General features: G+C 68.2%; 57 protein-coding genes and 1 pseudogene (2 of these 58 cut by a window edge). 31 read left to right on the top strand and 27 right to left on the bottom strand.

Annotation, left to right across the window (positions count from 1 at the left end):
• Together A5702_RS20140 and A5702_RS20135 are read right to left on the bottom strand one after the other, a co-directional pair.
• Window positions 1-166: the beginning of a DAPG hydrolase family protein gene (locus A5702_RS20140; protein WP_068223022.1), read on the bottom strand. It extends 659 nt beyond the left edge of the window; 166 of the gene's 825 nt are visible here — the first part of the coding sequence; it begins with the start codon at window positions 164-166; its stop codon lies off the left edge, out of view.
• Complete coding sequence (locus tag A5702_RS20135) at window positions 166-1,506, bottom strand: FAD-binding oxidoreductase (RefSeq protein ID WP_068223060.1); 1,341 nt, start codon at window positions 1,504-1,506, stop codon at window positions 166-168. Before A5702_RS20135 ends, A5702_RS20140 begins: the two co-directional genes overlap by 1 nt.
• Window positions 1,507-1,572: 66 nt before the next feature.
• On the opposite strand from A5702_RS20135, the gene A5702_RS20130 reads away from it, so the two are divergent.
• The gene (locus tag A5702_RS20130) at window positions 1,573-2,319 is read left to right on the top strand and encodes an IclR family transcriptional regulator (protein ID WP_067822831.1); all 747 of its coding nucleotides are present in this window, start codon (window positions 1,573-1,575) and stop codon (window positions 2,317-2,319) included.
• A 64-nt stretch (window positions 2,320-2,383) separates the two neighbouring features.
• On the opposite strand, the gene A5702_RS20125 is transcribed toward A5702_RS20130, so the two are convergent.
• The 3 genes from A5702_RS20125 to A5702_RS20115 form a co-directional block, all read right to left on the bottom strand.
• The gene (locus tag A5702_RS20125) at window positions 2,384-2,671 is read right to left on the bottom strand and encodes an ANTAR domain-containing protein (RefSeq protein WP_055402192.1); all 288 of its coding nucleotides are present in this window, start codon (window positions 2,669-2,671) and stop codon (window positions 2,384-2,386) included.
• 242 nt (window positions 2,672-2,913) lie between these two features.
• On the bottom strand, window positions 2,914-4,278 hold the full coding sequence (locus tag A5702_RS20120) for a wax ester/triacylglycerol synthase domain-containing protein (RefSeq protein ID WP_055402190.1): 1,365 nt from the start codon (window positions 4,276-4,278) through the stop codon (window positions 2,914-2,916).
• A gap of 106 nt (window positions 4,279-4,384) precedes the next feature.
• On the bottom strand, window positions 4,385-5,617 hold the full coding sequence (locus A5702_RS20115) for a CaiB/BaiF CoA-transferase family protein (protein WP_068223019.1): 1,233 nt from the start codon (window positions 5,615-5,617) through the stop codon (window positions 4,385-4,387).
• A gap of 267 nt (window positions 5,618-5,884) precedes the next feature.
• Between A5702_RS20115 and A5702_RS20110 the strand changes: the two genes are divergently transcribed.
• The 8 genes from A5702_RS20110 to A5702_RS20075 are packed head-to-tail and all read left to right on the top strand — an operon-like array spanning window position 5,885 to window position 14,534.
• Complete coding sequence (locus tag A5702_RS20110; protein WP_055402186.1) at window positions 5,885-6,748, top strand: mycofactocin-coupled SDR family oxidoreductase; 864 nt, start codon at window positions 5,885-5,887, stop codon at window positions 6,746-6,748.
• A 4-nt stretch (window positions 6,749-6,752) separates the two neighbouring features.
• Entirely contained in the window at window positions 6,753-7,736 is a 984-nt protein-coding gene (locus A5702_RS20105) for a thiamine pyrophosphate-dependent dehydrogenase E1 component subunit alpha (protein WP_068223016.1), read from the top strand.
• A gap of 17 nt (window positions 7,737-7,753) precedes the next feature.
• Window positions 7,754-8,764 carry an alpha-ketoacid dehydrogenase subunit beta gene (locus A5702_RS20100; RefSeq protein ID WP_068223057.1) on the top strand — a complete coding sequence of 337 codons (1,011 nt, stop codon included), beginning with the start codon at window positions 7,754-7,756 and terminating at the stop codon, window positions 8,762-8,764.
• Window positions 8,757-8,993, top strand: coding sequence for a lipoyl domain-containing protein (locus A5702_RS20095; RefSeq protein ID WP_055402182.1), 237 nt, complete (start codon window positions 8,757-8,759; stop codon window positions 8,991-8,993). Before A5702_RS20100 ends, A5702_RS20095 begins: the two co-directional genes overlap by 8 nt.
• Window positions 8,994-9,013: 20 nt before the next feature.
• On the top strand, window positions 9,014-9,886 hold the full coding sequence (locus tag A5702_RS20090; RefSeq protein WP_067896358.1) for an enoyl-CoA hydratase-related protein: 873 nt from the start codon (window positions 9,014-9,016) through the stop codon (window positions 9,884-9,886).
• A gap of 21 nt (window positions 9,887-9,907) precedes the next feature.
• Window positions 9,908-11,443: an acyl-CoA synthetase gene (locus A5702_RS20085; protein WP_068223013.1), complete on the top strand. Its 1,536-nt coding sequence runs from the start codon at window positions 9,908-9,910 to the stop codon at window positions 11,441-11,443.
• An 8-nt stretch (window positions 11,444-11,451) separates the two neighbouring features.
• Window positions 11,452-12,840, top strand: coding sequence for an SRPBCC family protein (locus A5702_RS20080; RefSeq protein WP_067823098.1), 1,389 nt, complete (start codon window positions 11,452-11,454; stop codon window positions 12,838-12,840).
• A complete protein-coding gene (locus A5702_RS20075; RefSeq protein WP_068223010.1) occupies window positions 12,837-14,534 on the top strand; it encodes an FAD-binding protein in 1,698 nt (565 codons plus the stop codon). Before A5702_RS20080 ends, A5702_RS20075 begins: the two co-directional genes overlap by 4 nt.
• A gap of 66 nt (window positions 14,535-14,600) precedes the next feature.
• On the opposite strand, the gene A5702_RS20070 is transcribed toward A5702_RS20075, so the two are convergent.
• On the bottom strand, window positions 14,601-15,437 hold the full coding sequence (locus tag A5702_RS20070) for an enoyl-CoA hydratase-related protein (protein WP_055402174.1): 837 nt from the start codon (window positions 15,435-15,437) through the stop codon (window positions 14,601-14,603).
• Between the two features lie 175 nt (window positions 15,438-15,612).
• Here A5702_RS20070 and A5702_RS20065 point away from each other — a divergent pair, with 175 nt between their 5' ends.
• Genes A5702_RS20065 through A5702_RS20055 form a run of 3 tightly spaced genes read left to right on the top strand, consistent with a single transcriptional unit; the run spans window position 15,613 to window position 17,571 of the window.
• The gene (locus A5702_RS20065; protein ID WP_068223054.1) at window positions 15,613-16,452 is read left to right on the top strand and encodes an SH3-like domain-containing protein; all 840 of its coding nucleotides are present in this window, start codon (window positions 15,613-15,615) and stop codon (window positions 16,450-16,452) included.
• A gap of 49 nt (window positions 16,453-16,501) precedes the next feature.
• Window positions 16,502-17,206, top strand: coding sequence for a thiocyanate hydrolase subunit gamma (scnC, locus tag A5702_RS20060; RefSeq protein ID WP_068223006.1), 705 nt, complete (start codon window positions 16,502-16,504; stop codon window positions 17,204-17,206).
• Window positions 17,206-17,571: a thiocyanate hydrolase gene (locus A5702_RS20055; protein ID WP_067822862.1), complete on the top strand. Its 366-nt coding sequence runs from the start codon at window positions 17,206-17,208 to the stop codon at window positions 17,569-17,571. The genes scnC and A5702_RS20055 overlap by 1 nt, the downstream gene beginning before the upstream one ends.
• 2 nt (window positions 17,572-17,573) lie before the next feature.
• On the opposite strand, the gene A5702_RS20050 is transcribed toward A5702_RS20055, so the two are convergent.
• Window positions 17,574-18,119: a bifunctional 2-polyprenyl-6-hydroxyphenol methylase/3-demethylubiquinol 3-O-methyltransferase UbiG gene (locus A5702_RS20050; RefSeq protein WP_068223003.1), complete on the bottom strand. Its 546-nt coding sequence runs from the start codon at window positions 18,117-18,119 to the stop codon at window positions 17,574-17,576.
• Between the two features lie 109 nt (window positions 18,120-18,228).
• On the opposite strand from A5702_RS20050, the gene A5702_RS20045 reads away from it, so the two are divergent.
• From A5702_RS20045 to A5702_RS20030, 4 genes are all read left to right on the top strand, one after another.
• Complete coding sequence (locus tag A5702_RS20045; protein ID WP_055402166.1) at window positions 18,229-18,792, top strand: TetR/AcrR family transcriptional regulator; 564 nt, start codon at window positions 18,229-18,231, stop codon at window positions 18,790-18,792.
• Window positions 18,793-18,937: 145 nt separating this feature from the next.
• Entirely contained in the window at window positions 18,938-19,603 is a 666-nt protein-coding gene (locus A5702_RS20040) for a TetR/AcrR family transcriptional regulator (protein WP_068222999.1), read from the top strand.
• A 44-nt stretch (window positions 19,604-19,647) separates the two neighbouring features.
• Window positions 19,648-20,121 (top strand): hypothetical protein, encoded by a 474-nt coding sequence (locus tag A5702_RS20035; protein ID WP_068222996.1) that lies wholly within the window; start codon window positions 19,648-19,650, stop codon window positions 20,119-20,121.
• Between the two features lie 86 nt (window positions 20,122-20,207).
• Window positions 20,208-20,846, top strand: coding sequence for a cutinase family protein (locus A5702_RS20030; RefSeq protein ID WP_068223049.1), 639 nt, complete (start codon window positions 20,208-20,210; stop codon window positions 20,844-20,846).
• Window positions 20,847-20,862: 16 nt separating this feature from the next.
• On the opposite strand, the gene A5702_RS20025 is transcribed toward A5702_RS20030, so the two are convergent.
• The 3 genes from A5702_RS20025 to A5702_RS20015 form a co-directional block, all read right to left on the bottom strand.
• Window positions 20,863-21,237, bottom strand: a complete 375-nt coding sequence (locus tag A5702_RS20025) for a DUF5073 family protein (protein ID WP_068222993.1) — start codon at window positions 21,235-21,237, stop codon at window positions 20,863-20,865.
• A complete protein-coding gene (locus tag A5702_RS20020; RefSeq protein ID WP_055402158.1) occupies window positions 21,237-22,022 on the bottom strand; it encodes a heavy metal-binding domain-containing protein in 786 nt (261 codons plus the stop codon). Before A5702_RS20020 ends, A5702_RS20025 begins: the two co-directional genes overlap by 1 nt.
• 176 nt (window positions 22,023-22,198) lie before the next feature.
• Window positions 22,199-23,095 carry an SDR family NAD(P)-dependent oxidoreductase gene (locus A5702_RS20015; RefSeq protein ID WP_068222990.1) on the bottom strand — a complete coding sequence of 299 codons (897 nt, stop codon included), beginning with the start codon at window positions 23,093-23,095 and terminating at the stop codon, window positions 22,199-22,201.
• 576 nt (window positions 23,096-23,671) lie between these two features.
• Here A5702_RS20015 and A5702_RS20010 point away from each other — a divergent pair.
• From A5702_RS20010 to A5702_RS20000, 3 genes are all read left to right on the top strand, one after another.
• On the top strand, window positions 23,672-24,481 hold the full coding sequence (locus A5702_RS20010; protein WP_055402154.1) for a SigB/SigF/SigG family RNA polymerase sigma factor: 810 nt from the start codon (window positions 23,672-23,674) through the stop codon (window positions 24,479-24,481).
• A 141-nt stretch (window positions 24,482-24,622) separates the two neighbouring features.
• Window positions 24,623-25,228: a hypothetical protein gene (locus A5702_RS20005; protein ID WP_369817951.1), complete on the top strand. Its 606-nt coding sequence runs from the start codon at window positions 24,623-24,625 to the stop codon at window positions 25,226-25,228.
• Window positions 25,229-25,262: 34 nt separating this feature from the next.
• Window positions 25,263-25,754, top strand: coding sequence for a DUF2231 domain-containing protein (locus A5702_RS20000; protein ID WP_055402150.1), 492 nt, complete (start codon window positions 25,263-25,265; stop codon window positions 25,752-25,754).
• A gap of 13 nt (window positions 25,755-25,767) precedes the next feature.
• On the opposite strand, the gene A5702_RS19995 is transcribed toward A5702_RS20000, so the two are convergent.
• Window positions 25,768-26,244 (bottom strand): nitroreductase family deazaflavin-dependent oxidoreductase, encoded by a 477-nt coding sequence (locus A5702_RS19995; protein WP_067822882.1) that lies wholly within the window; start codon window positions 26,242-26,244, stop codon window positions 25,768-25,770.
• A gap of 145 nt (window positions 26,245-26,389) precedes the next feature.
• Between A5702_RS19995 and A5702_RS19990 the strand changes: the two genes are divergently transcribed.
• From A5702_RS19990 to A5702_RS19970, 5 genes and pseudogenes are all read left to right on the top strand, one after another.
• Complete coding sequence (locus A5702_RS19990) at window positions 26,390-27,109, top strand: TetR/AcrR family transcriptional regulator (RefSeq protein ID WP_068222984.1); 720 nt, start codon at window positions 26,390-26,392, stop codon at window positions 27,107-27,109.
• Window positions 27,106-28,329, top strand: a complete 1,224-nt coding sequence (locus tag A5702_RS19985; protein ID WP_068222981.1) for a cytochrome P450 — start codon at window positions 27,106-27,108, stop codon at window positions 28,327-28,329. Before A5702_RS19990 ends, A5702_RS19985 begins: the two co-directional genes overlap by 4 nt.
• Entirely contained in the window at window positions 28,329-29,558 is a 1,230-nt protein-coding gene (locus A5702_RS19980) for a Xaa-Pro peptidase family protein (protein ID WP_156669681.1), read from the top strand. Before A5702_RS19985 ends, A5702_RS19980 begins: the two co-directional genes overlap by 1 nt.
• Window positions 29,548-30,660 (top strand): Xaa-Pro peptidase family protein, encoded by a 1,113-nt coding sequence (locus A5702_RS19975; protein ID WP_068222976.1) that lies wholly within the window; start codon window positions 29,548-29,550, stop codon window positions 30,658-30,660. The genes A5702_RS19980 and A5702_RS19975 overlap by 11 nt, the downstream gene beginning before the upstream one ends.
• Window positions 30,661-30,897: 237 nt before the next feature.
• Window positions 30,898-32,395, top strand: a pseudogene (locus A5702_RS19970) (bifunctional phosphatase PAP2/diacylglycerol kinase family protein).
• Between the two features lie 26 nt (window positions 32,396-32,421).
• Here the strand turns inward: A5702_RS19970 and dmpG are convergent.
• Genes dmpG through A5702_RS19950 form a run of 4 tightly spaced genes read right to left on the bottom strand, consistent with a single transcriptional unit; the run spans window position 32,422 to window position 35,850 of the window.
• Window positions 32,422-33,441 carry a 4-hydroxy-2-oxovalerate aldolase gene (gene dmpG, locus A5702_RS19965; RefSeq protein ID WP_068222975.1) on the bottom strand — a complete coding sequence of 340 codons (1,020 nt, stop codon included), beginning with the start codon at window positions 33,439-33,441 and terminating at the stop codon, window positions 32,422-32,424.
• A complete protein-coding gene (locus A5702_RS19960) occupies window positions 33,438-34,406 on the bottom strand; it encodes an acetaldehyde dehydrogenase (acetylating) (RefSeq protein ID WP_068222970.1) in 969 nt (322 codons plus the stop codon). The genes dmpG and A5702_RS19960 overlap by 4 nt, the downstream gene beginning before the upstream one ends.
• Window positions 34,406-35,194, bottom strand: coding sequence for a 2-keto-4-pentenoate hydratase (locus A5702_RS19955; RefSeq protein ID WP_068222967.1), 789 nt, complete (start codon window positions 35,192-35,194; stop codon window positions 34,406-34,408). The genes A5702_RS19960 and A5702_RS19955 overlap by 1 nt, the downstream gene beginning before the upstream one ends.
• The gene (locus tag A5702_RS19950; RefSeq protein ID WP_068222965.1) at window positions 35,191-35,850 is read right to left on the bottom strand and encodes a TetR/AcrR family transcriptional regulator; all 660 of its coding nucleotides are present in this window, start codon (window positions 35,848-35,850) and stop codon (window positions 35,191-35,193) included. Before A5702_RS19950 ends, A5702_RS19955 begins: the two co-directional genes overlap by 4 nt.
• Window positions 35,851-35,942: 92 nt before the next feature.
• On the opposite strand from A5702_RS19950, the gene A5702_RS19945 reads away from it, so the two are divergent.
• From A5702_RS19945 to A5702_RS19930, 4 genes are all read left to right on the top strand, one after another.
• Window positions 35,943-37,490: a bifunctional 3-(3-hydroxy-phenyl)propionate/3-hydroxycinnamic acid hydroxylase gene (locus A5702_RS19945; protein ID WP_055401497.1), complete on the top strand. Its 1,548-nt coding sequence runs from the start codon at window positions 35,943-35,945 to the stop codon at window positions 37,488-37,490.
• A gap of 11 nt (window positions 37,491-37,501) precedes the next feature.
• Window positions 37,502-38,347 (top strand): alpha/beta fold hydrolase, encoded by an 846-nt coding sequence (locus A5702_RS19940; protein ID WP_068222960.1) that lies wholly within the window; start codon window positions 37,502-37,504, stop codon window positions 38,345-38,347.
• Between the two features lie 20 nt (window positions 38,348-38,367).
• Window positions 38,368-39,369: a VOC family protein gene (locus A5702_RS19935; RefSeq protein ID WP_068223046.1), complete on the top strand. Its 1,002-nt coding sequence runs from the start codon at window positions 38,368-38,370 to the stop codon at window positions 39,367-39,369.
• Between the two features lie 74 nt (window positions 39,370-39,443).
• A complete protein-coding gene (locus A5702_RS19930) occupies window positions 39,444-40,325 on the top strand; it encodes an antibiotic biosynthesis monooxygenase (protein WP_067822911.1) in 882 nt (293 codons plus the stop codon).
• Here the strand turns inward: A5702_RS19930 and A5702_RS19925 are convergent.
• From A5702_RS19925 to A5702_RS19885, 9 genes are all read right to left on the bottom strand, one after another.
• A complete protein-coding gene (locus A5702_RS19925; RefSeq protein ID WP_231965111.1) occupies window positions 40,305-41,654 on the bottom strand; it encodes a hypothetical protein in 1,350 nt (449 codons plus the stop codon). The genes A5702_RS19930 and A5702_RS19925 overlap by 21 nt on opposite strands.
• Window positions 41,655-41,673: 19 nt before the next feature.
• Window positions 41,674-42,438 carry an SDR family NAD(P)-dependent oxidoreductase gene (locus tag A5702_RS19920; RefSeq protein ID WP_067822915.1) on the bottom strand — a complete coding sequence of 255 codons (765 nt, stop codon included), beginning with the start codon at window positions 42,436-42,438 and terminating at the stop codon, window positions 41,674-41,676.
• Window positions 42,435-44,768, bottom strand: coding sequence for a CaiB/BaiF CoA-transferase family protein (locus tag A5702_RS19915; RefSeq protein ID WP_068222956.1), 2,334 nt, complete (start codon window positions 44,766-44,768; stop codon window positions 42,435-42,437). The genes A5702_RS19920 and A5702_RS19915 overlap by 4 nt, the downstream gene beginning before the upstream one ends.
• A gap of 19 nt (window positions 44,769-44,787) precedes the next feature.
• Window positions 44,788-45,756, bottom strand: coding sequence for an enoyl-CoA hydratase/isomerase family protein (locus A5702_RS19910; protein WP_067822921.1), 969 nt, complete (start codon window positions 45,754-45,756; stop codon window positions 44,788-44,790).
• A gap of 23 nt (window positions 45,757-45,779) precedes the next feature.
• Window positions 45,780-46,616 (bottom strand): mycofactocin-coupled SDR family oxidoreductase, encoded by an 837-nt coding sequence (locus A5702_RS19905; RefSeq protein WP_068222950.1) that lies wholly within the window; start codon window positions 46,614-46,616, stop codon window positions 45,780-45,782.
• Window positions 46,616-47,818, bottom strand: a complete 1,203-nt coding sequence (locus A5702_RS19900) for a cytochrome P450 (protein WP_068222948.1) — start codon at window positions 47,816-47,818, stop codon at window positions 46,616-46,618. Before A5702_RS19900 ends, A5702_RS19905 begins: the two co-directional genes overlap by 1 nt.
• A gap of 229 nt (window positions 47,819-48,047) precedes the next feature.
• Complete coding sequence (locus A5702_RS19895; RefSeq protein WP_068222945.1) at window positions 48,048-48,734, bottom strand: TetR/AcrR family transcriptional regulator; 687 nt, start codon at window positions 48,732-48,734, stop codon at window positions 48,048-48,050.
• A gap of 111 nt (window positions 48,735-48,845) precedes the next feature.
• Complete coding sequence (locus A5702_RS19890; RefSeq protein WP_231965109.1) at window positions 48,846-49,715, bottom strand: glycine betaine ABC transporter substrate-binding protein; 870 nt, start codon at window positions 49,713-49,715, stop codon at window positions 48,846-48,848.
• 22 nt (window positions 49,716-49,737) lie between these two features.
• The gene (locus A5702_RS19885) at window positions 49,738-50,523 is read right to left on the bottom strand and encodes a VOC family protein (RefSeq protein WP_068222942.1); all 786 of its coding nucleotides are present in this window, start codon (window positions 50,521-50,523) and stop codon (window positions 49,738-49,740) included.
• Between the two features lie 191 nt (window positions 50,524-50,714).
• On the opposite strand from A5702_RS19885, the gene A5702_RS19880 reads away from it, so the two are divergent.
• Both A5702_RS19880 and A5702_RS19875 read left to right on the top strand, forming a co-directional pair.
• On the top strand, window positions 50,715-51,317 hold the full coding sequence (locus A5702_RS19880) for a preprotein translocase subunit SecD (protein WP_068222938.1): 603 nt from the start codon (window positions 50,715-50,717) through the stop codon (window positions 51,315-51,317).
• Window position 51,318: 1 nt separating this feature from the next.
• The gene (locus tag A5702_RS19875) at window positions 51,319-52,146 is read left to right on the top strand and encodes a sugar phosphate isomerase/epimerase (protein WP_068222932.1); all 828 of its coding nucleotides are present in this window, start codon (window positions 51,319-51,321) and stop codon (window positions 52,144-52,146) included.
• A 50-nt stretch (window positions 52,147-52,196) separates the two neighbouring features.
• Here A5702_RS19875 and A5702_RS25890 read toward each other — a convergent pair whose 3' ends face one another.
• The 3 genes from A5702_RS25890 to A5702_RS19865 form a co-directional block, all read right to left on the bottom strand.
• On the bottom strand, window positions 52,197-52,445 hold the full coding sequence (locus A5702_RS25890) for a hypothetical protein (RefSeq protein ID WP_055401525.1): 249 nt from the start codon (window positions 52,443-52,445) through the stop codon (window positions 52,197-52,199).
• Window positions 52,446-52,604: 159 nt separating this feature from the next.
• Window positions 52,605-53,828: an FAD-dependent oxidoreductase gene (locus A5702_RS19870; RefSeq protein WP_068222929.1), complete on the bottom strand. Its 1,224-nt coding sequence runs from the start codon at window positions 53,826-53,828 to the stop codon at window positions 52,605-52,607.
• Window positions 53,828-55,429 carry an arylsulfatase gene (locus A5702_RS19865; protein WP_068222925.1) on the bottom strand — a complete coding sequence of 534 codons (1,602 nt, stop codon included), beginning with the start codon at window positions 55,427-55,429 and terminating at the stop codon, window positions 53,828-53,830. The genes A5702_RS19870 and A5702_RS19865 overlap by 1 nt, the downstream gene beginning before the upstream one ends.
• 113 nt (window positions 55,430-55,542) lie before the next feature.
• Here A5702_RS19865 and A5702_RS19860 point away from each other — a divergent pair, with 113 nt between their 5' ends.
• On the top strand, window positions 55,543-55,910 hold the 5' portion of the coding sequence (locus A5702_RS19860) for a nitronate monooxygenase family protein (protein WP_068222923.1). It continues 652 nt past the right edge of the window; 368 of the gene's 1,020 nt are visible here — the first part of the coding sequence; its start codon is at window positions 55,543-55,545; its stop codon lies beyond the right edge, outside the window.

Genomic DNA, 55,910 nt, shown 5'->3' with positions numbered 1-55,910 from the left:
CGCTCGCGGCGTCGTCGAACGCCGGCAGCGCCATCGCGCCTTGCGGCCCGTGGTTCAGTGCCTCGACGACATGGCTTGGCAGCGGAGCCATTTCGGGCATGAAGAACTTGCCGAACGGGGTTTTCGCGTCGTCGTCGCGGTAGCCCAGATACAGGTTGCCGCCCATCACAGTCGCCCCATCCAGCTGTTGAACACGCCGTCGGGGTCGTACTCGGCGCGCACGCGGTCGAGCTTGGCCATGGCTGCGTCGCTGGCGAACCGCGCCGGCCGCCGGCCGAGGTTCTCGTCGGCGAGTTGAATTCCGATGGCGAACTCGGACATCGCGGTCATGTTGGACTGCGCCCAGTCGGCATACTTCGCCTCGTCGGCCGGGTCCTTCCAGGACCCGTAGAGCGCCAGGTAGATGTCGCCCTCGATGCTGTAGGCCATGTCTTGGCGCGGCGGGCAGGGTCCCCAGTTCAGCCACAGAAAGTGCGCGGGATGCGGGGGCATCGTGTCCAGGATCGTCCGGATGCCCGGCAGCAGGTCTTCGGCCGGCGCCGAGGTCCACATGTTGTCCACCGCGTAGTGATGGTCGGACAGGTAGTGGCTCATCGCGACGTCATACCAGGTGGGCAAATCGGTTGGCAGGTAAGGAATCTTCACGAGCGCCTGGTCGGCGACCGGGCAGGTGCCGAACAGCGACAGCGCCTTTTCGGCCTCCTCCTCGGAGTCGGCAAACGCCGGCGACGCGAACGAGATGCACGGGACTTCGATGCCCATGTTCGGCTCGCCGCGGGAGGCCACGGCCTGCAACTCGACGCGGGGGTCCACGTCGGCGCTGACCGCGCGGGCCCAGGTGAAAACCTCGTCCGCCAGCTCGAACGGATAGACGTAGACGCTGGTGCCGCACACGGCGGGGCGCGGATAGAGCTTGAGGTAGAACGCCGTGACGACGGCGAAGAAGCCCGGCCCCGCGCCGCGCGCCGCCCAGTAGAGATCGGCGTTGTTGCTGGCGTCGCAGTGGATCTGTTCGCCCTCGGCGGTGACCACGTCGAGGCCGACGACGCTCTCGCAGGCCGGTCCGTAGACCCGGCTGTTCCAGCCGTAGCCGCCCTGCAGCAGGTAGCCCCCGAGGCAGACGCCCTTGCAGTGGCCGCCGGGGAAGAACAGGCCCTGCGCCTCGAGCTCGGCCATCAGCAGGCTGCCGCCCTTGCCCGGGCCCACTCGGGCGAGGCCCTGCTCGGTGTCGATCGAGACGTGGTCGAGGCGGCTGACGTCGAGCAGCACGGAGCCGTCGCGCAGGTGGCTGGCGGCGAAGCTGTGCCCGCCCGAGACGACGCTGACTTTCAGCCCGTGGGTGGTGGCGTAGCGGATGCCGGCGACGATGTCGTCGGCGTCGACGGCCTGCACGATCACTTCGGGATAGCGGTCCGGCACCCGCTGGTGCCACACGGTGCGTCGGCGGGCCGCCTCGTAGCCGTCATCGCCGCGGAAGTGGTGCCGCCCGTCCGGTAGCCCGCTCATCCGCATCCCCTTCGATTCGTACTTCGGATCTTCACGATCCGCGATGCGGAACACTATAGTGGACGGATGCCGTCCCCGGGGAGAAATCATTCGGCCGCTCGCGACGAAGGGATCCAGGTGCTGCGGCGCGCCGCGGCCGCGCTGGACGAGATCGCCGCGGAGCCCGGCCGGCTGCGGCTCGTCGACCTCGGTGAGCGGCTGGGCCTGGCCAAGTCCACGTCCCGCCGACTGCTGGTGGGCCTGGTGGAGGTCGGGCTGGCCAGCGTCGATTCCCAGGGGCGCTTCTCCCTCGGCGACCGCTTGCTCGGGTTCGGCAATTCCGACGGGGCGCGCCTTTCGGCGATCTTCCGGCCGACGATCGAACGGGTGGCGCGGGCGACCGACGGCGAAACGGTCGACCTGTCGGTGCTGCGCGGGCAGCGCATGTGGTTCGTCGACCAGATCGAATCGACGCACCGCCTGCGCGCCGTCTCGGCCATCGGCGTCCGGTTCCCGCTGGAGTCGACCGCCAACGGCAAGGCGGCGCTGGCGGCCCTCGACGACGCCGACGCCGAGGCGGTGCTCGCGCGCCTGCCCGCCGAGACCGCCGACCGGCTCCGCGCGGAGATCGACGAGATCCGTTGCACGGGAATCGCTTTCGACCGCGACGAGCACACCCCGGGGATCTCCGCGGCCGCGATCGCGCGGCGCGCCACGGCCGACAACATGGTCGCCATCTCGGTGCCGGCGCCGACGGAGCGCTTCGGCGAAAAAGAAGAGCGCATCGTCGCCGCCTTGCGGGCGGCGGCCGAATCGCCGGCCTGGGCCCGCTGACCTCTTCGAGGTGATGTTGGAGACGGCCGGGTTTACCCCTCGAAAGCTCGGCCGTCCCAACGGGTCAACAGGGCACCGCGGCCGACGCGAACAGCTGTCCCCACTCGTGCCGAGCCGCGGACTGCGCATCGGTGAAGCTCGGTGTCTTCTCACCGTCGCCGGCCAGGTGCACCAGCGCCCAGGCCATCGCGAATACCGGCACCTTGTGCCGCAACGCCGCGCTGTGCAGCTCGTCCAGCGCGGCGTCCGACGGGCAGCGGCGCAAGCCGATGAGGATGCCCCGCGCGGTGTCGAGAATGCGGCCGGAGTGCGGGCCACACGAAGTCTGGGCGGGAACCCAATTCGTCGTCATTGATGGATACCTCCTGCGGCGCCGTCGCGAATCCGCACTCGCGTAGCGGATGAGGAATTCCTGCGCTACGCATCGTCGCGGCCGCAAACCTCAATAGCGCCCTGTGCCATGATTTGTCGATCGGGCACGTTGTGCCAGAGCACCGCCGAGATCGATACGCGCCCGTGACCGTTTCGGGATCGGCTGCTAATCAACCAATCCCATGTCATCCGGGAGTTTCGCGATAGACCGCATAATTCGAATTAGCTTGCCAAGGCGAGTAATTCGTCGAAACCGCTGACGATCGCGTCATGGAAAACGTCGTAGTCGGGAATCGCGGTGGTGTCGATGTTCAAACCGAGCGCGCAGGTGTCGACGTACGTGAGCAGGGTGACGTTGACCGCCGATCCGATCGTGGGGCCGAAGGCATATTGCGCGCGCACCGCGGCGCCACCGAGGAACACCGGCACCGGAACGCCGGGCACGTCGCTGGCCACGAAATCCACGTGACGCAGGACGGAGCCGATGTACCACCGGGGCGCCAGGTTCAGCATTCCGGCGATCAATTGCGTGTACGGCAGCGACCTTTCGTTGCGCACGGCCGCGGTGCGCCGCCGTATCGCCGCGATGCGCTTCGCCGGATCGGCTTCGCCGACGGGCACGTCGAAGCGCATCAGCGTGATCCGGTTCCCGCCCATGCCGTCGTCTTTGGTTCGAAGGCTGATCGGCATCGAGATGTGCAAGTCGCCCACCTCGACGCCGTGCTTCTCGTGGTAGATGCGCAGTCCGCCGGCGACCCCGGCGACGAACGCGTCGTTCAGCGCCCCGCCGCAGCGGTGGGCCGCCTCCCGCAGCGGCCGCTTCGGCACCTGATGCACGCCGAGACGCCGGATCAGGCCGCGGTCGGTCGCCAGCGACGACCCGGTCCGGTTTATCGGCCGGACGGTTCGGTAGACCGACGCCGCGGTGGTCGCCGCGGACCGGATGGTGGCCACGGGCCGCCGAACACCGTCGTACATCATGCGCGGCACGCGGGTGGCCGCGCCGGTCAGGGCGCCGTTGAGCAGGCCCGTGTCATAGCGCACCGCATCGCGATAGCCCCCGAGCAGCGACGACTCCGCGACCTCCGGTTCGGGCGGCAGGGATTCGAGCGGATACAGATCTTCGGAGAGATCGAACAGGTTCATCGCGATCTGGACACCGCCGACCCCGTCGGTGAGCGCGTGGTGGAACTTGCAGATCATGGCGGCCCCACCGTCTTGCAGGCCGTCGACGAACGTGGTCTCCCACAGCGCGCGGGCCCGGTCGAAGTCCTGCATCTCGGCCACCCGCGCCATCTCGAGCACGTCGTCGAGGGTCGCGGGCGCGGACAGGGTTGTTCGCCGCAGGTGGTAGTCCAGGTCGAAGTCGCGATAGTTCTCCCACCGCGGCGGGGCCGGCGGCGGCGACTGCACCACCCGCTGCCGGAACATCGGCAGCGTGCGGCTGATCAGGTCGAACCGCGTCCGCACTTCGTCCCAGTCCGGGGACCGGTCCAAAAGCACGACACTGACCACGGTGGATCGCAGCCGTGGGTCACTTTCCATTGCCCAGGTGAACGCGTCGCTGGCGCGCATGAATGCAGTCATGTCGGTCTCCTCGCACCGAACGTACGACTGCGGGCGGCCCAGGTCACCCGGTTATCGGCACGCGATGACTTTGGTCCTCATAGATTGCGCCTTTCGTCGATGCGTCCTAGAGAATGGCGTTGAGATCCTTGGCCCTGGCGATGTCGTCCCAGTCGACGTCGAGTTCCAGCAGGATCTCCTCCGTGTGCTGGCCATGTTCCGGCGCTCGTGCGGGCCCCGGCGGGGTTTCGTCGAACTGAACGGGCGCGGCGACGATCCGGTACGTCTCGCCGTAATCGTCGACGTTGGTGATCACATACCCGTTGGGCTCGACCTGCGGATCGTTGAGGGTTTCCCGCGGCGTCGCCAGGGCGCCCCACACGCCGGGCTCGTCCTCGAGCGCCTTCTGCCAGTGGGCCAGGTCGTGGCGGGCGAACACGTCGGTCAGGATCTCGGTGGCGGCCGCGGCGTTGGCTATCAGGTTGCTGGACGGCACGAAACGCTGATCGGTCGCGAGCTCGGCCAGGCCCATGCGCCGACAGAAACCCGCCCAGAACTTGTCCGGCTGCAAGAACACCAACTGGATCCACCGGCCGTCCCGGGTCTTGTACCTGTTGACGAGGGGATTGATGGCCAACCCGGGCGGCGCGCCGGGGATGCCGTCGATGTCGAAGAAGTCGGCCGCGCAGATGGACGGCGCAATCGCCCACATCGCCTGGGCCAGCAGCGACGAATCGACGATCGTCGGCTCGCCGGTGCGTTCGCGATGAAACAGCGCGGCGCACACGCCGCCGGCCAGCGTCGCCCCGCCCTGCAGGTCACCGAACCCCGGACCCTGCACGGCGGGCGTCTCGGTGCCGAACGGCGTGAGCGTGTAGGCGACGCCGCCCCGCGCGAGGTAGGTGGCCGCGTCGAACCCGCCGCGGTCGCGATCCGGCCCGCGCACCCCAAGCCCCGTGCCGCGCGCGATGATGATTTTCGGGTTGAACGCGCGGATGTCGTCCACGGTCAGCCGGGCCCGCTCCAGCGCGCCGGGAAGCCAATTGGTAAGGAACACATCGGCACTGGCCAACAGGCGGCCGAACAGCTCGCGACCGGTCTCGGACTTGATGTCGATGGCGATGCTGCGCTTGCCGCGATTGCCCAGCTCGAGGATGAAGTCGGCATCCGGGCGCGCCGCCTGCCGGGTGAACCCGCCCACCACCAGGGCGCGCCCCGGATCACCCGAGGCGACGCCTTCGACTTTGATCACGTCGGCGCCCCAGTCCGCCAGGGCCGCACCGGCCGACGGCACGTAGGTCCACGAGGCCAACTCGACCACGCGCACCCCGGAAAGGACACCACCGCGCACGTCCGACATTCCCGACTCCTCGCCCAACGACCATTCCTTGCTATTTTAGATATTCTAGCTAGTCTAAGGCGTAGCGGTAGACCCGCTGCAGGTCAGGGCAGTTTTTTGGAAAAGAGATGCGATGGATCCGACCGTCGGCGCCGTTCCGACACCCGTGACCGCGCATCCGGGCGCAACCGGGTCGCCAACCGCGCCACCCGCTTCGCGCGGGCGGCGACGCCGACGAATCGCATTGGGCCGCAACGCGGTAGCGGGACACGGGACGAAGGACGGGCGATGGGCAGGGTAACGGGCAAGGTGGCCGTGATCAGTGGCGCGGCGCGCGGTCAGGGGCGTTCACACGCGCGCATGCTGGCCGCCGAGGGCGCGGACATCATCGCGGTGGACCTGTGCGCCGACATCGAGACCAACGAGTACCCCCTGGCCCGGCGGGAGGACCTGGACGAGACGGCCCGGTTGGTGGAGAAGGAGGGCCAGCGGGCGTTCACCGCCGTCGCCGACGTGCGCGACCGGGCGGCGTTGTCCGCGGCGATCGACGAGGGGGTCGCCGAATTCGGGCACCTGGACGTCGTCGTCGCCAACGCGGGCATCTGCCCGCTGACCGCGGGGCTGCCCCCGCAGGCGTTCGCCGACGCGGTGGACGTGGACCTGGTGGGCGTGCTGAATCTGGTGCACGCGAGCCTCAAGCATTTGCAAGCCGGCGCGTCGATCATCGTGATCGGTTCCAACGCCGCGTTCATGTCGTCGATGAACACCACGGGCATCGACGGGGGCCCCGGCGGGGCCGGGTACGCCTTCGCGAAACTGGCTGCCGCGCACTATGTTAACGACTTCGCCCTGGCGCTGGCCCGGTTCTCCATCCGGATGAACGCCGTGCACCCCACCAACGTCAACACCGACATGCTGCACAGCCCGCCGATGTACCGGGCCTTCCGGCCCGACCTGAAAGAGCCGACCCGCGAGGACGCCGAACCGGTCTTCCCGTTCGTGCAGGCGATGCCGATCCCCTACGTCGAACCCGAGGACATCAGCGAGGCGGTGCTCTTCCTCGCCTCCGACGCGGCGCGTTACATCACCGGGCAACAACTCCGTGTCGACGGCGGGGGCTTTTTGAAGGTCAAGCCGTGGTCGGGTGCGTGATCGCATGAGCGAGGGGGCGACGGGCGTCGAGCACCGGTTGTACGAACTGATGGCGCTGATGAAGGCGGCCGACGACCGGCTGTCCAAAGGCATTGGCACCGGCGAGTTCATGTGCGTGTACTGGCCCTCGCGCGGACAGGAAGCCATCGCCGCCGCGATGGGGGTCGCGCTGCGCCCGGACGACCAGTTGGTGACCACCTACCGCGGCCTGCACGACCTCATCGGCAAGGGCGTCCCGCTCGAGGAGATCTACGGCGAGATGATGGGCCGCACCGTCGGCGCCGGCCGCGGCAAGGGCGGCACCATGCACATCGCCAATCCCGCTCGGGGCGTGATGCTTTCGACCGGCATCGTCGGGGCCGGACCGCCGGTGGCGGTGGGGCTGGCGATGGCGGCCAAACGCAAGGGCTCCGATCGCGTCACGGTGGTCAGCTTCGGTGACGGCGCCACCAACACCGGCTCCTTCCACGAGGCGGCGAACATGGCCGCGCTGTGGGACCTGCCGATCGTCTTCGTCTGCCAGAACAACCTGTACGCCGAGATGACCCCCACGGCCGACACGATGAAGCTCGAACACGTCGCGGACCGGGCGGCGGGCTACGGCATGCCGGGGGTGCGCGTCGACGGAAACGACCCGCTGGCGGTCAAATCGGCGGTCGAGGACGCGCTGCGACGCGCCCGCGCCGGCGAAGGCCCCACCTTCATCGAATGCGTGACGTTCCGGTTCCGCGGCCACTACTTCGGCGACCGGATGCCCTACATCCCCAAGGATCAGCTGGCCGCCGCCATGGAGGCCGACCCGGTCCCCCGATTCCGCGACCACCTGGCCGAAACCGGCATCTGCGATCGCGAAGACCTCGACCGCATCGACAACGAGGCACTCGCGACGGTGGAAACGGCGCTGCGGACCGTGCTCGCCGCGGATTCGCCGTCGATCGACGAGCTGGACCTCGACGTGTACGCAACCCCGATCAAGTTCCCGGTGTGAGCAGGCAAGACGACGACATGCAGGAACAAGAGATGACGATGCGCGAGGCGCTCAACCTCGCGCTGGACCAGGCGCTCGCGGCCGACGACAGGGTGTTCTTGCTCGGCGAGGACATCGCCGATCCCGGAGCGTCCGGGCCGACCGCGGGTCTGTCGACGAAGTACGGCCACGAACGCGTCTTGGACACACCGATTTCCGAAGCGGCGATCGTCGGCGCGGCCATCGGCGCCGCCATCGACGGCCTGCTGCCGGTGGCCGAGATCATGATCATGGATTTCATCGGCATCGCCGCCGACCAGCTGATCAACAACGCGGCCAAGCTGAGATTCATGACCGCCGGACGCACGTCGGCGCCGATCACCATCCGCACCCAGGTCTACTCCGGGCTGGCCACCGGCGCCACGCATTCGCAGAACCTGGAGGCGTGGTTCATGCACATCCCGGGCATGAAGGTGATCGTGCCCGCCACCCCGCGTGACGGGAAGGGCCTGCTGACGACGGCGATCTTCGACGAGGATCCCTGCCTGTTCGTCGAAACGATCCGGTTGCAGGGCAAGAAGGGGCCCGTGCCCGTCGACCCCGGGTTCTCAATCCCGTTGGGCCAAGCCGACATCAAGCGGCCCGGCACCGACGTGAGCCTGATCGGTTACGGGCGCTGCGTGCACGACGCGCTCGCCGCCGCGGCCGCACTGCAGGAACAGGGTGTGAGCGCCGAGGTCGTCGACCTGCGCACCCTCGTGCCGCTCGACGTCGAAACCATCGTCGACTCCGCCCGCCGCACCCGCCGGGCCGTCGTCATCCACGACGCGGTCCAATTCGCCGGTCCCGGAGCGGAGATCGCCGCGATCCTGCACTCGGAGCTGTTCGCCGAACTGGCCGCGCCGGTCGAACGAGTCGCCGCCCGATTCGTGCCGAACCCGGCCGCGGCCGCGCTCGAGGCCCAGGTATACCCCTCGCCGGAGCGGATCATCGCCGCCGCGCAGCGGACCCTCGAAAAGACGGGTGCGGGGGCGAGAGTGCATGGCTGACTTCATCATTCGCATCCCGCGGGTCTCGGTGGCCGTGTCGGAGGCCGAGCTGACCGGTCTGCTCGTCGACGCCGGGGAGCACGTGGAAGCGGGCACGCCGATCTACGTGATCGCGACCGAGAAGGTAGAGCAGGAAATCGAAGCCGGAGCGTCGGGCACCGTGCGGTGGACGGGGCAGGTCGGAACCACCTATGACATCGGCGCCCAAATCGGCGTCATCACTTCGTGAACCAGGAAAGGTGAGCACGTATGGATCTCAACGAGACTCGCGAGAGAATCATCTACGAAAAAGAGGGGCCCATCGCCCGGGTCACGCTGAACTGGCCGGAAAAGGCAAACGCCCAGGACCAGAAGCTGGCCGAAGAGGTCGATGCCGCGCTCCTGGACGCCGACCGCGACTACGACATCAAGGTGCTCGTCCTGAAGGCCAACGGCAAGGGCTTCTGCTCGGGACACGCCATCGGTAACAACGCGGTCGACTACCCGGCGTTCGTCGAGGGCGCCAAAGTCATGGGCACGCCGTGGAAGCCGCAGACCGACCTGTTCGTCAAGCCCGTGCTCAACCTGTGGGAGTTCTCCAAACCGACCATCGCCCAGGTGCACGGATACTGCGTCGGCGGCGGCACCCACTACGGCCTGACCACCGACATCGTCATCGCCTCCGAGGACGCCTACTTCTCCTACCCGCCGCTGCAGGGCTTCGGGATGCCGTCCGGCGAGTGCTCGATCGAGCCCTGGGTCTTCATGAACTGGCGGCGCGCGGCCTACTACCTGTACCTCGCCGAGGTCATCGACGCCAAGAAGGCGCTGGAGGTCGGGCTGGTCAACGAGGTGGTGCCACGCGACCAGCTCGACGACCGGGTGGAGGCCATCGCCCGCCACATCGCGCAGGCGCCGATGACCACGCTGTTGGCCACCAAGGCAAACCTGAAGCGGGCGTGGGAACTGATGGGCATGCGGGTGCACTGGCAGAGCTCGAACGACCTTGTCGCCCTGGCCTCCATCAGCAAGGACGTCCAGGAGCTGATCCAGACGGTCTTCCGGGACAAGGTGCTGCCGTCCGAGCAGGCCCGGCGCCAGGCCGCGGCGGCCGCGTCGACCGACGGCGCAACGGCCACTTAGGTTTTCCGCGGGGGCTCGCCGGTGAACATCGCCGACCATGCCACGAGGGCCGGGCAGGCGCCGGCCCTCATCGTCGCGGGCGGTGACACGATCTCGCACTCCGCGCTGTACGCCCGCAGCCAACGCGTCGCCGCCGCGCTGCACGACGCCGGGCTGCGCCCGGGCGACGGCGTGGCGCTGGCGCTGCCGAATCGGCCCGAATTCCTCGAAATCACCTGGGGCTGCCAGCTTTCGGGCCTCTACTACACCGCGGTCAACACCCACTTCACCCCCGACGAGGTCGCCTACGTGATCGACGACTCCGACGCGCGGGCGGTGTTCGTGGACTCCGGCATGCCCGAGCTCGCCGCGCACGTGCGCGCGGCCAACCCGGCCGTCACCGTCCACCTCGCGGTCGGCGGCCACCTGGCCGGCTGGCGTGACTACGAGGACGCGCTGGCGGCGGCGGGTGACCCGCCCCCGGTGTCGGACGGGTCGGAGATGCTGTACTCGTCGGGAACCACCGGGCGGCCCAAGGCCGTCCGCCGGCCGCTGCCCGTCGACGGCAACGGCTCGTGGGCGCAGGCCGTGCTGGAGCTCGCGCTCACCCACAAGTACGGGATGACCCGTCAGAGCGTGTACCTGTCCCCCGCACCGCTCTATCACGCCGCGGGAGTGAACTACACGATGGCCGTTAACCGCGTCGGGGCGGCGGCGATCCTGATGCGCAAGTTCGACGCCGAGACCGTCCTGCGGCTGATCGAGACCCACCGCGTCACGCACGCCCAGTTCGTGCCCACCATGTTCGTGCGAATGCTCAAGCTGCCCAAGGCCGTTCGGGAACGGTATGACGTCTCGAGCCTGCGGTGCGTGATCCACGCGGCCGCGCCCTGCCCGGTCGACGTCAAACATCAGATGATGAAGTGGTTCGGGCCGATCATCCACGAATACTACGGCGGCACCGAGGGATTCGCGGGAACGACGATCGGCCCGGAAGAATGGCTCGCCCATCCGGGTTCGGTGGGCAGACCGATGTCACCGGTGCACGTCATCTCCGACGACGGCCAGGAGCTACCCGCCGGCCAGGCCGGCGAGTTGTTCTTCGAGGGCGGGCCCGCGTTCGAATACTTCAAGGACCCCGCCAAGACCGCGTCGGTGTCCAACGACCGCGGCTGGCGCACCCTGGGCGACATGGGATACGTCGACGAGGACGGATACCTCTACCTCACCGACCGGTCCACGTTCATGATCGTTTCCGGCGGGGTGAACATCTACCCCCAGGAAATCGAGAACCTGCTGATCATGCATCCCAAGCTCGTCGACGCGGCCGTCTTCGGGGTTCCCAACGACGAGTTCGGCGAGGAGGTCAAGGCCGTCGTGCAGCCGGTCGACGGCATCACGCCGGGACGGGACCTCGAGGCCGAGCTCATCGAGTACTGCCGGGCACACGCGGCCGGCTACAAATGCCCGCGCACCGTCGAATTCGTCGGCGAATTACCCCGGGACCCGAACGGAAAGCTGTACAAGAGGCGCATTCGTGAGCGTTACTGGCAGGGGCGGGCATCCCGAATCCTATGAGCGAGGGAATGGACATGGTGACCACCCGGAAAGTCAACGCGAACTGGACCCCACTGCCGGTCCCGCTGGCCGTACAAGCCGCCGACCGCATTCCCAAACAGCGGTACTACGACCCGGAATTCTTCGCGCTGGAGAAGGAACTGCTTTGGCCTCGGGTCTGGCAGATGGCATGCCGGCTCGAGGAGATCCCCAAGCCCGGCGATTACGTCGAATACGAGATCCTCGACGAGTCCGTGATCGTGGTGCGCCTCGACGCCGAAAATGTCCGTGCCTATCACAACGCCTGCCGCCATCGCGGCGTGAAGCTGGTGGAGGGCAACGGTAATCGGCGCACGTTCGTGTGCCCGTTCCACGGGTGGTGTTGGGGTATCGACGGACGCAACACCTTCGTGCTACGGCCCGAGGAGTTCGACGAGCACAACCTGGACCCGGAGGATCTTCGGCTGGTTTCGGTTCGATGCGAGCTCTGGGGCGGCTGCGCGTGGATCAACCTCGACGACGATGCCCCGCCGCTGCGCGACTGCTTCGAGCCGTTCGCATCGATCTACGACGCCTGGAGGGTGGAGTCGCTGCGCGTCGAGTGGTGGCAGTCGTGCCGGCTCCCGGTGAACTGGAAGCTGGCGACGGCCGCGTTCATGGAGGGCTACCACGTCCCGCAGACCCACCCCCAGTTGTTGCCGTCCAGCATGCCCAAGCAGCCCGACGCCGCCAAGCCACCGGGACTGGCGCGGACCAACCTGTACTTCATGCGCACGCTGGGCGAAGGCATGGCGGGCATGACGCATGAGAACGACGTCCGCATCGCCGAGGGCCTGCAGGACATGGAGCTGCCGGCCGACCCGGCCGCGGCGATGGCCCTCTGGCGCAGCACCCTCAACGACGCGATCGTCCACTGGCATCGGGCCCGGGGTTGCGACATCCCCGACCTCAACGAGCTGGAGCGGCGCGGCATCACCGAGGCCATCAATTTCGCGTTCCCGCACTACTTCCTGCTCCCGCAATACAGCAGCGCCTCCTCGTATCGGATCCGCCCGCTCGGCCCCGAGGAAACACTGTTCGAGATCTGGTCGCTGACCCGCATCCCACCGGAGGAGATCACCGGCCGGCCGACACCGCCGGAGCCCATGGCACCCGACGACCCGCGCTGGCCGCCGATCCCCGCGCAGGATTTCTCCAATCTGCCCAGACAGCAAAAGGGATTGCACTCCAAGGGGTTCGAATACATGCGCCTGTCCAGCCGAATCGAAGGCCTGATCTCCAACTTCGAACGCGTCATCGACGGGTTCCTCGCCGGCCTGCCGTATGAGGCCCTGGTGCCGGCCATCCAGAAGACCAACACCACCATCGACGTCCCGATCGCCGATCTCGGCCTGCACGCGACGTCGGAGGCACGATGACGACCCGGTGGGACCGCTGTGTGGATCTGCTCATCGCGGGCAGCGGCGGGGGCGGCATGGTCGCGGCGTTGGCGGCGCTCGACTCCGGAATCGAGCCCCTGGTGATCGAGAAGCAGCCCCTGGTGGGCGGTTCCACCGGACTCTCGGGCGGCATGGTGTGGCTGCCGAACAACCCGTTGATGCGCGCCGACGGCATTCCAGACTCGCACGAGGACGGCCTGGCGTACTTCGACGACGTCGTCGGCGACATCGGCCCCGCGTCGTCCCTGGCCCGCCGTGAGATGTTCCTGACCGCCGGCTACGAGATGATCAACTTCCTGACCCGCAAGGGCGTCCGGTTCGTGCGCTGCCCGGGCTGGAGCGACTACTACCCAAACCACAAGGGCGGCAACGAGGCCGGTCGCGCCATCGAATGCGTGCCCTACGACGCGGCCGCCCTGGGCAGCTGGCACGACCGGGTCCAGCCCTCGATGGCCAAGAGCTACGGCGGGTTCGTCCTCAAGACGAACGAGCTGCGTTCGGTGCAGTACTTCAACCGGTCGCCGCGAGCCTTCGCGGTGGCCATGCGGGTGTTCGCCCGCACCAGGGCGGCGCGGCTGCGCCGCCGGGAGATGCTCACCAACGGCGCGTCGCTCATCGGCCAGATGCTCAAGGCGCTGATCGATTTGCGCGGCGAGCCACCGATCTGGACGGGCGCCGCCATCGAGGACCTGATCGTCGAGGACGGGCGTGTCGTCGGGGCGCGCGTCGCGCGCAACGGCACCGCGCTGAACGTCGGGGCCCGCAAGGGCGTCCTGCTCGCGGCGGGGGGTTTCAGCCGCAACGCCGACATGCGCCGCCGCTACAGCGGCGAGCAACCCAACGAGGGCCTGTGGTCGATCGCGAACGCCGGCGACACCGGTGAGGTGCTGCAGACTGCCATCCGGTTGGGCGCCAAGACCGACCTGATGGACGAGGCCTGGTGGCTGCCATCGGTTTTCATCGCCGACGGTGGAGACGCCGCCCGGGCGCTGGGCAGCGGCCGCCAGCGGCCCGGCGCGATCTACGTCGACGGAACCGGCCGGCGATTCTGCAACGAGTCCAACTCCTACGTCGAGGTCGGCAAGGCGATGTACGCGAACAAGGCGGTGCCGTGCTGGATGGTCTTCGACGAGGGCTACATCGGCCGGTACGTGTCGGGCGCCAACCCGTTCAAGAAGCGCAGCCTGCCCGAGGAACTCATCACGCGGGGCTCGGTCATCCGGGGCCAGACCGTCGGCGACCTCGCGCGCCAGATGGGCGTGCCGGCCGACGCGTTGGAGCAGACGATCAAGCGCTTCAACGGTTTTGCGGTCAAAGGCCTCGACCCGGACTTCGGGCGCGGCCAGTCGGCGTACAACGACTGCCTGGGCGATCCGGGGTATCGCCCGAACGCCGCCCTTGGCCCCCTCGCGCGGCCGCCGTACTACGCCACCAAGGTCGTTCCCGCCGACGTCGGGACGTGCGGCGGGGTGATCACCAACGAGCACGCCCAGGTGCTCGACGAGGACGACTGCGTGATCGACGGGCTGTATGCGACGGGCAACATCACGGCGACGGTGATGGGCCGCAATTATCTGGGCGCCGGCGGCAGCATCGCCTACACGATGGTGTTCGGCTATGTGGCCGCCCGCCACGCCGCCGGCCGGCGGGTCGCCGGCGAGCGAAACCGCTAGAGATCGCGAGCAGACGCAGAATCGCCCAATCGCACGCCGAAACATGCGACTTCGCGTCTGCTCGCGCTAGGGATTTTCGTCACGGCCGACGAAATCGCGCGGCTTCATGCCCGATTGCTTCAGCTCGGCCCGCCGCGCCTGGACGTCGGAGGCGGCGCCGACCATGTTCGTCAGGATGTGGCTCACCTGCAGGTGCACCCGCATGCCCATCAGTTCCCAGGCGCGCTTGACGTTGTTCTTCACCGCCATCAGCGTGGTCAACGGGATTTGGGAGATCTTGCGCGCCATCTCCTCGACGACGTCGTCGAGGTCGTCGCGGGGCACCACCTTATTGAGCAGGCCCCAGTCAAGCGCCTCCTGCGCGGAGAGCGTGGGGGCCAGCAACAGCCAGTCCATGGTGCGATGCCAGTTCATCAGCAACCACGGCTCGATCATCGTGTGCCCGCCCGGCTCGCCGAGGCTTTGGGCAAGCGGCATCTGGAAATACGCGTCCTCGGACGCGACGCAGAAGTCGGTGAGCAGGCCGAGATAGATCCCGCCGCCCATGCAGTAGCCGTGGATCGCGGAAATGGTCGGCTTGGGAAACTCCCACAGGTACAGCGTCGGCCACAGGAACAGGTCGGCGGTGCCCTTGTACAGATCCTCGAACGTCTCGCCGAAGTCCGGATACGGATTCTCGTCGGGTCCCCAGCGAGCCACGTGCCCGCCGCAGAACCCCTTTCCGTTGGCCTTGAGGATGACGACCTTGATCTCCTTGTCCCGGTCGGCCTCGTGCAGGCACTCGTCGACTTCGGTGACCAGCACCGCATCCTTGGTGTTGGCCTTGTCGACCCGGTTCAGGATGATCCGAGCGATCGGCGGTTCGCGCTCGTAGATGATGGCTTCCAGGACCCGCCGCTCCATGCGCGTGACCTTACCCGACACGCCGATCGGCAGGATGGGAAAAGACACGCCGCATCGGGCGCCGCAGTTGCGCGATCTTCCCGCGGCCGAGCGCGGATTCGTTGGACAATGGACCGCGGTGCGGCTGCGTTGCCCGCGACCGCAATTGATGATCGCGACGGCGAGTGGAGGTTTCATGGCGACTCCCCGGGACCGGGTGAACCAGCTCGACTTGGTGGCCCGCCTCAAGTCCTCCTACCCCGAACTCCCTGATGCGCCAACGCCCGACCTCATCGATCACGACCGCTTCGCCGCCTATACCAAGACCCCGCACGATGTCGGGGGCGAGCCGGACGCCCCGTTGAGCTTCGAGAACAAGCAGTACGAGATGTGGGAAGAGAACACCTACGTCATGTGCGAGCTGCTCGGCTGGCGCGGGATCTGGCTGTCGGAGGAACGGCGCAGGATGGGCAACGTCGATCTCGGCCGCACGATCTATCTCGGGCTGCCCTATTACGGCCGGTGGCTGCTTGCGGTGGCGCGCGTCCTCGTCGAGAAACACCACATCGGCCTGAGCGAGCTGGCGGAACGAATGGCCGAAGTCAAGGCGCGCTATGCGGGCGGGCTGCAAGGCAGGGCCTTGGCGGCCGAGCCCCGCTGCGAAGGGGATCCCGAGGGGGTGCGGCGCAACGAGCACCACCTCCACGCCGTCGGCAAGGGCGATCCGCAGGTGTATGCCGGACAGGCCGGCCCCCCGAAGTTCGCAGTCGGGGAAAGGGTTTCGGTCCGGGAGCTGCCGGTGCTGTTCTACACCCGCACGCAGGAGTATGTCCGGGGCGCCACCGGAAAGATCGCGGCGGTCTCCTACGAAAGCCCCGCGGCCGAGGACGAGACGTGGGACGCCCCCGATCAGAAACCCGAATGGTTCTACATCGTTCGGTTCAACCTCTCCGAGCTGTGGGACGGCTATACCGGGCCGGCCAACGACACGCTGCAGACCGAGCTCCCCGAGCGCTGGCTCGAGGCCGCCGGCTAGTCCCGCCCCGTCGAACGTGCCCTCATCGAATCGCGAAAGGACTTCCAGCATGGCCGATCACGACCACGATCACGACCGCACCGCCGCGCCGATGGTCGACGAGGTCACCGACTTCGAAGTCCTCGAGATCGCGTTGCGCGAATTGTGCATCGAGAAGGGCATTTTCACGGCGGAGGAGCATCGCCGCTTCACCGAGTACGCCGAACAGATCGGTCCGACGCCGGCCGCCCACATGGTGGCCCGGGCGTGGCTCGACCCGGACTACAAGAGGCTGGCGCTGTCCGACCCGCTGGCGGCCAGCAAGGAGGTCGGGGTCGACTGGTTCGAACCCACGGGTTTCGGAACACCCAGCGACTTCACGGCTTTTCACGTCCTCGAGGACACGCCCACCCTGCATCACGTCATCGTGTGCACGCTGTGCTCGTGCTATCCGCGGCCGATCCTCGGCAACTCACCGGAGTGGTACCGGACGCCAAACTTTCGCCGCCGCATCGTGCGCTGGCCGCGCCAGGTGCTCGCGGAGTTCGGCCTGTATCTGCCGGAAGACGTCGAGATCCGGGTCGAGGACTCCAACCAGAAACACCGCTTCATGGTGATGCCCGTGCGGCCCGAGGGAACCGACGGCTGGTCGGAGGACCAGCTGGCCGAGATCGTCACCCGCGACTGCCTGATCGGTGTCGCGCTGCCCAAGCCCGGGGTGACGACGAACGCGATCATCCAAACCCGCCCCGCCACGCATCCCGTCCAACATTGATGGAGCCGAACGTGAGCACGCCCGCTGAGCCGGCGATCGCACCGCTGAGGAAGATCGTCGAGCGCAACCAGGTTTGGAGTCGGATGGCGGCCGAATACGGGGTGGACAATCCCGTACCGCCGTGGAAAACCAGCCTCGACGGCATGTGCGACGCCCTCGACCGAAGCCCTTGCGGCCCGGACGTTTTGAGCTTCATTGACCGGCGCAACGAAGAGGACGCCCTGTCGGCGACCGTGTACGCCGGCCTCCCCTATCCGGAGAACCGCTTGATGGCGCTGGCGCACTCGCTCGTGGCGCGCGGCGTCATCGACGAGGACGAGTTGGCCAGGCGGCTGGAGGCGGTGCGCGCCAGGCTGGAATCCTGACGTCACGCGCGCGCCAGCAACCAGGCCTGACCCTCGCCCTCCCCCGCGGCGACCACGTCCAGTTCGGCAAAGGCCGCCATGAGCTCCCCGGCGGCCGCGCGAAACGGCCCGGGGGCGGCCCCGACCTCACTGAGCACCGCCATCGCCAGCAGCCCGCCGGGCGCCAGCCGGTCGATGATCGCCCGGTCGAGGCGCCGGTCGCGGAATCGGTGGCACAGAATGACGTCCACCGGCGGCCCGGCCGGGAGCCCGTCGTCCAGGTCGGTGGCCTCGAAGCAGCACCGATCGCTCACCCTGGCCCGCCGGGCCAGGTCGCGCGCCTGGCCGACCGCCACGGGTGACACGTCCAGTCCGAGCACCCGCAGCCCACGCCTCGCGAGCCACACCGCGCCGAGCCCGGACCCGCACGCGAGATCGAGAGCCGTTCCCGCAGTGGGCAGTACGTCCGCGTGGGGGGCCAGGAATTCGGGCGGCCCCACCGCCTCCACCGACGGCGGTGTCTGGGTCGCGTACCGCTCGTCCCAGCGACGCCGGTCCGCCTCGGCCATGGTCGCCACTCTAGAGCCAACCGCTTCGCGCCTGATTCTGGACGGCTGTCCGCAAATCACGCCAGCGGACACCGGGCCATAGCGGAGAACGCCTTCCTACACTGGACGGGTGTCTAGAGATGCGGCGCGGCGATCGGACCGCCGGCCGGGGCAGACGATCCGCAAGGTCCTCGACGCCGGGCTGGCGGAGCTGCGCGAGTCGTCCTACGCACGGCTGACGATGCGCTCGGTGGCGAGCCGCGCCGGGGTATCGCCGGCCAGCGCCTACACCTACTTCCCGTCCAAGAGCGCGTTGGTGGCGGCGGTGTACCTACGATTCCTGCGCGAGCTGCCGGTGCACACCGACGTCAACGACACGACGAAGACTCGGGTCAGCGCGACGCTGCGGGACATGGCCGTCGTGGTCGCCGACGAGCCCGAGCTGACCGCCGCCTGCGGCGCGGCCCTGATGGCGGACGACCCGGCGGTCAAGCCAATTAGGGAGCAGATCGGCCACGAGGTGTCCACGCGGATCGGCGCCGCCCTCGGGCCGGGCTGGCCCCGCGCCGTGAAATCCACGCTGCAGATGACCTTCTCCGGCGCCCTGATGACGGCCCGCTTCGTCAGCTTCGACGAGATCGCGGGGCAGCTCGACGAGGCCGTCAACCTCATCCTGGGCGCATCGGTGGCCTAACCGGCGGCGCGGCAACGGATTAGCGGCCCGCGGATCGGGCTTTCCGCCGCGCCCGACGCGTGGTGCACATCCGGACTGATCAGCCCCCTGAAGAGGCTATTATCCAGCTGTGGGGTTCACCGACTACGGGTTTGCCGCTCGTTAGATGCGCAGTCACGGTTGGGCAGGAAACACGCCCGCCTCCGACGAGGAGGCCATCGAGCGCATCCTGGATGCGGCCGACACGATCGTCGAGGAACGCGGCTCCGCACTCCGGATCGCCGACGTGGCGCGGGCGCTCGGGGTCACCCGTCAGACGGTCTATCGATACTTCCCCGGCACGCAGGCGCTGTTGGTGGCGTCGGCGATGCGTTCGGCCGACGGCTTCCTGGATCGGATGGCGGCCCACCTCGGGGGCGTGACCGACCCGGTGGTGGCCATGACCGAGGGCCTCGCGTTCGCCATCGAGGAACTGGCCTGCGACAACCAGGTCGAGTTCGTGCTCAATCAACGCAGGGGCCATAAGGTCGCGATCGTGTCGGACACCGCCCTGGCATTCGGCCGGTCGATGCTGCACCGCTACGACATCGATTGGGAGAGCTACGGTTTCGACGACGCCGGCCTCGACGAACTGAACGAGTTCAGCCTCCGGTTGCTGCACTCGTTCCTCACCGACCCCGGGCGGCCCGCGCGCAGCGGTGCCGATCTGCGCCGATACCTCACCCGTTGGCTTGGGCCGGCGATCGCCTATCCGCAGATCATGCGCGCGATGGACGCACTGCAGGGCCCCGAGCCGCAGCGCACGCGACGGCGCCCTTCCAAGGCATCCTGACCTGCGTCTGCGAGCGGCGTTGACGACCACCGGAAGGAGCGGGCATGGCGGGCCTGGGACAGATCGCACTCAATAGTGCACCCGTTTTCGGCGGCGCCATGCTGGCCATCGCCGCAGGGCAGTTCAGAGGGCCGGACTATCGCGGCCTGATCGCTCAGGACATGGACTTGCTGGAACGGCTGCCGCCCGAAGCCACCAAGCGGCGCGCCGATTTGCAACGCAGCATCGACGCGCGCATCGACGACCTGGTCGCGATCGCGGACCGGAATCAGGCGCTGCGCAGGGCGGCGCTGTCGTACCGGGGGAACTGGCGCGACATGGTGCTCGTCATCTGCGCGGTGCTGTTCACCATCGTCTGGTGGGACGTCGACCACAGCAGGGGCAATTGGCTGCCGATGTTCGTCTTGCTGATCCTCCTCACCATCGTGAGCGCCGTGTATGCGTTTCGCGGCGCGCTGCGCGTCGCCACGTCGTACCTGCACCGACGACACGCCCCGGGCGGGGACACGCCGGGGTAGCCCCGGCGTCGGCCGCAACCGCATAACGCGCGCACTTTGTCACCCTGTGACAAAATCACGCTGTGCAGGCGAACACCCTCGGCAAGCTGATTTGTGCTGTCCTTCTGCCCTTTTCGGCGCTCACCGTCGCTCCGGTCGCGGCCGCCGAGCCGTGCCCCGACGTCGAGGTGGTGTTCGCCCGGGGCACCAACGAGCCGCCCGGCGTCGGCCGGATCGGCCAGAGCTTCGTCGACACCCTGCGCTCCCACGTGGGCGGCAGGTCGCTCGGCGTCTATCCGGTCGACTACCCGGCGACCACGGACTTTCCCCGGGCCGCGGACGGCATCAGCGACGCCGGGGCGCATGTCGAACACATGGCGGTGTCCTGCCCCAGAACCCGGATGGTGCTGGGCGGATACTCGCAGGGCGCGGCCGTGATGGGTTTCGTCACCGAAAGCGCGGTGCCGGACGGGGTGCACCTGGGCCGGTCGCTGCAGCCGATGCCGGCCGAGGTCTCCAGCCACGTGGCCGCGATCGCGCTCTTCGGAAAGCCATCGAGCCAGTTCATGAGCATCCTCAACGAGCCGCCCGTGACGATCGGCCCGCAGTACGCGGGCAAGACCATCGAGTTGTGCGTGCCCGGCGACCCGGTGTGCTCGGACGCCGGGAACCCGGTCGCCCACCGCCAGTATGTCGAGGCGGGCCTGGTCGACCAGGCGGCCGACTTCGCGGCCGGTCGCCTCTAGGCGGGGGCGCCCGGCGTCACCGCGGCCCGGCCTCGAGGACCTCGAGGGCCGCATCGACGTTCGGCATGATCGTCGGGCCGTAGCTGTTCACCAGCTGCCCGAGCGCGCGGGCGATGTGCGGCCCGACGGCGCCGGCGGCGAGCACCTCCTCGGCCAGGACGATCCCGTTGACCACGTGCGCGGCGCTCAGGCGGCCGTCGGCGGTCACCTCATAACGCCAGTCGCCGATCTGCACCCGCTCGGGCTGAGACCGGAAGAAGCCCCGCCGCGCGGGGACCAGGACCACCCCCGGAACCCCGCAGAACACCCGCAGCACCAGCCCGACTCCCCCGGGCCCCGCCAGGGCCGCTCCGACCGCCTGGCCGACGCGCTGGTGATCGAGGGTCGTCATCAATCGCTCATGGGCAGGACGAACGACGGGGTCAGCGTTTGCGCCTCACCGCCGCGCCGCACCGCGGTGCCGGCCACGTAGAACTCGACCGTGTGGTGTCCCCACGCGTAGTTCGAGATCGCGAAGTGCACGCCGACGACGCCGGTTCCGCCGTCGCGCTCGGCCTCACTTTGCATCCGGGACATGGCCAACTCCCGAGCCTGGTAGCTGCCCTGCGTCCACTGCGGCATCTCGGCGTTGCGTCCCACCTGGCTCAGGGTGCGCAAAAACCCTTGCACGGCAATGTGAAACACGCAGTTTCCCATCACGAACGCCACCGGGGCGAATCCGGACCGCAGGAGGGTCGTCAGATCCTGCCCGGACAGGTGGCTGGTGAACGCTTGCCCGTTGGGGCGCCGGTAGGCGCCGGGCTTCGCGACGTATCGCACCGCGGTTCCGACGGCGATGAACTCCAGATGCTCGCCCTCGCCCTGATGCCGCCATTCGAGACGGACGCCGACCACGCCGTCGGCGCCCAGCGAATCGGCCTCCGCCTGCATCCGCGACATCGCATTCCAGCGCGCGCGATAGGTCGCGTCGGTTAGCACGGGAAGTTCGGATTGTTGCCGGATCCCGGTGAACTGGTAACCGACGTGGTAGACCGAGACGCCCATCACGAGTTCGATCGGCTCGAACCCGGCCCCGTGCAGCAAGGCGAATTCGTTGATCGACAGATCGGAAGTGAACACTTTGCCTGCATGCGACAGCCGTTCGCTGGCCACGGGGTCGAGCGGGTTCGGTTGCATTGTCAAAACACCCTCCTGCGGTTCGCAGGACAGCGTAGGCCGCCCGCACCCACAACGTGCGACTTCGGGGTGGATCGAGGGCGAAATCACGGTGCGCTGACGACGCCGCGCCCGGCCCGGCGCGCCGCACCCGCGACGCGCCGGGATCGGTTTGCTGCCAATCGGTCGTGGCGGGCTCAGCGCGCGGGTTGCGCGGCGCCGATCATCTTGTGCAGGTCGTCAATCGACCAGGGTTCGGCCTCGCGGTGGTCGCGGTAACCCAGCAGCCGCGGTGCCGGCCGGTCGAAGCGGCCGACGAATCCGCCTGCGGCAACCAGGATTTGGCCCGTCACCGCCCGGGCCAAGTCGCTCACCAAATAGGCGTAGACCGGGGCCACGAAGGCGGGCGGCGCGCTGTCCAGCGAGGCGCGCATGGTCATTTCGTCCAGCAGCCCCCGGCGGTGCAGGTCCGCGATGTGTTCCTCGTACTCGGCGCCGCTGGACAGGCGCGTCCTGGCCCCGGGACACACGACGTTGGCCCGCACGCCGTGCGCCTTGAGTTCGGCGGCGATCGCCATGGTCAGGGCGTTCACCGCGCCCTTGCCCCCGGGATAGCCGGTCCCGCCGTAATCACCCAGAAACGCGACCGAACTGGTGTTGACGATGGCCCCGTGGCCTTGGGCGGCCATGACGCGGGCCGCCGCGCGGCACGTGTGGAACGCCGTCCCGAGGTGGGCGCTGATCAGGCGGTCGAAGTCCTCCGGCGAGATGTTCAGGATCGAGGACCCGGCCGGCTCGGCGATGCCGGCGCAGTTGATCAGGGCGTCCAGCCGCCCGTGGCTGCGCAGGCAGTCGTCGACCAGCGCACCCGCGATGCGCTCCTCGTCCGCGGGACCGACCACCGCGCTGGCCCGCCCGCCGGCCCCTCTGATTGCGACGACGGTCTCCTCGACCGCGTCCGCGTCCCGCCCGTTGACCACCACGCCGGCGCCGAGCGCGCCGAGCAGTTCGGCGACCGCACGCCCGATCCCGCGGCTGCCGCCGGCCACCACCACTGCGCGCCCGTCCAGCAGGCGGGCACCCGCGCCTGCCATCAGGGGAGCCGTAATGCGTTGGGCGCAAACCGGTCTCGGCGCACGCAGAGACCCGGTCGCGGGAGGGTGGTCACGAACACTAGGCGAACAGTACCCAGCCCCCACGGAAATGAGAACCGCGGCCGGCGCAGCTACGGCCGCGGCGAGGGTCCGGCGTTCTTGCGACCGCGGCCTGGATATCTGCCCGCGGTTCGCCGCCGTCCGGTCGGTTCACAACGGAAACTGTTGAAAAACTATCTGAATCGAGTTGGGGCAAGCGCTCGCGGGCGTCCGCGATGGGGCGTATAGTCACCAGTGAAGTCCGTTATGGACGTGTCGCCGTTTAGCTCAAAGCGGCCTGTCAGCCGCACTGCTGCTGAGCACATGGCTCCGGCGAAAACCACCTCGAGTCATCTCATTGGTAACCCTGCGTGTTGGGAATCGACCCGTCCTGCGGATACAGGTGCATTGAGGCGACTCTGCGCATAGCTGCCAGGCCTCGTTGCACACGACTCAGAGGAGTGAGTCAGCAATGCCAAACCGATTGTGCACCAAAGTTTTCAGGATCAGCCGCGCCACCACCGGGCGCGTGCGCCTATGACCGACGTACTGGCTCCCAGCCGTCCCGCCGAGTGCCGCGACAGCAAGTCCGACGATTCCTACGACGACGTGGTCGAAATGTTCGTGGCACTGCGCCAGATGCCGGCCGAGTCGCACGAGTACGGCCGCCAGCGCGAACGCATCGTGGCCCGATGCCTGCCGCTGGCCGACCATGTGGCCAGCCACTTCGCGCGCCGGGGCGAAGGCCTCGACGACCTCGTGCAGGTGGCGCGCGTGGGGCTGATGAACGCCGTCAACCGATTCGACCCGGCCAAGGGGCCCAGCTTCATCGGTTTCGCGGTCCCCACCATGATGGGCGAGGTTCGGCGATACTTCCGGGACTACAGCTGGGGCATGCGGGTGCCGCGCCGGTTGCGGGAACTCCACGTGCAGATCAGCAGGACGACGGGTGACCTGGCCCAGAAGCTGGGACGTGCGCCCACGGCCGGCGAGTTGTCACAGGTGCTCGAGGTTCCCCGCGAGGAGATCGTCGAATGCCTGGTGGCGGGCGACGCCTACCGGCTGGATTCCCTGGACGCGCCGGTGGGCACCGACGGTTCGGGTACGCCCCGGTCGGTCGCCGACGCGGTCGGCGGTATCGATCCGCAGATCGAGCACATCACCAATCGGGAGGCGCTGCGCGTCCTGGTCGCCGGCCTTCCCGCGCGCGAACGCGAGGTTTTGCGGATGCGGTTCTTCGAATCGATGACGCAGAGCCAGATCGCCGAGCGGATCGGGGTGTCGCAGATGCAGGTCTCCCGCATCCTGGCCAGCACCCTGCGCTGCCTGCGCGACCAGCTCGAATAGGTCGTTGCCGGCCCTCAGGAGCCCTCGAGCGCCACGGCGGCGCGACTTCCGCAATGTACTGTGCGATTCGGAAACGACTCGACTGTGGCGCCGCAGGCCGCCCTGGAAGGGAGCTCGACTTCGATGAGGACTTCACCGACGGTGACAGCGGGCGTCGCGGTCACGGCGGCGCTGGCGGTGGCGGTAGCGGGGTGCGGCGGCAAGAGTTCGACGCCCTCCACGTCGAAACCGGCATCGTCCAGCTCGGCGACCAGCGCGACCAGCGCCGCACCGAGCTCGTCGGCGGCCGCGCAGCCCAACGAGTACACCGGGCTGCTGATCCAGGCGAGCGACATCAACGCCCCGATACCGTTCACGGCCGCCCCACCGACCAGTAACCCGAACGGCCAGCCGGGCGTCGCGACGACCTTCAAAGACGACGACGGCAGCCACGTCATCAAGGACACGATCCAGGTGTTTGCCGACCCCGGCGCCGCCACGAACGCGCTGAACGCGGCCAAGGGCGCTCAGGGTGACGTGATCAAGAACCCGACCACCCAGGCGGCCAACGTCGGCGCCGGCGGGACCACCTTGTTGGGCAACTCGCCGGACCGCAGCAAGGGCGTGACGATAGTGCTCTTCACCGAGGGCAGGGCCTTGGTCACGCTGCAGTTTGACGGGCCGCCCGACACGCTGGCACCGACCGACTTCGTCAACGACGTGGCACAGAAACAGGACGCGGCCGTCAAGAAGGGGCTCGGCGGCTGAGCGCGAGCTGACCGCCCACAACCCGAGGAGCCCGATGACCGTAATCAACGGCATGCCGGCCCACGCCCTGCTGCTGCACTTCGTGGTGGTGCTAGTGCCGCTGACCGCCCTGTTGGAGATCGTGTGCGTGCTGTGGCCGACGGCGCGCCGCGGCCCGCTGTTGTGGCTCGCGGTGATCTCGGCTGCCGCCACCATGGTGTTGACGCCGATCACGGTGAATGCCGGGGAATGGCTTTACGACCTGAGGGCCAAACCCAGCGCCATCCTGCAAAAGCACGCCACCCTGGGCGGCACGATGAACTACTTCGCCGCCGCACTGCTGGCGGCCGCGCTGGTGCTCGTGGTGATGCGCGTGATCGAACGCCGCTCGGACAAGAGCCGGGTGGCCGTCCGGGCGACCATCGCGATCGTGGTGCTCGCCATTGCCGTCGCGTCGACGGTGCAGATCTACCGCGTGGGCGACGCCGGGGCTCAGTCGGTGTGGGGCGACGAGATCGCGCACCTCAAGAAGGCCCACCCGGGTTAGTTCGTCGCGACGCCTACGGCGTGGGCGTCAGGAGAAACAGCCGGAATTGCCGCCCGGCCGCGCGATTCTGGGCCAGCTGATAGTTCGGCCAGTGCGCCAGGACCGTGGACCACGCTTGGTCGCGCTCCTCGCCGGTGAGCAACCGCACGGTCGCCACGAACCGCCGGCCGCGCCGCCGGACGGTAACGCGTTGGGCGGCCTTCAGATTCGCCGACCAGGACGGGTGGCGAGCCCGTCCCCAGTTCGAACCCACCAGCAACAGCCCGCCCTCGACGGGCACGTATTGCACCGTCGCCGTGCGGGCGAGACCGGTCTTGCGGCCCGGCGTCGTGATCCGGACGTTCGGAAGTCCGGCGAGGTCCAGCACGCCGAACCGCTCGCCCGTCGCGAACCGCAGCAGCGCCTCCGCTCGTTCCGCCACCGGCTGACCGTTGAGGACCAGCCGGCGGTAGGCCACCGGATTGCGAGCCACCCGCTGGAGCGGATTCATACACCAGACTGTATTCCGGGGCGGGGCGGCTCGGGCGGCTGAGCGATGAAATCACCTTGAAGCCCAGGGATTCCGGCGGGACCGCTGGTTGACAAGCGAGCGGCGCGCCGTGACAAATAAATTGCTTGATTTAATTCCGTGCGCGGTGTTCACTGAGGCGATGACAGCCGAGCGGATCGTCCGTGCCGACAGGTCGACGGGCACCCGCGAGGCGATCCTGTCGGCCGCGGAAGAGCTGTTCGCCGAGCGCGGCATGTACGCGGTGTCGAACCGGCAGATCAGCGAGGCGGCCGGACAAGGGAACAACGCCGCGGCCTGCTACCACTTCGGGACGCGGACCGACCTGCTCCGGGCGATCGAGAGCAAGCATCGGGAGCCGATCGAGGAACTGCGGGCGCAAATGCTGACCGCCATCGAGGACTCGACCGACCTGCGCGACTGGGTGGGTGTGTTGGTGCGGCCGCTCACCGATCACCTGCACGCGCTGGGCACGCCCAGCTGGTACGCCCGGTTCGCCGCCCAGGCCATGGCCGACCCCACGTACCGTCACGTCGTCACCAAGGACGCGCTCGCGTCGCCCCTGCTGGTGCGGACCATCGACGGCATCAACCGGTGCCTGCCCGACCTGCCACGGCGGGTTCGTTCCGAGCGAATGGTCATGGTGCGCAACCTGCTCATGCACACCTGCGCCGAGCACGAAGGCGCGCTGGCCGAGCACGGACCTCGTTCGCGTTCGGCCTGGCCGGTCGCCGGCGAAGGCCTGATCGACGCGATCGTCGGCCTGTGGCGCGCCCCGGTCCACGTGGGCGCGGCGGGCGGCCGGCCCGGCGATACCACACCGGCCCCGCACCGAGGAGAACGATGACCGACGTCTCGACCGCCACCGATATCCCGGCTTTCCCGATGCCACGGGCGCCCGGATGCCCGTTCGCGCCCCCGCCAAAGGTGTTGCAGCTCAACGCCGACAAGCAGCTGAGCCGTGTGCGGATCTGGGACGGCAGCACGCCGTGGCTGATCCACGGCTACGAGGCGATTCGCGCGTTGTTCACCGACTCGCGCACCAGCGTCGACGACCGGCTGCCCGGTTACCCGCATTGGAACGCGGGGATGCTGGCGACGGTGCACAAACGCCCCCGTTCGGTGTTCACCTCCGACGCCGAAGAGCACACCCGGTTTCGCCGGATGCTGTCAAAACCGTTCACGTTCAAGCGGGTTGAGGCGCTGCGACCGGCGGTGCAGCAGATCACCGACGACCACATCGACGCGCTGCTGGCCGGTCCCAACCCCGGCGACATCGTCACCACGCTGGCGCTGCCGGTCCCCTCGCTGGTCATCAGCCAATTGCTGGGCGTGCCCTACGAGGACGCGGATTTCTTCCAGACCCAAGCCCAGCGGGGCATGGGCCGCTACGCCACCGAGGAGGACACGGCACAGGGCGCCGCATCGTTGGCGAAGTACCTGGCGAACTTGGTGCGGACCAAGATGCAGAGCCCGTCGGAGGATCTGGTTTCCGATTTGGCCGAGCGGGTCAACGCCGAAGAGCTCAGCGTGCGCGAGGCCGCGCAGCTGGCCACCGGCGTGCTCATCGCGGGCCACGAGACCACCGCCAACATGATCAGCCTCAGCGTCGCGGCCCTGCTCGACCACCCCGATCAGCTGGCGCTGATGCGCGACAGCGATGATCCGAAGGTGATCGCCGTCGCGGTCGAGGAATTGATGCGCTACCTGAGCATTATTCAGACGGGCCAGCGCCGCATCGCCGTCGACGACATCGAGGTGGGCGGCGAGACGATCCGCGCCGGCGAGGGCATCATCCTCGACATCGCCCCGGCGAACTGGGACGCCCGGCAGTTCCCCGACCCCGACCGGCTCGACCTGCGTCGGGAGGACGGCCCGCACGTCGGCTTCGGCTACGGTCGCCACCAGTGCGTCGGGCAACAGCTGGCGCGCATGGAACTGCAGATCGTCCTGCCCACCTTGCTGCGCCGGGTCCCGACGCTGCGGCTCGCGGGGCCGGTCGAGGAGCTGCCGTTCAAACACGACGCGCTGGCCTACGGCCTCTACGAGCTTCCAGTGACATGGTGATGGCCTTCCCCGGGAGCGCCTCCGTCGTCGAGATACCGGACGAACCGGATTGGGCGCGCATGCGTGCGGAGACCGGCGCGCGGCTACGGTCCGCGATGGCCGATCATGGTGTCGATGCGCTGATCCTGTTGATGAACGGCTACGTCGGATACGCGACCGGCGTCAGCTGGCCGCTCGTGGACGCGGGCCTCTCGCACGTCGAGCGCCCCGTTGCGGTCGTCCTCGCCGACGACGAACATCCCCACCTGTTCATGCCGTACCGCGGCGGGGCTTCGGCGGAATCGCCGGTGCCCGACGACCATCTGCACGGGCCCGTCTACCTCGAATTCGACCATGGGGTCGAGCAATTCGCGCGTGTGCTGGCTGGGCTGGTCCCGTCGGGCGCGAACGTCGCCGTCGACGAACTGACCGGAGCGATGCGACGGGCCGGCCGTACGCTGTTCCCCGGGGGCGAACCGACGGATGCGGCGATCGTGGTCGGTGCGGCGCAATTGGTTAAGACTCGAGATGAGTTGTCCTGCCTTCGCCGGGCCACCCGCATCACCGAACAAGCGATCGTGGATGTGCAGCGGGCCCTGGCACCCGGCCTGCGGCAGATCGATCTCTCGGCCAGGTTGGTGCGCCGCGCGTTCGAGCTGGGGGCCACCACCAACATGCTGGAAGCCATCTGGCAGGTGATGCCGAGTTCCCGGGCAGCCGGAATATGGACGACGCACGGGGATTTGGCGCTGCCGCTGCTGCCCACCGAGCGCGAATTGGCGGACGGCGATGTGCTGTGGACCGACATCAGCATCACCTATGCCGGATATTGCTCCGACTTCGGCCGGACCTGGGTGGTCGGCCAACCGCCCACGCCACGCCAGCAGGACCAGTTTCGGCAATGGCGAGCCATCCTGGACGCGGTGCTCGCGGTGACCAAAGCCGGTGTCACCTCAGGGGATCTGGCGCGCGCGGCGATCGCCGCCAACGGCGGCCGCAAACCATGGCTGCCGCATTTCTATCTGGGCCACGGCATCGGCACCTACCCCGCCGAAGCGCCGATGATCGGAACGGATCTCGGCGAAGAGTTCGACGACAACTTCGTCTTCGCGCCCGGCATGGTTCTGGTTCTGGAGCCCGTGGTGTGGGAGGACGGCACGGGCGGCTACCGCAGCGAGGAGATCGTCGTCATCACCGAAGACGGCTACCTGCCGATCACCGACTACCCCTATTCCCCCTATGGCGACTGAGGTTCTCCCCGACCCCACCGCGCTGCGCGTGGGCCGCCGGGAACGGGCGCTGGCCCAAATGGACGCACACGGGCTCGACATCCTCGTGCTCGGGCGGCAAGCCAACATTCGCTACGTCACCGGCGCGCCGCAGCTGTGGATAGCCGGCACCCGGCCCTTCGGTCCGATGTGCGTGCTGGTGCGCGCGTCCGGGGACATCTACCTCAACAGCACCGACGACGAGGGGGTCCCGGAGGAGATCGGCCGCGATCACCTCTACGGGCTGGCCTGGAACCCGATGACGCTCATCGACGTGCTGAAGAAGATCGACGGCGCCGACACGGCGCGGCGGGTCGGAACCGATGCGATCACACCGACTTTCGCCGCCCTGCTGCCCGACGCGTTCCCCAATGCCGAACTCGTCGACGCGGAGCCCGCGATGCGCGCGGCACGGCGGGTCAAGACGCCCGACGAAATCGCGGCGATGGGCACCGCCCTTCGCGTCGCCGAACACGGATTGGCCGCCGCCCTTGCCGAATTCGCGCCGGGGGTGTCGGAGCGGACTCTGACCGGGGCGATGATGGAGACCATGGCCGCGGGCGGGGTGAGCACGCCGGCCACCCAGGACGCCGCATGGGTGACCTCAAGGGAACACCCGTGGCGGCGCGCCGGTTACGACGAGGTGCGACCGGGCGACCTGGTCGCGTTCTCCGCCGGCGCCCTCGCGAATGGCTATGTCGCCGAGGTCGGTCGGACCTGGCCGGCCCGCGACGGGGCGCGCGAGTTGTTCGACCGGTCGGATGCGTTGTACGACAACATGCTTGCCGCGTGCCGGCCCGGGGCGCCGACCGCCGATCTGCTGGCCGCCTATCAGGCGGCCGGCGAGCCGACACCGCCGATGCCGATCGCGCACGGATTGGGGTTGGGCTTCGACCCACCGGTGGTGTCCCAAACCCTGCTGGCCGCCGGCGAACGCGACGAGTTGGAGGCCGGCATGGTTTTGGCGATCACCGGCTACGTGTGGCAAGAGCGTGTTGGGGCCGTATTCAGACGGGACACCGTGCACATCACCGAGGGCGGTCCCGACGTGCTGACCGCCCGCCCGTCGTGGTCCGGTCAATGAAATGACTTGCGTCACTGCGTCGCTGGCCGCGCCATCGTTAGAACTGCGGCATCAGCCCCGGAACACGCGCCGAATCGCGCGCGCCAACGGTGGGCGGCCTGGCGAAGGGGGTATTTGGGAGTAATTTCTCCGGCGCATCGATGACTTTGGGCCCTATGCCGCGGAACCTGGGCACCGAAACGATGGCGACGAACCACCAGGCGCTGTGGGGTGTCCCCGATGGCAGGGGTTGAGGCGATGAGGATTCCGCGGTTGCGCTCCTCGCGGGCGGTCCGGCAGATCACTGCGGGCCTGAGCACCCTCGACACTGAGGTTTTCGACGCGATCGCGGAGTCACGGAGTCCGCTGCTCGATAAATTGATGCCGGCGCTCTCCCGGGCGGCCGATCACGGCAAGCTGTGGTTCGCGATTGCGGCGGCGCTGGCGATGTCGGGCAACCGATCCGCCGGCCACGCCGCGGGCCGCGGTGTGGCCAGCCTTGCGGTGGCGAGCCTGGTCACCAATCAGGTGGCTAAGCGGATGTGGCGCCGCAAGCGCCCCTCCCACGAATCCGTTCCGCTGCTGCGACGTCTGCATAAATATCCCAAGTCCAATTCGCTGCCGTCCGGCCACTCCGCCAGCGCCGCCGCCTTCACGGTGGGCGTCGGGATGGAAAACCCGATGCTGGGGCTGCTAATCGTGCCGCTTGCCGGCCTCGTAGGGGTTTCCCGCGTCGGAACCGGTGCGCACTATCCCAGTGACGTGTTTGCGGGCGTCGGCATCGGCGCGTCGATCGCAGTCCTGGGCTCGCGCTTGGTCCCGCCAATAGCCGAGTACAAGCTCCCCTCGGCGGACCCGCTACGCATCGAGACGCCGCCCCGACCCGATGGCGCCGGGGTGGTCCTCGTGGTCAATCCCGCTTCGGGGAGCGGGACCGGGGCGCGCGTCATCGGCGAGGTTCGACGAGAACTGCCGAATGCCGAGATCGTCGAACTCACCAAGAACGACAACATCACAAACGTGTTCCGTGCGGCAGCCGAACGGGCTGAGGTACTCGGCGTCGGTGGTGGCGACGGAACGGTGGCGTGCGCAGCGGCCATCGCGGTAGACACCGGACGGCCGCTCGCGGTCTTCCCGGCCGGCACGTTCAACCACTTCGCGAAGGACATCGGGTGCGACCACCAAGCCAAGACGATCCGCGCCATACAGCAGGGCACCGTTTCGTGCGTCGATCTGTTGTGCTTCAACGATTCCCAGGTGATCGTCAACACCGCAAGCATCGGTACCTATCCGAGGCTCGTGCAAACGCGCGAACGGTTGGAGCACACAATAGGCAAGCCGTTAGCAGCCGCCTACGCAATGCTTCGCGTCCTGCGCCATGAGCAGCCGGTGCGAATCAGCTACGACAACAAGATGATGCAGACATCGCTGGTCTTCCTGGGCAATTCGATCTACCTACCGTCCGGCTTCGCGCCCGCGCAGCGCAGCCGGTTAGACACCGGGTTGATCGATGTTCGCATTCTGGAGACAGGCCGCCCTTTCAGCAAGACTCGAGTCATGACGGCACTCATGCTGGGGCGGCTGCAACGCAGCCGGCTATATCACGAGCATCACGTTCCCGAGTTCAGCTTCCGATCCGTTGACGGGCCGAGCCGCCGTGGCGATGGACGGCGAGGTGGATGGACAGCACGAGCATGCACGCTTCACCGTCCGGTATCGGGCTCTGCCGGTGTTCTGCCCATCGCGACGGCGCTGAGCTTCACAGCCGGACCGCCGCCGCGGTTACGCGGAAGCCCGTTCCCCGGTCAGATCGAGGGCGATATCGATAAGCATGTCCTCCTGGCCGCCGACCAAGCCCCTGCGCCCGGCTTCGACCAGAAGCGTGCGCGCATCGACGCCGAACCGTTCGGCAGTTGCCTCGGCATGACGCAGGAAACTTGAGTACACGCCCGCGTATCCCAGCGTCAACGTCTCCCGGTCCACGCGCACCGGACGCTGCTGCAGGGGCCGCACAAGATCGTCGGCGGCGTCCTCCAGCGCGTTGAGGTCACAGCCGTGTTGCCAGCCCATCCGGGTGGCCGCCGCGACGAAGACCTCCAGTGGCGCGTTACCGGCGCCGGCGCCCATACCCGTCAGTGATGCGTCGACGCGGTGAGCGCCATGCTCCACGGCGACCATCGAATTCGCCACACCCAGCGACATGTTGTGGTGGGCATGGATGCCGACTTCGGTTGCGCTGTCGAGGCTTTGCCGCACCGCGTCGACCCGTTCGGCGACGTCGCGCATGGTCATCGCGCCACCGGAGTCGACGACGTAGACGCACCCGGCCCCGTATCCCTCCATCACGACGGCCTGCTCGGCGAGCTTCTGCGGGGTGGTCATGTGGCTCATCATGAGGAAACCGACGGTGTCCATGCCGAGTTCGCGCGCCGCGACGATGTGGTGCGCGGAGATGTCGGCCTCGGTGCAGTGGGTCGCGACGCGCACGACACTGGCGCCCGCCCGGTGCGCGGCGGTCAGGTCGCGGACGGTCCCGATGCCCGGCAGCACGAGGGTCGCCACCTTGGCCCGTTCTACGGTCCCGGCCACGGCTTCGATCCACTCCAGGTCGGTGTGGGCGCCGAATCCGTAGACGCAGCTGGAGCCGGCCAGCCCGTCGCCGTGGGCGACCTCGATCGAGTCCACCCCCGCCTGGTCGAGCGCCCGGGCGATCTCGGTGACCTTTTCCAGGGTGTAAGAGTGTCGCACGGCGTGCATGCCGTCACGCAGCGTGACATCGCTGATGTACAGCGGCTTGCTCATTTCCTCACTCCCACAGTCGCCATCGAGTGCGCGGCGATTCGTTCCGCGGTGGCCAGGGCGGCCGACGTCATGATGTCGAGGTTGCCCGCGTAGGCGGGCAGGTAGTGCGCGGCGCCCGTCACCTGCAGCATCACCGTGACCCGGGTGCCCATGAACTTCCCGGTCTCCGGGATGTGCAACGGACGGTCGGCGTCGAACGTCTCGAACTGGACGGGTTTGGTGAGCTTGTAGCCCGGCACATACCGGGCGACCCGCTCCACCATCTCGGCGATCGACACGCCGATGGCTTCGTGGTCGCAGTCGCCCTCGACCAGGCAGTAGGCGGTGTTGCGCATGAGGATCGGGGGGTCGGCCGGGTTGAGGACGATCACCGCCTTGCTGCGCTGCGCTCCGCCAACCACTTTGAGCGCGGTGGCGGTCGTCTCGGTGAACTCGTCGATGTTCGCGCGCGTGCCCGGGCCGGCCGACTTCGACGAGATGGACGAGACGATTTCGGCGTACGACACCGGGGCCGCGTCATTGACGGCGGCGACGATCGGCACGGTGGCCTGCCCCCCGCACGTCACCATGTTCAGGTTCGGCGCGTCGATGTGGTCCTCCAGGTTCACCACCGGCACACAGAAGGGCCCGATGGCCGCCGGCGTCAGGTCGAGGACCCGAACGTCCTTGTCGCGCAGCATGTTCCAATGCTTGACGTGTGCGCTCGCGCTGGTGGCGTCGAAAACGAGCCGGATGTCGTCGAAGTGGGACATCGCCAGCAGGCCCTCGATGCCCTCGGACGATGTCGGGACGCCGAGGCGATTTGCCCGGGCCAGCCCGTCGGAGGCGGGGTCGATGCCGATCATCGCCGCCATCTCCAGCGGTCCCTCGCTGCGGAGAACCTTGACCATCAGGTCGGTGCCGATGTTGCCGGATCCGATGATGGCGACCGGATATCGTTCGTTACTCACTGAACTGCCCTTCATCACTCGAAACTCACGCTGACCGAACCGAGTCCGCTGACCGTCGCCGATACGCGGTCCCCGGCGGTGACGAACATGGCCGTGGTGTACGAGCCGGACATGACCAACTCGCCGGCCTCGATTGTGGTGCCGTATTTCGCGACCGCGTTGGCCAGCCAGGCGACGGCGGCGGCGGGATGACCCATCACCGCGGTGCCCGCGCCCGTGGCGACGATCGCGTCGTTGACGGCGAGGGTGGCGGTGGTCTCGGGGAGCGCCGGCGCCCGGCCGATCGGCACCCACTCGCCCAGCACCACCGCGCCGGAGCTGGCGTTGTCGGCGATGGTGTCCGCCAACGTGATCCGCCAGTCGGCGATTCGGCTGTCGACGATCTCGCACGCCGGGGCGACGGCCTCGGTGGCGGCCAGCACGTCGTCGATCGTCACGCCCGGCCCGCGCAGCGGCGCGCGCATCAGGAACGCGACCTCGGGTTCAACGCGCGGCGCGCAGAACGCGGTGACCGGCACGGTCGCGGCGTCGGGTAGCACCATGTTGTCGAGGATGTAGCCGAAGTCGGGCTCGTCCACGCCAAGGAGCTCCTGCATGGGCGCGGAGGTGATGCCGATCTTGTGGCCGCGCAGCACGTGGCCCTCGGCGAGGTAGCGGGCCATGTTGATGCGCTGCACCGAATACGCTTGGGCCACGGTCAGGTAAGGGTGTGTCTCCGTGAGCGGCGCGATCGGTACGCGGCTGTTCTGGGCGTCGTAGAGGAGTTGAGCGGCGTCGGTCAGCTGGGCGGTTTGAACGGTCATGCCGAGTTCCCGGGCTCGAGCAGCTTGGCCGCCATGTCGAAGACGATGCGGACGTGCAGGTCCAACAACCTGGCCAGGTCGACGGAGTCGCCACCGACTTCCTTGGCGATGAACAGCCCGTCGGCGCCGGCGATCGCGTAGGTGGTCAGCAGGTGCACGCCTTCGTCGTCGAGCTCCGGCGCAATCTGCCGCACCATCTCCGCGAACCGGTGGAACGCGCGATCGCGCACCTCGAGGAACATCTCCCTCGCGCGCGGTTCGACGGGCCGGCGCTCCAGGCTCAGCATCAGCCCGAGGCGGAGGAAGTCCGGCGCATCGAGCAAAGCCTTGGCGACCCGGCCGCCGAACTCCGTCATCCACTCGCGGTCCGGCGTCACTTCTGTCAGGTCGAGCTCGGCCAGCCAGCGCTGGAAGCTGCGCTCGATCACCGCCGCGATCAGGTCGTCCTTGTCGGTGAAGTGCCAGTAGATGGAGGTCGGGGGGAGGCCACTCTTCTTGCTGACGAGTGAGATCGTCGTGCCGTCGTAGCCGCGCTCGGTGGCGACTTCGGTCGCCGCGTCGAGGATCCGCTCGCGCGACTGTTCCCCGTTGGCGCGCGTCCGCCGCTGAGCACGGGGTTCGGGGGCTTTGGCGCCGGCCGAATTTTTCTGTGCCACATTCCCTCCTTCTCAGGTGTTGACGATCACGCTATCGAGAGCTTACTGTATGGAGCACTACATTAACAACCTCTCCTCCGAAGGTTCCCCTCATGTCAGACCAACCGATTTATGACGTAGCGATCGTCGGGTACGGGCCGGTCGGCGTCACCGCCGCCAACCTGCTCGGCCAGCTGGGCCTCAAGGTCGTCGTCGTGGAGCGCGATCCGAACATCTACACGCGCGCCAGGGCCATCTCGACCGACGAGGAGGTCGTGCGCATCTGGCAACAGGTCGGCCTGGCCGACCGGCTCAATGCCGACATGCAGCCCGGCAACGGCGCAAACTTCGTCGACGCCAATGGCGTGCCGTTCGTGCGGCTCCTGCCCGTGTCGCGCGGCAACGGCCACCCGCCCCAGCAGTTCATCTACCAACCCGCGCTTGAGAAGGTGCTGCGCGAGGGGGTGGACCGCTTCCCCAACGTCACGGTGATGCTCGAGCACGAGTGCCTACGGGTGGTCCAGCGTGACGAGCACGTCGAACTCATGCTGGCCGATCTTCGCGCCGACGAGTTCCGGCGGATCCGGGCGTCGTACGTGATCGCCGCGGACGGCGGGTCGAGCTTCATCCGCGGGCAGCTGGGCATCGGTTTCAGCGGGCGCACCTACGGGGAGCGCTGGATCGTCATCGACACCAAGGTGCTCAAGGAATGGCCCGGCCACGACCGGCTGCGCTTTCACTGCAACCCCGAACGGCCGACCGTCGACTGCCCCACCCCGCTGGGCCATCACCGGTGGGAGTTCCCGGTGCGCGACGAGGAGGATGAGAAGGACCTCCTCTCCGAGGAGGCGATCTGGAAAGTGCTGAGGCGGCAGGGCATTTCGCCCGACAACGTGAAGATCCTCGGGTTCGCCTGCTACAGCCACCACGTCCGCTTCGCCGACCGGTGGCGCGTCGGCCGCGTCTTCCTGGCCGGCGATGCCGCCCACGCGATGCCGCCGTGGATCGGTCAGGGCATGTGCGCCGGTGTCCGCGACGTCGCGAACCTGTGCTGGAAGCTGGCCGCGGTGCTCAACGGGTCGCTGCCCGAGTCGGTGCTGGACACCTACCAAGCCGAGCGGATGCCACACGTGAAGGAGGTCACCAACCGCGCGGTCAAGACGGGCAAGCTGATCATCCAGCGCGACCCGCGGCGCGCCGCCGTGCGCAACCACTTCTTCCGCACCGCGAGCAAGGTGCCGGGGTTCACGTCCTGGCTCCGCCAGCACCGCTGGCTGCCCGACGCGCGTTACCAGAAGGGTTTGTTGGCGCACAACGGAAACGGTGCCGTCGGCTGGCTCATCCAGCAGCCGTGGGTGGTCGAGGAGAAGGGTGACGCCGTCCGCCTGGACGACGTCATCGGCGGCCGCTGGACCGTGCTGCACCTGGGGCCGGCCCCCGATCTTCGGGAGTGGCGCGAGGCGGGTGTCCCCGTCCTGAAAATCCTTGTGCCCGGCGCCGTTCCGAGCGCGGACAGCGTCGTGGACGCCGACGGCATTCTGACGCGCTGGCTCGACAAGCGCGGCGCGTCGGTGGTGGTGGTGCGGCCCGACGGGTTCGTGTACGCCGCCGCAAAGGAAGACCAGCGGTTGCCGGGGCCCCCGGCCGGGCTGAAGGTTTAAGGAGCGAATTGATGACCAGCAACACCATGATCGAGCGCACCGTGCGCGTCAACGGGAAAGACATCTTCCTCGTCGAGGCTGGGGACGGCCCACCGGTGGTCCTCCTGCACGGCGGCGGGCCGGGCGCATCGGGCGTGTCCAACTATTCGAAGAACATCGAGTCGCTGGCCGAGAACTTCCGCGTGATCGTCCCCGACATGCCCGGCTACGGCCGCTCGTCCAAGGGCGTCGATCGCGACGACCCGTTCGGATTCCTGGCCGATCACATCCGCGGGATGCTCGACCAACTCGGCATCGAGCGCGCGCATCTGGTCGGCAACTCCTACGGCGGGGCGTGCGCGTTGCGCCTCGCCCTGGACACCCCGCATCGGGTCGACAAACTCGTGCTGATGGGCCCGGGCGGTGTCGGGACGAGCCGTGGGCTGCCGACCGCGGGGCTGAAAAGCCTGCTGTCGTACTACGGCGGCGACGGGCCCAGCCCCGACAAGCTGCGCACCTTCATCCGCTCGTATCTGGTGTACGACGGCGAATCCGTCCCGGAGGCCCTGATCGAGTCGCGCTACCAGTCGTCGATCGAGCCCGAGGTCGTCGCCAATCCGCCCCTGCAACGGCCGACGAGCCCAAAGGCGTTGTGGCGCATGGACTTCACCCGCGACCGCCGGCTCAAGCACCTGGCCACCCCGACGCTCGTTATCTGGGGACGTGACGACAAGGTCAACAAGCCCAGCGGCGCGGCGATGCTGGGCGAGCGGATGCCCAACGCCGACGTGCTCATCACGGCGAAGACGGGCCACTGGGTCCAGTGGGAACGCGCCGACTTCTTCAACGCCGTCACCACCGCGTTTCTGACGGCATGACCATCTTTAAGGAGAACCCCATGACCACTGACATCTTCGGCAACGTCCACCTGGGCTATGTCGTGATCGAAACCAACAAGTTCGCCGACTGGAAGCGCTTCGGGCGCGACGCGATCGGCATGCACCTCGACGAGATGCTGCCCGACACGATGCGGTTTCGCTTGGACGCCAACGAATGTCGCTTCCTGCTGCGGCGGGGGCCGGCGGAGGACGTCGTCGCCCTCGGTTGGCATCTCGATGACCACGCCACCTTCGACGAAATCTGCCGGCGGGTCACCGACCACGGCGTGCCGGCCGTGGACGGCTCCGACGACGACGCCAAGCTCCGCGGCGTGGAGCGCTTCCTGCGGTTCCCCGGACCCAACGGGCTGGGCCAGGAGGTGTACACCACCGCCCGCACGGCGCCGCTGGCGCTGGACATACCGGGCAGCGGGTTCGTCACCGGCGCGGGGGGCCTGGGCCACGTGGCGATCTTCACGAAGAAGCCGCACGACATGCGGAGCTACTACGACCACGTGTTCAACGCGCGCCTGTCGGACTACATCGACGAGACGATCAACGGCCTGAAGCTGAAGGTCCGCTTCCTGCGCGTCAACGAACGTCACCACTCCGTGGCGATCGCATCCGTGAATATGTTGCCCGTCAACCCGATTCGCACGCGGGTGCAACACGTGAACGTCCAAGTCGCCACGCTCGACGACATGGTGACGTCGTATCAGCGCGTCAACGCGCTGGGTTTCGAGATGACGATGTCGGTCGGGCAGCACACCAACGACAAGGAACTGTCGTACTACGCGATGACCCCGTCGGGCTTCGAGTGGGAGGTCGGCTGGAACCCGATCGTCGTCGACGAGTCCGTCTGGAAGCCGACGACCCACCAGGGCATCAGCATCTGGGGGCACAAGCCGGAGGGGCAGACGGTGGTCGACAAGCTCGAGATGTTCGCCGTGGCGGCGAGGTCGGCGGTGCACCGCGAAGCGACGGTCCCCGCGCTCAGTTCCCCGCCGATCGCCGACGACTGAGGTAAGCGAGGTGGATAGTGCCGTCATGAGCGCCAACGCCGCCGCCTCGGTCCCGGACGTGTAAGGAGTCGTCGATGAATGGCGCGGACGCCGCGATCGCACATCTGGAACGAGAAGCCGGCGCGGTGACGTCCCACGGTCCCGGCTATGCCACCGTGGTCATATCGCGGCGAGTAACCGACAACGAACACCGGCGGTTTCGACGCTGGCTGCGCCGCCTGCGCCGGGCAATCGAGCGGTCTTCCGGTTACATCGGCATGAGCGTGCAGCCACCCGACGAGAACCACCCGTGCGAGTGGGTGGTGATCTATCAGTTTCGGTCAGAACGAGACCTTGATGCGTGGCTGTGCTCTGCACAGCGCGCGGCCTTGATCGCTGAATGCGACGCATATCTTGTGGATCGGCCTATAGAGCAACGCATCGTTCAACCCCGAACCGATAGCGTCACCCTGATCAGTGCTGTCCGTTTACGCCAGGGAGCCGAAAAGGCCCACCGCGAGCTCCACGAGAATGCCGTGGCGGCCGCCGGCGCGCTGGGTGGTCTTATCCGCCACCAACTCATCCCGGCCGTCGCGGGCGCTCAACCGGACACGGTGGCACTGCTGACGTTTCACACGCGCGACGATCTCGACCGCTGGATGAGGTCTGCGCAACGCCGGGACATTCTGCGCGCCATGTCGGCGCTGACCGAAAGCGAGCGAACCGTCAACGTCGTCGGTGGCTACGCCGGCTGGTTTAGCCCGCCGGGCGCGGCACCCAAACAATGGAAACAAGCGATCGCCGTGATCGCCGGATTGATACCGGTATCACTTCTGGTCACCGCCGTCCGCCAGTCGACCGTCCCCGACCTTCCATTGTGGGCCGTGGTGCCGTTGACCGCGGTGGCGAACGTGGCGATCCTGACATGGCTCGTGATGCCGCTGATCACCCGTGCGCTACGAGGGTGGCTGACCTAACTCATCGGCCGAAAGGTCGGGCCGCATGGGACGGTCGGGGCAACGCGCCGGTGGGGCGGACTCCATCATGCCGCCATCGGCGAGTATGTCATCGAGCAGCACGCCCACGCGGTGCCGTTCCCACACGAACAACAGGTTCGACAGCATCTGCAGCGGTGCCCGCACGCTCTCGTCGTCGCGGATCAGGGGGTGCTCGCGGCTGTCCGGGATGGCCTCGAATCGCCTGCCGATCAACGCGGGCACGCCCAGGAGCCACGCGGCGCCCATTGACGCCGCATACAGCAGCGTGTGCCGGCGCAACCGCGTGGGATCGAGTTCTGGCCCGCCGCAACGACGGAACTCGGCCACGAACAGCTCCAGCAGCTCGTCGAGGTGGGACTCCCACAACCCGGTTTCGGCGCCGGACATGGCTCCCCAGATCGCCATGCCCAGGTTCATCTGCCCGACGCATCCCCAGTCCATCAGGCCGCAGCGCAGAATGCCGCCCGTGTCGCGCCAGAACCACGCGTTGTCGATGTTGGCGTTCCAGTGGCACAGGGCGACGTAGTCGGAGTCACCAGCCAGCAGGCCCGCGATCGTGTGCTCGTGACGCGCCACACGCGGCACATCGTCACGCAGGCGTGCGAGGAGTTCCGGCGAACATGCGGGAAGCAGCCCCGGCCGGGTCCGGGCGAATTCGGCGAGTTGGTCCACCCGGCGTTCCAGCTTGTCGGCCGACAGTGGCGCGCGCTCCCCCACCGTCGCCGCGGCCACGTCCAGCGGGAAGTGTTCGGTCAATGCGGCCGGCAGCCGTCCGGACCGGTGGGTGCCGGCGAGCCGGGCCAGCGCGGTGAGCAGCGCGCGGTAATGCTCGACGGGCCGGGGCATCTCGTAGTCGAGGCACTTGTGGTATTGGGTCTCGATTCCGTTGTCGCCGAATCGAATCCGCTCGGTGATCAGGATCCCGGTGCCGCTGCGGCGGTGATAGTCGGCGAATTGCGGCTCGGGCACCGCGATTGGAAAACCCGGCGCCCTAGCCAGCGCGGCGAACCGCACCTCCGGCTCCATCTGTGTCTTGCCGCGATCGCGCGCCGGGTCGTCGAAGTCGCGCGAGAACTTGACGAACAAATCTGTGCGCAGGTTCGGTGCGGGCTTGGCGTATTCGACCGATAGCGTGACTTTTCGGCCGGTGCTGCCCCCGGTGACCTCGCGGAAATCGGTGACGCGACTGACACTGTTGTCCCGCATCGCCCCCGAGGCGAGAAACGCCTCGGTGAGAAAGCGCGGCCCGCCGGCGTACAGCGCCGCCGCGTCAGCCGGAAACGCCAACCCGTAGTGGTCCCCGACCACCCAATGCGAAGTCAATTGATTACCAGGTTTGTTCGGCCGCTCGCACCAACATGTGATTGACGGCCACCCGGCGATCACGCGTGACCATGAACAGCACCGCGTCGGCGATGTCCTCCGGACGCAACTTGACCATGCCGGCGGTCTGGCGCTCGAACGCCTCCCGCGACGGCTCGGCGAGGTGGCTGAAGATCTCCGTGTCGACCGTTCCGGGGCCCACGACGCCGACCCGCACCCGCTTGCCTAGCACCTCTTGGCGAATCCCCTCGCTGAAGGCGTTCACCCCGAACTTGGTCAGCGAGTAGACGGCGGTGTTGGGTCGGGCGACCCAACCGGCGGTCGAGCTGATGGTGACCACATCCGCCACCCCGCGCGGCGAGTCGGCCGCGGCGTCGATCAGGTGCGGGAGCGCCGCGCGGGTGACATACAGGACTCCCTGCACGTTGACCTTCACCATGGCGTCCCAGTCCCGCAGCGACGCTTCGGCCGCCGGACCGGATTGCATCAAGCCGGCGTTGTTGACCACGGTGTCGAGCCGGCCGAACTCCGCGACCATGCGCTGCACGGCCGCTGCCACCTGTTCGGCGTCGGTGACGTCGGCGGTCACGGCCAGCGCTGTGCCACCGGCGGATTCGATGTCGGCCGTCAGTTCGGCGAGCCGGTCCGCGCGCCGCGCGAGCAGTGCCACCGCCGCGCCCTCGGCGGCCAGCGCCTTGGCCGTCGCCGCGCCGATGCCGCTGCTGGCGCCGGTGACCAAGGCCGTGGTGCGTGCAAGTGTCCCCGTCATGTGCCCAGTATCTCGTGTAGCACGTACTCGGTGTGCTCGCCCAGGTCCGGTGCGCCCCGGGCGATGCGGGCCGGGTTCCGCGCCATGCGCCAGGGCGGCCCGACGATCGGCCGCTGGCCCTCGCGGTGATCGCTGACGAACCGATACAGCTCGCGGTCCCACAGCCGCTGGTCGCCGATGACGTCGACCGAGGTGGCGCTCTTGCAAGCCGGGACCCCCGCCGCGCGCAGGCGGTGGGCGAGTTGCTCGGCATCGTGGTTTCGGGTGAGCTGTGCGAGCTCGGCGTCGAGTGTTTCGGCGTGACAACGCCGTTGGCTAGTGGTGGCATAGCGTCGCTCCCGGGTCAGGGATTCGGCGCCGAGCACGTCGCACAGCGCGCGCCACTGCCCGTCGTCGGCCACGGCCACCGCGATCCAGGCGCGGTGCGCGCAGGGGTAGCAGCCGTGCGGGCACATGTCCGGGTGATCGTTGCCGTCGGGGCCGAGCGGCCGCCCGGTCAGCGCCTGTTCGAGCAGGCGGTCGCCGATCATCGACGACAGTGTCTCCACGGCCGAGAGGTCCACGAATTGCCCTGTGCCGGTGAGTTCGCGATGCAGCAGCGCCACCACGGCGGCATACGCGGCCGCCGCGCCGACGGTCGAATCACCGTAGCGCATGCTCGTTCCGGGCGGCGGCCCACCGCGATAGCCGACCAGCGAGGCGACGCCCGCCAGGGCGGCAAAGCATGGCGCGTAGCCGGTTTGGTGGCCCAGCGGTCCGTCATTGCCCCACATCTTGATCGACACGGAGACGATGTCCGGCTTGATCCGGGTGAGCGCCGAATACCCCAGGCATTGGCGTTCCATCGCTCCAGGGCGCAGGTTGTTGATGACGATGTCGCTGCGGGCGATCAACTCGCGCAGACTGGCCATGCCCTCCGCGGACTTGATATCGAGGTCCACGCTGAGGATTTCGGGGTTGATGCTCAAGAAGTACGGCGCGTGGTCGATGTCGGTCCCGCCGTAGGCGCGCATCTCCTCGGGGCTGCCCGCGGTTTCGACCTTGATGACCTCGGCGCCCAGCATGGCCAGCAGCTTGCCCGCGTAGGGGCCGGCCCACACCTTGGTGAGCTCGACGACCCGCACCCCTTGCAGTGGGCCGCCGCGCGGCTCCCGGGGCGGCTTGAGTTGCGCGGACGTGACCCGCGGCCGCGGGCGCGGCGTGTCGAGGCCGTCCAGCACCTGCCGGTTGTGCCGGCCGAGAGTCGGTGCGGCGGAGGTGATTCGGGCCGGGGTGGCGCTGAATTTGTAGGGCACCGTCGGATACGCCACGTCGCCCAGCACGGGGTGCCTGACCGGCTGGAAGAACCCGCGGTGGCGGTACTGCGCCGACTCGTGCAGGTCCGCGGCGCCGTTCACCGGCACGAGCGGCACGCCCAGGCGCTGCGCCCGGTCGGACGCCTCGTCCTTGGCGAGGTCCCGGACCCACGCCGCGAAGCCGCGCCGAAATGCCGCGACCTTCTCCGCGGTGACGGAGAACTCCAGCCAATCGTCCTCGAACGCGCCCAGCCAGTCCGGGTGGCCCAGCAGTCCCTTCAGGCCCACCCAGTGGGCGCGGCTGGTCATGTACAGGTAGACGTAACCGTCGGCGCACGCGAAAAACGCTGCGGGGCCGGCCTGGTCGTAGTCGCCTCGGTGACCCTGCGCGGTCACCTCGCCGGTGATGAATCGGCCGAGGATGCAGTCGGCGCGGGAGGCCAGCACGGCCTGCGCGGAGAGGTCGATGGACTCGCCGTGGCCGCTGTGCAGGCGCCCGAAGAGCGACGCCGCGACGCAGAGCGCGGCGTCAAGTCCGGCTTCGTAGTCGGCCAGGAACCGGCCCGGCCCCTGCAGGGGCGGTTTGGCGGGATCCGGGTGGCTGGGCGTGTGGTATCCCCAACCGCTGGCGTGGAAGACGTTGATGCTCTTGGCATTGCCGAACTCGGCGGCCGCGAACCGCCCGAACGGGGTGATCGAACAGAACACCACATCGGGATGTCGCCGTGACCAGTCGTCGTCGCGGTCGTCGATGACCGCGTCCGCGGTGCCGATGAGCCGGTGCAGGGTCTCGACGTCGGCGGCCGAACCGACATCCAGCACCACCGACCGTTTGTTGGTGTTGAGGTACGCGAACAGCCCGCTGCCGTCGCGACCGTCGGCCAGGATGGGCGCCATCGCCCGCGTCGGGCTGCCGCGCTCCGGCGCCTCGACCTTGATGATCTCGGCGCCGAAGTCGGCCAACAGCTTTCCGCAGTACTCCCCCGCGACGGACCCGGCCAGCTCGACGACCCGGAAACCCGTCAGCGCCGACATGCGAGCTCTCCCAAGGCGGTCAGGGCTTGGCGCGCCCCGAGCGGCTCAGGCGCCACTCCGGCGGGAAGTTCAGGTCGTTGTCCTTGACGACGTTGTTCAGGCCCTTTTCGAAGGTGCCCTCGGTCAGGTCGACCTCTTGCGCGTCGTTGGTGATCAGCGGCAGCATGCCCTCGACCATCCCGGTGAGCAGGCTGCCGAAGTATTCGCCCTTGTGTTGCTTGTAGAGCTCCAGGAAAGTCTTCTGGACCGCGACGGTGTCGGTCGGGCGCGAGCGCGAGCACGCCAGGGCGTACTTCTCCGTCTCGGCTTCCAGCTTGTCCCGCGGCACCACGCTGTTGACGAAGCCGCAGTCGTACATCTCCTTGGCACTGAATGGGCGCCCGGTGAACAGCATTTCGGAGAACTTGCGCAGGCCCATGGTCTCGGCCCACCACCACAGCCGCGGGCCCCAGCCCACGTAGCGGAAGGCCGGGTGCCCGAAGAGGGCGTCGTCGCTGGAGATCACCAGGTCGGCGTCGCCAGCCTGGTAGAAGTGCCAGCCGTAGCAGTAACCCTTGGCCTCGATGATGCTGATCTTGCGCAACTCCTGCAGCGGCCGGTTACCCGCGCGGGCCTTGGCGTAGAAGTCGGTGACGGTCGACAGGTAGCGATACGATCCGCCGGGCGGGTACTTCACGTCGTCGTCGTTGATCGCGAGCTCGTGCAGCAGCGGCAGGCCCGGGTTCTCCAGCATCGGCCGCTGTTCGGGCAGGTCCCCGCCGCTGCCGAAATCCTCGCCCTCGCCGCGAATCACGACGACCTTCACGTCGTCGTCGACGTTGCACTTGTGGATCAGGTCGGCATAGTTCTGCCGCATGCCCAGGGTGGTGGCGTTCTGCGCGTCGGGACGATCGAACGTGATGTAGGCGATCCGGTTCTTCTTGTCCTTCTCGAACTTGATGTACTGCTCGGCTTCCTTCTTCAGTTCTTCGTAGTCGTATTCGGGCATCGTCTTCTCCTCCTGAATTGGCGCTATTTGAGCAAGCTGCCCGCGTCGACGGGAAGCGAAACGCCAGTGACATAACGCGATTCGTCAGAGGCGAAGAACAACACCGCGTTGCTGATGTCCGCGGGTTCCACCCAGGGCACCGGCAGCGTGTGCATCATCTGGGAGATGGGGGCGAAGTCCTCCGGACCGGGGTTTTCCAGGTCCGGACGGAAGAGCCGGAACGTGTTGTCGTTCATCACCATCGTGGTGCTGACCTGGGTGGGCAGCACCGAGTTGACCCGGATCATGTGCTGGCCCAGTTCGACGGCGAAGGCGCGCATCAGGCCGATCACGCCGTGCTTGGCCGCGACGTAATGGCCGGTGTTCGGGTACGCCTTGCGCCCGCCGACCGAGCTAGTGAGCACGATCGATCCGCCGCGGCCACCCGAAACGATATGCGGCACACCCGCTTTGACCGTGTGCCAAACCCCGGTCAGGTTGATGTCGATCATGTCCTGCCAGACGTTCTCACGGATCTTGTGCAGCTTCCTGCCATCGGTCCCCACGCCGGCGTTCGCGACGATGATGTCGAGGCGCCCGAGTTGTTCGACACCCGCGTCCACCGCCGATTTCAGCGCCGCGTAGTCGCGGACGTCGACCTGCGCGGTGACAATGCGCCGGTCCTGGGCCTTCACCAAGTCGGCCGTCTCGGCCAGGTCCTCGGGCGTCGAATGCGGGTAGGCCAGGTTCTCGATCGGGCCGCAGACATCGATCGCGACGATGTCGGCGCCCTCCTGCGCCAAGCGCACCGCGTGGCTGCGGCCCTGGCCGCGGGCGGCGCCGCTGACGAACGCGACCTTGCCCTCGACGCGGCCCGTCATCAGGGCACCACGGTGGGCAGGGTTTCCCAGCCCCGCACCGACGACGTCGGGCTGAGCTTCGCGTTCGCCATATCGGGCTCCCACTCCGGGAAGCGCTTGAGGATTTCCTCGAGCGCGACGCGCCCTTCCAGCCGGGCCAGCGCCGAGCCCAAGCAGAAGTGGGCACCGACGCTGAACGTGAGGTGCGGCCGGGCCGGGCGGTGAATGTTGAATTCGCCTGCGTCGGGGCCGAACTGCCGCTCGTCTCGGCAGGCCGCCCCGAGCAGCATCAGCGTGACGCTGCCCTTTGGCACCGTCTGGTCGTAGATGCTGACGTCGCGGGTGACATAGCGGGCCATGTGCGGTGCGGGCGGCTCGAAGCGCAGCAGCTCCTCGATGGCCTGCGGGATGAGTGCGGGGTTCTCGACGAGTTCACGACGCTGATCGGGATGTTCGGCGAGAACCTTGCCCGCCCAACCGATCAGACGCGTGGTCGTCTCGTTTCCCGCCCCCGCCACCACGTTGAGGTACACCAGGATCTCCTCGCGCCTCAGTCGCCGCGTGGTGCCGGTCTCGTCGACGAACTCGACGTTGAGCAGCTCGGTCATGATGTCGTCGGACGGATTGTTGGCGCGCCAGTCGATGTAGGCCTCGAACTGCTCGCCCACGGACAGGCCGTGTTCGGCGGCACTCATCGGCTTACCGGGCTCGGTGCGCAACTGGGCGTTGCCGCGGTCGCGAATGTATTCCTGATCCTCTTCGGGGATGCCGAGCAGGGCGCTGATCACCTTCATCGGCATGATCGCGCCCAGGTCGGTGACGAAGTCGAAGCGCCCCGACCCCACCAGCGGATCCAGCGATTGCGCGCAGAACTCGCGGATCATCGGCTCCAACGCGGCGATCTTGCGGGGGGTGAACATGCGCGACAGCAGCTTGCGGTGCACGTCGTGGATCGGCGGGTCTTCGAAGATCAGCATGCCCGAAGGGATTTCGAGGTTGGCCTTGATCAGTTCCATGATCACGCCCCGCGCGGAGCTGTAAGTGGCGTGGTCGACGATCGCCTTGTTCACATCCGCGTATCGACTCAGCGCGTAGAAATCGTATTCGGAGTTGTAATACAGCGGCGCCTCGTCGCGCAGGCGCTTGAACATGGGATACGGGTCGGCAATCAGCTCGACGTCGTACGGATCGAATCGCACGTGGCTGTCGGTGCTCGTCGTCACGAAATCCCTCCTACGGCTGCCGGTTACCGGACATCCCACCGCCTGGCAGCACCGGATCCGGGTCGGGCAATTTATACACTCCGCTTAATTGCCTTGCTATATGACGTGTTCACGGGCTGGGCTGAAATCGGCCCGGCAGTGTGGCCTAACTCTATTCTCGTAGAGAACCACACGGCGAATGGTCTGGCAAGACCCCATGCCGCGCGGCTCGCCGTAGGTGCAGGCGCGGTCATCCGAGCGCCGTGGCCCGGCGCTCGCCGGCGGGGCGCTGCCCCTCCGCGCCGGTCAGCCGGCCGCGGTGGGAACTACGAAGAATGCCGGCCGCGATGGCCGACAGGATCCCGTCGAGTTGCTCGGGACTGTCGACGAGCCGGTCGCCGTGCGCGAAGCGCACCAGAAGGCCGTTGATGAACGTCAGCGTCACGTTGCTCAGGTCCTCGATGACGGCGGGGTCCATGTCCGCGCCGTGCGGCATGAGCTGGACCAGAATCTCGCGGTGCAGCTTGGTGAATTCGTCGGTGGCCCGCTGCAGGATCGCGGCCAGCGACGGGTCGCGGGCGGCCTGCATGGTGAGCTCGTAGCGGGCCTTGGTCCGAAACAATTGCGGCTCGCTGCCGGATCGGATGACCACCTGGGACAGCCGCGAGGGCGAGGGGTTGTTGCCCCGACCGTCGGAGTCGTCGGCAACGGATTTCAGGTCGGCGAGGTCGAGCTCGGCCAGCCGCTCGGCCACGGCGCGCAGCAACGCGGAGCGGGTGCGAAAGTAGAACGACGTGGTGCCGTCGGGCACGCCGGCCTTGCGATCGACCTTGAGATGACTCAATCCCTTGGCCCCGTCGTCGGCCAGCAGCTGAATCGCCGCGTCGCATAAGTCGCGGCGGCGCTCCCCGGGATTGGGCTTTCGGCGTCTGTCCATTGTCTTGGGATGAGAGGCTACTCTATATTCGTAGTGTCGGCAAAGTTTGGCAACCCGGGACGCCGGACGCTCTTTGGCAAGGGAGCGGGCGGGCACCGCCGAGCCAAACGGCTAACCGCCCACGTCCGCATCCTCGATCGCTCGCCCGAAATCACTGATTTTCGTCAGGCCGTAGCGCGCGGCGGTCGCGGCGGTCACCACGATGCCGTTCTTGTTCTCGGCCGGCGCCGGCCGCAGAGCGACGAGCCCCGTCTTCTGCAGCGCCCGGGCGAGCACCGCATGGGCTTGGTGCGGATCCGAGATCCCGCCCCGGCCCCCGTCCAGATAAGCGAGGAGGCTACCCACATACTCGGGGACGAGTCCTACCGCGCCGTCGCGGAGCAGCGGAAAGTACGTGTCGCGGTTGCCGATCCCGAGCCGCCGCTCGACCGGGAAGCCGGCGTCCGCCAGCGCATGGGCGTAGAGCTCCGCCACGGTCACGCTCTCGGCGAAGTTGGCCGAGCCGACGACGATCGCCGGCCGGTCTCTTCGCGATTCGCGCGGCGTCGGGTTGTTCCCTCGCTCGGCGAGGAATTCAGCCGCCGCCGCCGCGGGAGGTGAGCCGCGAAGGACGCGGCGATTGAGCTCGGCGAGGCGCTCGGTCGTGAGTTCCGCGCTGACGGCATCGATCGTCGCGGCGAGGCGTGCTCCGTAAGTCACGCGCAACTCATCGCGCAGGATCGGCGTCACACTCTCGGCGGGCTGGGCGTGCCGGTCATCCTCGAGCAGTACGAAGTCGCCGGCGAGGAGGCGTGGATCGGTCGTGAAGAGCACGCCCACCTGAATCGCTCCCGTTTGCAGCGCGTCGACGGTGCGTGGCCCTCCGGCATCGGTGACACGAAACTTCTTGAAGGTGAGCCCATACCGCGCGCGCAGCAGCGGCAAACAGAGCAATTCGCTTGGACATTCGGGACCAGAGCCGAACACCAACGTCTCGGCCACTATCACGTCCGGCTCCGCTCGTTCACGGGTCGAGCTTGTCGCTTTCGAAGACCAGGAAGCTCGCCCCCTGGGGATCGCTCAGGACGCTGAAGCTGCCCTTCGGCTGCTCCGTCGGACCCGAGAGAACGGCGCCGCCGTTGGCGACGGCGGTTGCGCCAGCCTCGGCGACGTCGGCCACGACGAAGTAGGGCAGCCAGCGCGACGGCCCGCCGGCGTCGGCCGCCGTCGGACCGCGCAGCCCGCCGTTGTCGCGCGCTCCCACACGGATCACCCAGTAGGGCACCGGCATGCCCGCAAGGAACTCGATGCGCCAGCCGAACAGCCGGCGGTACCAGGCGATCGCGGCATCGACATCCGGGGTGGCAAGCTCATTCCACGTCAGGCATCCGGGCTCGTTCACGCAGGTCGCGCCGAATTGCCGGCCGGGCTGACAGAGGTGGATAACCGCCCCGTGCGGATCGCGCACGACCACCAACCTCCCTCGGTCTCCGAAATCCAGCGGCCCTTCGAGGATGGCGCCCCCCAGCGCACGGGCGCGGGCGGCCGCCGCGTCGACGTCGGCGACCGAGACGTGCGAGTTCCAGCGTGGCTCAGCACCGGCGGGGTCGGTCGCGCGGAGCGCATAGAGCCCGGCGACCTCCTGCTGCTCGCGGCGCAACACCGTGTACGCGCCGCCGTTCGCCATGCGCCGCTCGTCCGGCGTCCAGCCGAAGAGCGTCCCATAGAACGCTGTGGCGGCCTCCGGGTCGGTCGTAGCGAGGTCGACCCAGCTGAACGTCCCCTCCGCATACCCGGTGCGCGCTCCCATCCGCGCAGCCTACCCAGGCGAATCGCGCACGTAGGTCGGATCGAGATGCGGGTACGGCGATCGAACGCCCACGGCGCTTCCCGGGATTGGGCTTTCGCCACCCCCGGGACGGCGGGCGCGTGGACCGCCAAGCGCACGCGCGCCGGCGCGGGTGAAACCGGCTGCCGGACGACGACTGGAACAATGGCCGAATGGTTCAACGCCGAGTGCACATCGCTGCGGGCGCCCGACTCGCGTGCGTCGGCCTGCTTGCGACGCTGTTGTGCGGCTGCCACTCGGCGCGGCAGGCGGCCACACCCACCACCTCGAGCGCCGGCGCCACCACCACGACGCCCACGCCGGCACCGCCACCCGCGCCGATCGTGAAAATCGCGCCGTTGCCCGTACGCCCGGTGACCAAATCGCAGCCGACCAGCCCGGAGAAGTGCCCCGCCACCGACCCGAATCGACCGGTGGCCCCGACCGATGCCCTCACCACGTGCGACATCGGGCGGACCACGCTGTACATGCTGGGCCCGGAGTCCATGCAGCTCGGGCTGATACACGTCGATCCGCCGAAGGCGCTGACGGCCGACTTCTACGAGGTGACCCTGATCCTGGACCCACCATCGGCGGCGGCGTGGGCGTCATACACCGCCGCGCACCTGCAGGACCACGTGGCCTTCGTCCGCGGCAATCTCGTTCTGGAGGCGCCGATAATCGAGGACCAGGTCACGTCCGGGCGCATCGCGCTGACGACCCAAACCACCCAGGGCGCCGCGCAATTGGCGCAACTGGCCGGCCGGCCATCCTGACATGACAACGGGCACCGACCGGCTCGGCATCGGCATGCTCAGCGTGTTCGGCCTTCCCCCAGTGGAATTGGTCAACCTGGCGGCGGATCTGGGCTGTCGTTACGTCTCCGCCGCGCTGCAGGGAATGCCGTTGGTGCCGCTCGGCTATCCGCGCTTCTCGCTCAAGGATGACGCCGCCCTGCGGAAAACCCTGGTGGCGGCGATGAATGACCGCGGCGTGACGATTTCACTCGGCGACGGGTTCCTCGTGTTCCCCGGCGCCGACGTGGGCGCGTTCGCCGGCGATCTCGACGTCCTGGCCGAACTCGGCGTTCCGCGGATCAATGTCGTCAGCCTGGACCCGGACCTGCCGCGCAGCGTCGACCAGTTCGGCGCCCTGACTGCGCTTGCCGCCCAACGGAATATCCAGACACTCGTCGAACCGGTGCCCGGCCTGACCGTCGGCGACCTGCCGACCGCGCTGGCCGCCCTGCGACATGTCGGACGCCCCGACTTCCGGTTGCTGATCGACACCATGCATCTGGTCCGCTCGGGTTCGGGCGCCGCCGATCTCGCCGCGATCGACCCGGCTTGCATCGGGTACGCCCAACTCAACGACACCACGCTGCGGCCGCGCAGCGAAAACTACATGGAAGAAGCCATGTTCGAGCGCATGGTGCCCGGCGAGGGCGAACTGCCCCTGCGCGACATCCTTTCGGTGCTGCCGTCCGACATCGTGATCGAAATCGAGGTACCGCGACGGTCGTTGGCGTTGTCCGGGGTCAGCCCGATCGACCGGCTGCGACCATGCGTCGAGGCGGCGCGTCGGTTGCTGTCCGAGATGCCCTGAAGCGGCGCGTCCGCCCCGCACAGGACGGGGCGGACGTCAGCCGGGTCGAACTACGTGCAGGGAACCCCGTGCGGGCCGCCGATCCACTGCCCGGGCGGCGATTGCCACGGGCAAATCTGCTTGACCTGCCCGGGCGGCAGCGGGTTCCAATGACCGTTGTCCACCACGTGTGGGCCCGGCGGAACCGGCGGCGGCCACGGACCCGGGTGCGCCTGCGCCATACCCGTACCAAGTCCGAGCGCCGCCGCGCTCAACGCGCCGACGATCGCGGTCTTACCTGCGAATTTCTTGACGTTCACTCTGCTGGCCTCCTCTCGGTCCCGTGGCTTTCCCCATAGGGAACTCCGCGGTGTGCGGGGATGGACCGATCTCACGACCCCCAAATTGTCGCCAGAAGATTACCCCCGCCAGCGAAATCTCAAACCGCCCCCGCGCCTAGGGTGACCTCGCCGTGGCGGTCAGCCGTTTGGGCGGCGGGCGAACGCCGGCGCGTGCTCCGGTAACACCCCGACACCGACGAAGTAGGCCGGCACGACCGAGAGCCACGGCAGCCGTCGCATCAGGCCCAGAAAGGCCGACGGCGGCGTGGGGTCGGCGCCGCGCAGCAACGGCCCGAGCAACATGCGGTGCAGCACCTGCTGCACCAGTTGCGTCACCACGGTGGGCAGGACGCGCCGGCGGTGCACCGCCGCGAGGTCGCGGTCGCCCACGCGGTGCCGTCGCAGCGGTTCGGCCAGGATGGTCGCGGCCGCGACCGCATCCTGGATCGCCAGGTTGATGCCGACGCCGCCGAGCGGCGACATCGCGTGTGCGGCGTCGCCGATGCACAGCAACCCGTCGGTGTGCCAGCGGCGCAGCCGATTCACATGCACGTCCAGATGCTTGACCTCGTCCATGGATTGCAGCGCCGCCACCGACTCGGGCATGTCGGGCAGCAACTCCGCGACGTCCTGCCGAAACGCTTCGATGCCGCGCGCCCGCAACTGGGCGTCGGTCCCCTTGGGCCCCAAATAGGCGATCTGGAAATAGCGTTCGCGCGGGATCACGGCAAGACCCTTGCCCGGACCGAGGCGAGGGAGGAACGAGTATTCCACGTCTTCCTTGTGCGGCAACCGAAACCACCACACGTCGAACTTCACCGGGAACTCGCGCGCCTTGAGCCCGGCCTCCTGGCGGGCGATCGACCAGCGGCCGTCGCAGGCAACCGTCAACTCGGCCCGCAATTCGCCCTCGCCGTCGGGGCCCCGGTAGCGCACCCCGGCGACCCGGCCTGCCTCCCACAACAGCCCGGTCACCTCGGTGTTCATCCGCAGCGAGAAGTTCGGTTCCGCCTGGGCCGCATCGGCGAGCAGATTGAGCAGGTCCCACTGCGGCACCATCGCGACGAAGGGATGGGGCTGGCGCAACCGTTCGAAGTCGACATAGGTCACCGATCGCCCGTTGGATTCGAGCTTCGCGGTGCGCACCTCGGTAAAAGGCAAGGCCGAGAAGGGTTCCCACAAGCCGAGCTCGTCCAGGAGGCGCATGGTGGTCGGATGAACCGTGTCGCCGCGGAAGTCGCGCAGGAAGTCGCCGTGCTTCTCCATCAGCGTGACCTGCACGCCCGCCCGGGCCAGCAGCAGCCCGAGCACCATGCCGGCCGGGCCGCCGCCGATGATCGCGCATGTCGTGTTGTCAGCCATCAGAATTCAACATCGAATACCGAGACGGGATCGAGGATCACACCGGCCTCCGCGACATAACGGTCCCACAGCGCCAACAGCTCGGCCAGCTTCTCGGGGCACGAGCCGGCCAGGTCGTGAATTTCGCCCGGATCCGACGCGAGGTCGTACAGTTGCCAGTCGCCCGGACCATACGGTGCGGGCAGGTGCAGCGCCTTCCAGTCCCCCTGGCGAATTGCCCGGCGGCCGAACAACTCCCATCCCGTGCCGGTATCGGCGTCGTGGACCGCCTCCGCACCGCCGGACAGGTAGGGCACCAGGGAGCGGCCGCGGACGGGCGCCACCTCGCGCCCGCGGTAGACCGTGCCGGGGTGAACGGCCCCGGCCAGTTCGAGCACCGTGGGGGCGATGTCCATGACCGTGCTGAACGCGGTGCCGATCTGCCGCTGCCGCTCAAAGCCCCCCCAGGTGGCGAACCCGACCACGCGGATCCCGCCTTCGGTGGTGAACGCCTTGTGCAGGCGCGACGGCGCGGTGGCCGCCTGCGCCCATCGCGGCCCGTACCAGATGAACGAGGAGGGCCGGCCGAGGTTGTCCAGGCTGTTGTCGCAATGCTTTTCGATCTGGGCGGCGATTCGCGGACCGTGCAGCGGCATCGCCTCGACGATGGCGCCCTCGGCGCCGTTGTCGGACAGGAAGATGACGACCGTGTCGTCGAGCTCGCCGCGCTCCGACAGGTAATCGGTGACCCGGCCGATGTTCCAGTCCATCCGGTCGACCATCCCGGCGTAGACCTCCATGCTGCGGGCCGACACCGCCCGCTGCTCGTCGGTCATGTCGGCCCACTCCGGCGCGCCGTCCGCAACGACCGGGTGCGGCTCGACATCCGGCGGGCACAGGCCCAGCTTCTTGAGCGCCGCCAGTCGCTCGTCGCGAAGCGCGTCCGGCCCGGCGTCGTAGCGGCCACGGTATTTCGCGATGGATTCGTCCGGCGCCTGCAGCGGCCAGTGCGGGGCCTGGAAGGGCAGATACGCGAAGAACGGCCGGTCGTCGTCGGGTGCGCGTTCGCCGAAGTATTGCAACAGCTTGTCGGTGTAGAAGTCCGACGAGTAGAAGTCGTCGCCGACGGTGACGAATTGATCGTCCTCGGTGTAAAGCGTTGGTACGGGCGAGAAGCTGCGCGCCCCGCCGCCACCGAAGTGGCTGGCCCCCGCGGGCAGCAACGCGAACGAGCGCTCAAACCCGCGGGCCCAGGGCGACGTCTCGATGGTGGCGCCCAAGTGCCACTTGCCCGACATCAGCGTCAGGTATCCGGCGTCGCGCAGCAGTTCCGGCAACGCCACCACCCGGTCGTTGAGATAACCCTCGTAACCGGGCGCGCCGCGGAAGGCGGGGCCGGCGACCTCGAGCATAGTGCCGATGCCCGCGATGTGGTGGTCCGTGCCCGTCATCAGCATCGCCCGGGTCGGCGAACACGCCGGCGCGGAATGGAAATCGGTGAACCGGATGCCCGCGTGCGCGAGCCGGTCGAGATTGGGCGTGTCGATTTCGCCGCCGAAGGCGCCGATGTCGGAAAAACCGAGGTCGTCCGCCACGATCACGAGGAAGTTGGGCCGCTTCACGCTGAAGCATCCTGCCAGGTGCGGAGCCCGGGCGGAATGCTGCCGCGTCGCGCCGTCGTTATTCTCGGGGCGGCGCTACCCGCGCCCGCACTGTGTCGTCGGGAGGGCTTGAGATGCTGGCACCGTTCGAAACGTCCATTCCGCTGGTGGCCGCCCCGATGGCGGGCGGGCCGACCACCCCGGCCATGGTGTCGGCCGCGACCCGCGCGGGCGGCCTCGGCATGGTCGCCGCCGGCTACAAGACCGTGGAGGCCGTCGAGGCCGAGCTCAAACAGATTCGCTCGGAGGGAATCCTTTTCGGTATCAACCTCTTTGCGCCCAACCCGCTGCCGGTCGACCCCGCGAGCTACCGGACGTACGCCGCGATCGTGCAGCGCGACGCCGATCAGTTCGGGCTGAGCCTGCCGCCGGACCCGATCGAGGACACCGACAAGTTCGACGAGAAGGTCGCGCTGCTGCTCGACGACCCGGTTCCGCTGGT

Source organism: Mycobacterium sp. E3339 (genome assembly GCF_001666915.1).
Classification (GTDB): Bacteria; Actinomycetota; Actinomycetes; order Mycobacteriales; family Mycobacteriaceae; genus Mycobacterium.
This window is presented reverse-complemented; position numbering and strand designations above follow the sequence as displayed.

Coding starts and splice junctions, on each gene's coding strand:
- A5702_RS20035 (WP_068222996.1), top strand. CDS start 19,648: ATGGCGGGCCTGGGACAGATCGCACTCAATAGTGCACCCGTTTTCGGC.
- A5702_RS19910 (WP_067822921.1), bottom strand. CDS start 45,756: ATGCCCGAATACGACTACGAAGAACTGAAGAAGGAAGCCGAGCAGTAC.
- scnC (WP_068223006.1), top strand. CDS start 16,502: ATGGCCGATCACGACCACGATCACGACCGCACCGCCGCGCCGATGGTC.
- A5702_RS20130 (WP_067822831.1), top strand. CDS start 1,573: ATGCCGTCCCCGGGGAGAAATCATTCGGCCGCTCGCGACGAAGGGATC.
- A5702_RS20055 (WP_067822862.1), top strand. CDS start 17,206: ATGGAGCCGAACGTGAGCACGCCCGCTGAGCCGGCGATCGCACCGCTG.
- A5702_RS19895 (WP_068222945.1), bottom strand. CDS start 48,734: ATGGACAGACGCCGAAAGCCCAATCCCGGGGAGCGCCGCCGCGACTTA.
- dmpG (WP_068222975.1), bottom strand. CDS start 33,441: ATGAGCAAGCCGCTGTACATCAGCGATGTCACGCTGCGTGACGGCATG.
- A5702_RS20015 (WP_068222990.1), bottom strand. CDS start 23,095: ATGGCAGGCGCGGGTGCCCGCCTGCTGGACGGGCGCGCAGTGGTGGTG.
- A5702_RS20090 (WP_067896358.1), top strand. CDS start 9,014: ATGGATCTCAACGAGACTCGCGAGAGAATCATCTACGAAAAAGAGGGG.
- A5702_RS19975 (WP_068222976.1), top strand. CDS start 29,548: ATGGCGACTGAGGTTCTCCCCGACCCCACCGCGCTGCGCGTGGGCCGC.
- A5702_RS19980 (WP_156669681.1), top strand. CDS start 28,329: ATGGCCTTCCCCGGGAGCGCCTCCGTCGTCGAGATACCGGACGAACCG.
- A5702_RS20070 (WP_055402174.1), bottom strand. CDS start 15,437: ATGGAGCGGCGGGTCCTGGAAGCCATCATCTACGAGCGCGAACCGCCG.
- A5702_RS19940 (WP_068222960.1), top strand. CDS start 37,502: ATGACCAGCAACACCATGATCGAGCGCACCGTGCGCGTCAACGGGAAA.
- A5702_RS20050 (WP_068223003.1), bottom strand. CDS start 18,119: ATGGCCGAGGCGGACCGGCGTCGCTGGGACGAGCGGTACGCGACCCAG.
- A5702_RS19905 (WP_068222950.1), bottom strand. CDS start 46,616: ATGACGGGCCGCGTCGAGGGCAAGGTCGCGTTCGTCAGCGGCGCCGCC.
- A5702_RS20025 (WP_068222993.1), bottom strand. CDS start 21,237: ATGACGACCCTCGATCACCAGCGCGTCGGCCAGGCGGTCGGAGCGGCC.
- A5702_RS20065 (WP_068223054.1), top strand. CDS start 15,613: ATGGCGACTCCCCGGGACCGGGTGAACCAGCTCGACTTGGTGGCCCGC.
- A5702_RS19880 (WP_068222938.1), top strand. CDS start 50,715: ATGGTTCAACGCCGAGTGCACATCGCTGCGGGCGCCCGACTCGCGTGC.
- A5702_RS20105 (WP_068223016.1), top strand. CDS start 6,753: ATGAGCGAGGGGGCGACGGGCGTCGAGCACCGGTTGTACGAACTGATG.
- A5702_RS19915 (WP_068222956.1), bottom strand. CDS start 44,768: ATGTCGGCGCTGACGGGTTTCCGGGTCGTCGAGCTGGCCGGGTCCGTC.
- A5702_RS19960 (WP_068222970.1), bottom strand. CDS start 34,406: ATGAAGGGCAGTTCAGTGAGTAACGAACGATATCCGGTCGCCATCATC.
- A5702_RS20080 (WP_067823098.1), top strand. CDS start 11,452: ATGGACATGGTGACCACCCGGAAAGTCAACGCGAACTGGACCCCACTG.
- A5702_RS20100 (WP_068223057.1), top strand. CDS start 7,754: ATGCAGGAACAAGAGATGACGATGCGCGAGGCGCTCAACCTCGCGCTG.
- A5702_RS20040 (WP_068222999.1), top strand. CDS start 18,938: ATGCGCAGTCACGGTTGGGCAGGAAACACGCCCGCCTCCGACGAGGAG.
- A5702_RS19995 (WP_067822882.1), bottom strand. CDS start 26,244: ATGAATCCGCTCCAGCGGGTGGCTCGCAATCCGGTGGCCTACCGCCGG.
- A5702_RS19985 (WP_068222981.1), top strand. CDS start 27,106: ATGACCGACGTCTCGACCGCCACCGATATCCCGGCTTTCCCGATGCCA.
- A5702_RS19935 (WP_068223046.1), top strand. CDS start 38,368: ATGACCACTGACATCTTCGGCAACGTCCACCTGGGCTATGTCGTGATC.
- A5702_RS19945 (WP_055401497.1), top strand. CDS start 35,943: ATGTCAGACCAACCGATTTATGACGTAGCGATCGTCGGGTACGGGCCG.
- A5702_RS20075 (WP_068223010.1), top strand. CDS start 12,837: ATGACGACCCGGTGGGACCGCTGTGTGGATCTGCTCATCGCGGGCAGC.
- A5702_RS20125 (WP_055402192.1), bottom strand. CDS start 2,671: ATGACGACGAATTGGGTTCCCGCCCAGACTTCGTGTGGCCCGCACTCC.
- A5702_RS20135 (WP_068223060.1), bottom strand. CDS start 1,506: ATGAGCGGGCTACCGGACGGGCGGCACCACTTCCGCGGCGATGACGGC.
- A5702_RS20095 (WP_055402182.1), top strand. CDS start 8,757: ATGGCTGACTTCATCATTCGCATCCCGCGGGTCTCGGTGGCCGTGTCG.
- A5702_RS19870 (WP_068222929.1), bottom strand. CDS start 53,828: ATGGCTGACAACACGACATGCGCGATCATCGGCGGCGGCCCGGCCGGC.
- A5702_RS20010 (WP_055402154.1), top strand. CDS start 23,672: ATGACCGACGTACTGGCTCCCAGCCGTCCCGCCGAGTGCCGCGACAGC.
- A5702_RS20120 (WP_055402190.1), bottom strand. CDS start 4,278: ATGACTGCATTCATGCGCGCCAGCGACGCGTTCACCTGGGCAATGGAA.
- A5702_RS20020 (WP_055402158.1), bottom strand. CDS start 22,022: ATGCAACCGAACCCGCTCGACCCCGTGGCCAGCGAACGGCTGTCGCAT.
- A5702_RS19920 (WP_067822915.1), bottom strand. CDS start 42,438: ATGACGGGGACACTTGCACGCACCACGGCCTTGGTCACCGGCGCCAGC.
- A5702_RS19885 (WP_068222942.1), bottom strand. CDS start 50,523: ATGGGAGCGCGCACCGGGTATGCGGAGGGGACGTTCAGCTGGGTCGAC.
- A5702_RS20115 (WP_068223019.1), bottom strand. CDS start 5,617: ATGTCGGACGTGCGCGGTGGTGTCCTTTCCGGGGTGCGCGTGGTCGAG.
- A5702_RS19930 (WP_067822911.1), top strand. CDS start 39,444: ATGAATGGCGCGGACGCCGCGATCGCACATCTGGAACGAGAAGCCGGC.
- A5702_RS19875 (WP_068222932.1), top strand. CDS start 51,319: ATGACAACGGGCACCGACCGGCTCGGCATCGGCATGCTCAGCGTGTTC.
- A5702_RS20110 (WP_055402186.1), top strand. CDS start 5,885: ATGGGCAGGGTAACGGGCAAGGTGGCCGTGATCAGTGGCGCGGCGCGC.
- A5702_RS20000 (WP_055402150.1), top strand. CDS start 25,263: ATGACCGTAATCAACGGCATGCCGGCCCACGCCCTGCTGCTGCACTTC.
- A5702_RS19955 (WP_068222967.1), bottom strand. CDS start 35,194: ATGACCGTTCAAACCGCCCAGCTGACCGACGCCGCTCAACTCCTCTAC.